Raw genomic sequence first — 57,671 nt, 5'->3', positions numbered from 1 at the left:
TATGGAGCAAGTGTAATACTATAATGGATGAGAATGCTGAAAGAAATAGTGCTAGATTTAGGAGTAACTCCAAAACTCATGTATTTGCTCGGCTCTTAGAGTGTGGAGAATGTAATAGGAATTTATATGCTAAACAGGATAAGCCTAGTTTGGATGGATTTATTCCTTCGCTTTATATATGTTCTGGAAGATATAATGGGTTAGGTTGTTCTCAAAAAACAATAAGTGATAAAATTATTGGAACTTTTATATTGAATTATGTTTCTAATATTATAAGGTTACATAAAACACTTAAATTATCCCAACTTAAAGTAGATGAATTAGAAAAGTTACTGCTTAAAGGAAAGCCATTCGAGAATGTAGTTGGAATTAAAAATAAAAGTTTAAATGAATTATACTTTGCATTAACCCAATATACTAAAGGGGATAAAAGGATTTTTATGCCAAAGGAAAATAAAATATTAGAAATAGAAGATGATTCTAGTGTAGAGAAACTATTAAGAGAAAGAAATAAATTTGAAAGAGCATTAAGTCGATTGGAAGATTTATTTTTATTTGATGAAAATGAAATGTCGGAAAAAGATTATATACTTAAAAAAAATAAGATTAAAGAAAAATTAAATGAAATAAATAAAAAAATGAATGAATTAAATTCAATTAAAAATATTGGCTCTGTTTATGAACTGGATTTCCTTATAAGTTCTTCAAAAAATGCAATATTATTTGAGGAACTAACTCAATCCAAGTCTATAGATTATAATAATTTAATTAAAGAAACAGATAGAAAAGTTATAAAGAGTTTCATAAATGCTATAATAACAAAAATCGTTGTTAAGGATAAGAATATACTAAGTGTTAAGTTTAAAAATGGCTTAGTTACAGAATTTATCTATAACAATTAACCATGTCAAAAATTCTTCTTTACTCATACCATTTGACAACCCCAAGTTTCAATAAAGAATGTACCTTTTTGATTCTTATCTGAATGTATTGTATTTACTATATTGTTCAACATTTATTCCTCCATTTATTTTAAAATATTTTTGTATCTATTAATATAAATACTATACCATAAACTATAGGATAAAAAAATATCCTTATTAATTTAAGGATATTTTTATTATTATAACTTATTTAATTTTAAATTTGCTATTTCAGTTTCATCCATAGTTATAACAACTTTTTCTAAAGTTCCATTAATAGAATTGTCAGAGTCATAAGCAATAAATGGCATATTAATAGTATTGTCTTCAGATACTTTTTGAGCAAGCATTAAGTTTATTGAAAAGTCTTTTCCATTTCTCCTGATAAATGTCAATCTATAATCTCCATCATTTTTATAAAAATCATAATTAATGTCAACTTCACCCACTATAAAAACATCTATATTATCCCTTAATTCATTATGTTCATTATAAATAATTATTGATGAAGACTTAGCCTTTAAAAATTCATCATAGTCAGTAAACATAGAAACCTTAATACTAGCTACCTTATTAGTTCCTGAATAACTTATTTTACTGTTAATCTTTAGAGAACTACAATAAATATAAATTATTCCAACAAGAACAATAATGACTACCAATAAAATTAAATTTTTTTTATTTTTTACATTCTTCATATTAATTTATACTCTTTATATTAACTTAAATCCCAGTTAGAACTAAAAGTATCATTTAATGAAACATACTTTCTAGCATAGTAAGGTCCACCTATTCCACCTGATATGTCAAAACCAGCTCTTTTAGCAGTGCCACTTAAACTTACTGAAATTTCATGAACTACATTGGCTGAAAGCATCATTTTCATCTTATTACCATATCCTGTATCTCCAAATATATCAGCAGATAGTGCTATTGGATCTACATTAGATCTACCACTTCCAAATGACCTTGCACCTTTACTTAAAACTTGTGAAAACTTTTGATAAGTTCCATATGAACTTGAGTTATACCTTTGTAGTTTTACATGAATTGAAACTACAACTCGTGATTCAAAATTACTATTACCTATATCATATGTCTTTGCTACTTCTTTATATACAGTTTGTCTTGGTGAAATAGATTCTCTTAATAAAACAGATTTTCTTGTTAAAATAGTTTCTCCTCCTTTTGCTTTAGTACTAATCTCATCTTTAATACTTTTTTCTGTTTCAAGTCTTTCAAGTCTATCAGCTTCCTCAATTGAAACTCCTCTTTTTTCTGCGTAAGTTTTTAAGTATTCTTCTCTGGTAATTTCTTTAATTTCAACATTTTCATCAAAGTGAGAATTACTCATATCTTTTTCATTAGTAGTTGAAATAGTGGCATTAGATTCATGAATTGCTGCTGCTTGTACATTTGTAAATGCTAAACTAGATGATAACAATACTCCACATAAAATAGGCATAATAAATTTAATCCTTTTGTTCATAATAATTCCATCCTCCTAAATATTTTATTTATAATATTGTATATTATTACTATTCCATAAAAATTGTAATTATCCTTTCATTTTTTCAAAATATATGAAGAAATCAATTGTGCTAGTGTTTGTGTTTTTGTCTCTGAATCATCAATGTTGAAACTTTAACTATCACCTAGTTGAAATTTTTATTTATCTACTAATTTAGAATAATTTTTGACCTCCTTTCTAATAATATTATTGAAATATTATTTAAGAGGTGATTTTATGTCAAATTTAAACTTATTAGAATTACAAAATCTTCGTCATCTTATTGGAGCACATGGGACAATAGCAAATAAATTAGATGACTATGCTAATCAATGTACTGATCAGCAATTAGTTCAAATGCTTAAAAATGATGCTCAAGAAGCAAGAAATAGCAAACAAAAATTAATGTCATTCTTAAAATAGGAGGTTATAAAATGAACGAAAAAGATATAATGAATGATTATCTAACTATGATTAATGGTAGTTTATCAACTTATGCTAATATGATAGCACAAACTGATAACCAAGGTTTACGTCAACAACTTCAACAAATGAGAAATCAAGACGAAACTCGCCAATATAAAATTTATGAGACTGCTAAACAAAAAGGTTATTATAAACCTGCTCAACCAGCAAATCAAACTGAGATAGATACAGTAAAATCAGAATTAACTAATCAATAATAACTCATAAATACAAAAGAGCCCTTCATGGGCTCTTTACTTAATATTCATTTAGCAACCTGTCCAATTGTTGGCTTACTTCTACAATTTCTGGATCAATAAGTTCATCTTTTTCTTCTATAAGTTTATTCATTAGTTCTCTTATTTCTTCTATTTTCTTTAATAATAGTTCTTTATTCGACATAATATCTCTCCTTTCGCATTTAGCTTATACATTTTGAGAAATATTATGTAATGATTTAAAATTTAAAAGATGTAATAGAAAAAGCACCTACATAAGTAAGTGCTTTAATATAATTTTAAATTGTTACCCTAGCAGTTGTTTCTTAATACACGAAGTGCTTCTGCTACTTTTCTTGCAAAATCTAATGGTCTATCTATTGATTCAAAGTGAATATACATAAGTCTTGGATCTTCAAATAGCCAATGATTATGAAGTGCAGTAACTAATATTCCATTTTCCCTTAAAATAGATATAAAATCATTTATTTCATCTTGAAGTATAACTGTCTCACCTAAATTAAGAGTTCTACCTTGATTATCAGGAGATTCAAATGAAAATAGTGCTGCTAATGCCAACGGAGAATTAGTTGATCTTCCCAATATTTCTGCATCAATATCTCTCATAAACGTTACTGTACAAACATTATCAGCTGTACTTAAAATCTCTGCTCCAAGTATTCTAGCAAATTCATTACAAGTTCTACAAAAATCTCTCATATTTATTTCCCCTTTTTTATTTTTTAGGTCAGTTTTTTCAATATTTATCTTAAAAAACTTGACTCTTTATAAACATAATATGAAATTTGTTGATAAATGTGCATAAATGTTGTTTTGTATCTAAATAAAAATGGAGCTAAAAGGCACCTGATTTCCCAAGTGCCTTTATTTTAATTAATTAAGGTTTAGAGCTTAAATCTTTTAACTGAGTCACTTAATTCTTCTACTTTATTATCCAAATAAGATATATCTTCTATCATTTCATCTATAATAATTGTATGACTTTGTATAGATGCGGTTATTTCTTCTGTAGCTGAAGCGGATTGTTGAGAAATTTCATTTACGTTTTCTATGATAGTTTTAATATTTTCTTTGCTTGAGTCTATATCTTTTATTTGAATTAGTAACTCTCCAATTTTGTACATATCGTCCTTTAAGTTTTCTTGAATTAATGAAAATGAATTTAAAACTTCCCCACTAATTTCTTTTCTAAAGCTTTCTATTTGTAAAGATTCCCGTTTTATAGCATCAAATTTAGTGGCTTCTTTTAGCAATTTTTCAATGCTAGAGCTTATCATATCTGCAGTTTTAGCAGATTGAGATGCTAAGTTTTTAACTTCATTAGCAACCACTGCAAATCCCTTGCCATACTCACCAGCCCTGGCTGCTTCAATAGATGCATTTAAAGCTAAAAGATTAGTTTGCTCAGATATTCCAACTATTTCACTAGTCATGCCATTTATAGCAGTAACACTTTCATTAAAACTTTCTATAACATTGTATATAGTTTGAAAATGTAAATCCATTTTTTTATTTACATTCCCTAATTGATTAAGATTTTGTATGTTAGCTTGTATTATAGCCCCTTTATCATTAGAACTTTTCTTTAACATGTCCATTCCTAAACTCATCATATCTATTTTTTCATTAAAGTCTAATACTGATTTGTGTTGCTTTGACATGTTTTCACTTAAACTTACAGCATCAAAAGATATTTGTTCCATAGCCTGGGAAATTTCTTTAGATATATCTCCTAGAGAAGAAGCTTTTGAATTTAAATCATGGGAAGAATTTATAACATCAGAATACACTGTATTTATATTTGATACTATATTTTTTAAACTATTGAGCATATCATTAAATTTACTTCCTAATTCCCCCATTTCATCTTTAGCCTTTATAATTATATTTTTATCTAGGTTTCCTTCAGATACATACTTTGTATAATCTGTCAGTTCTCTTACAGGTTTTAATAATTTACTTACCAAGCAATAAACAGAGGAAATGGATATTACTATTGATATTATTAAAGCTATTAAAAATCCTTTAAGTAAATCCTTTAACTTGTCCTTTAGAACATGAGCAGGCTCCGCAATCGCAAAAGTCCAATCTACAGTACTTAGTTTATTGAAAGTAAAAAATTTACTTTCATCATCATAATCTACATACTTTTCAAAACCCTCACCATTATTTTTTATATTATCACTTAAAGTTTTTAATTTTCCTTCAGCTATTTGAGATAAGTTCTTAGTAGTTTTTCCATCAGGATTATAATCTTTGTTTAAGTGAACTATTATATTGTTCTGACCATCTAATAAAAATCCATAGGATTCCTCTGATACTTTGGCTTTTTGAACTTCATTTGTAATAGAATCAAAATGAATATCTGCGGCTAGTACACATATGAGATTACCATTATCCATAATAGGATATGATATTGTTCCTACTATTTTTTTAAAAGCAGGATCAAAATATGGATTAGAAAAAAATACTTGTTTTGTTTTTATGGCTTCTTTATACCATGGTCTTTCTCTAAAGTTTAAGCTTTTATCTGGTATCCAATCAGCTCCTGACACCATTCTATTGTTAGGAAATAATGCGTATATATCAGAAGAAGTACTCTTTTTTTCTTTTAATTGAAATGCCAGATATTGTTGTAATTTATCGTAATCATATATCTTAAAATGATTGATATTCTTAGATATTTCCATAAGATTAGTACTCTCAATTCCTAACCATTTATCAAATTCTTCTGAATACTTTTTAGTTGTTTCTATACTTTTTCCTTTAAATTCTTCATGTAAAGAAGCATAAGATATTTTATAGCTTATGCTTAGTAGTACAGCCATACATAGTATAGAAATAAAAGTTACAAAGTAAATCATTTTTGCTTTTAAACCCTTCATACTAACCACCCCTGCCCTTAAATTTAGTCAAAATTCAAACTAATATATACATTTAAATAATAAACAAATTTTAACTAAAAAGCAACATTTTTTTAATAAAATTCAACACAATATACATAAATTAAATATAAAATTACAATAAATTTGTAGATAATGAATGATAAGTTATTAAAGACATAAACCACTATATAGGTTATTTTAATATACAATGGTTCTTTAAATTTATATATATTAATAGTAAAATTGAATGAAAGGATGAAAAGTTTGAATCTTTTAAGATTATGAAATATAATATATGAATACAATGGAAAATACGTATATATAGTTATTTAAGTAAAGCTTGAGGGAGGTAATAATATGTTAGGAGTTTCAAAGAGAGTAGAAGAGCTTAGATTTTCAGAAATAAGAAAGTTTATACCATACTCTGATGGAGCAAAAGCTAAGGGAGTTCAGGTTCACCATTTAAATATAGGTCAACCAGATATTAAAACACCAGAGGAATTTATTAGTGCTATAAAAAACTTTGATGAGGAAATTGTAAAATATGAAGATTCTCAAGGTAATAAAGATTTAATAGATGCCTTTGTTAAATATTATGAAAGTATAAATATAGACATAGATAAAGAAGATGTATATATAACAAATGGAGGTAGTGAAGCTATTTTATATGCTCTATTAACCATATGCGACTTAGGGGATAGTGTTATAGTTCCAGAACCCTATTATACAAACTATAATACTATGGCTAAAATGGCAGGAGTAGATATAATCTCTTTCAGAACCTATAGAGAAGATGGCTTTAGAATAAAGAGTAAAGAGGATATAATAAATTCTATAAAAGACAATACAAAAGCTATAATGATTACAAATCCTAGTAACCCAACTGGAGTTGTTTATACTAAAGAGGAAATTAGAATGATTTCTGACATAGCAAAGGAAAAGGATTTGTTCATAATATCTGATGAAGTTTACAGAGAATTTGTATATGATGATCTTAAGTTTACATCTTTTATGGACATGAAGGACATATTGGATAGAGTAATTATAATAGATAGTATATCTAAAAGATATAGTGCCTGTGGAGCAAGAATTGGAGCTTTAATATGTAAAAATAGAAATGTTACAGAAAACTTCATGAAGATGTGCCAAGCTAGACTTAGTGTTTCTTCTCTTGATCAAGTGGGAGCGGCTAATTTAATAAATGTTCCTAAAAGCTATATAGAAGAAGTAAGGATTGAATATGAAAAAAGAAGAAATATATTATATGAAGGGCTTTGTGATATACCCGGTGTTCACTGTGAAAAGCCTTCAGGAGCCTTTTATATTATAGCAAAGCTTCCTATTGACAATTCTGATGATTTTACAAAGTGGATGTTAAAAGACTTTCAATATAATAATAAAACCGTTATGGTTACTCCAGCAGAGGGATTTTATACTACAGAGGGCTTAGGTAAGGATGAAGTTAGATTATCCTACTGTATTAACTCTCAAGATTTAAAAGAATCCATGTTAATATTAAAGAAAGCATTAGAAGAATATAATAAATTAAGAAAATAACCAGGAATATTTTATTCCTGGTTATGTCTTTAATTCCATAGTATAAATCTTTCTATTAAATTTAAATCCACAATCTTTATATAAGTTTAAGGCCACTTTATTTATAGAATCCACTGTTATAAAAGCTTCTTCATAGTTAAGTTCTTTTATTATATCCAATAAGTGGTAGACTAAAGCTCTTCCAATGCCCCTTCCCCTATACTCTTTTAATATACCTACATTTACTATAATAGGTATATCACTAATTAATATTATTTGACCATATCCAATATATTCATTATTTTCCATAACAAATATAGCACCTTCAGGTAAATAATAGCTTTGATTTTCATCTGAAATTATATCATCTACAGTTAAAGGTTCTCTTGTATCAGTTTTAAAAACTTCATTTTGTATATGGCATCTTATAGATTCTTCCTTATTTGGTTTTAGTGTTTTAAAATAAATTCCTTTAGATTTTACTAATTCCTGATTATTTAAAGGAACAACATGCTCTAAATTTAAATCCATTTCTATAGTACATTTACTTACATAGAAACCTGATTCTTTTAGTAGAGAAATGTTAAATCCATTATCTTCACACATATATTTAAAAATTGAATTTTTTCTAAGATAACCTAAAAGAATAGACATATACTTAGGTTTCATGAACTTTCTTTTAAGGTTTAAAGAGTTTATTAGATAATAAGAAGTTTTTTTAGTACACCATAAATATCCGTAATATTCTTTTAAATCCTTTAATAAAAAAACCTCTTTTCTTAGAAGCATTTTATCAAAAAAACCACTATTTTCATATGAAAGTAAAAAGTCCACATTTAAACTATTAAATGACAACCTAGTATTATTTAAAATTTTAAAGTGAAATAAATTATTTTTATTTAAATTAGTTATATTTAACATAGCATTCCTCTTAATAGTAATTAAATCCATTCTTAGTATAAGTCTTTTTATAAAAGCCGTCAACATGTAAAAATTTTGTTAAGCAAAATTTTTATTTATAGTGTTGAACATAAGTTATATAGTCTTTAATAAATTTTTGTTGCAGAACATCAAAATCTATTAATTTATTTAATTTTTTAATATATTTTTCCTCACTCCAATGTTTCTCCTTAACATATCTGTTCTTACCTAATTTCCAAAACTTATGAGGAAATACTATTATAGATAGCATAGCTCCTAAGTCAGCTTTATCTAAAGGATTTGCAGAGCTATAAGCTTCTATTAACTCCTTTGCTTTATTAAAATCCCATTGGTACTCCTTTTTGAACATAAGCCTTCTTATAACTTTACCAAGATCATTTATATGAATATCTATCTTTATACTATCCAAATCAATTAAATAGTAATCATCATCTTTTTTTATTATATTTTGATAATAGATACTATCATGACATATACTTCTTTTGCTATTAGCCTTTCTAGACAATGAATAATAATCAGATGAATTTAGTAAATGTAGGGCAGTAATTCCCATATTATAAAAATCATCAATAACAGAATTATAAAGATTGTCGAATTCCGTAACTACTCTTTTATTTTTTATTATATGCTTAAAATATTGTATATCCTTTAATTTACTAAAAAAAATTTTGGGCCAATTTTTTAAATTATTTCTTAATTTCAATTTTGAACCATCAATTTTGAAAGTAGTTATATGAAAATTAGCCATCAATTTCATACATTTACGAGCTTCATTTATGTCATTTAAATTACACTCATGACCATTTATCCATTCAGTAACATAATAATAGGATTTATTATACTTTACAAATAAGTGGTCATCAGTAGTTTTAAAGTATTTTGCAATATAAGGAAAACCATGTTTATCTAACTCTTCTACTAAAATGCTTCCATTTACAGGTTTTCTTTTGTTTTTAGCAATTTCTTTTAAGCAAATGTTACCACAATTTGTTTCAACTTTATAAACACTTCTAACCCTTTCTATACTTAAAACTTGCAGTTCATAATTTTTTAGTATTTTTTTTATAAATTTTTTTTCTTTTTCTGTAATTTCTCTTTTACAATTCGTCAAATTTCTATCTCTCATAAGTATAACCTCCAATACCATCTAATAGATTATATTAATTATAGGAGAAATTATTACAAAAAAAATAAAAGGTCATCCTTTATCGATGGCCTTTTATCAGCTATTCATTAGAAGCTTTTACTGCGACTGGTTGTTCAAAAATCCCTCTTTTAACTTCTGTAGCGGTTATATTCTTTGCATTTAATTTTTCACCCATATAGTTGCAAGCATCCCAAGGATTCACTCTATCTCCACAGGTAAATACATCTACAGCAGCATATCCAAGCTCTGGCCATGTATGTATAGTTAAATGAGATTCTGAAATAATTACAACTCCACTTACCCCTTGAGGACTAAACTTATGGAAGGCAACTTCTCTTACTTCTGCACCAGATTTTAAAGCAGAGTCCACCATTATTCTTTCAATATATTCTTTATCATTAAGTATAAGTTCATCACAACCATAAATTTCTGCCAAAATATGACGACCTAAATTATTCATTCTATCTTACCTCCCTATAATAATTGTCTACTAAATTTTATCAAATTTATTAAAAAAGTCAATATATTTACTGAAATTTTAAGATAGATTGATAAAAACTGTATATACATAGCTTTTGCTTACAAATTCTTTGTTATACAGTATTAATCTCAATTTAGTATCTATTGTATCCAAAAAAAACGTGTATTATTTTTATAATACACGTTTTTAAAATAATTATACTTTTATTTAAATATCATTTACTTCCTTAATACTTAAACCTATTTTTCTCTTTTCACCATCTACTTCTACTATTTTAGCTTTAACTTGCTCTCCTATAGATAATTCATCTTCAACCCTGTCAACTCTTTTATGACTGATTTGTGAAATATGAATAAGTCCATCTACACCAGGTTCAAGTTCCACAAAAGCACCAAAAGAAGCAAATCTTACTACAGTTCCTAGTACTATATTTCCAACAGGATATTTTACCTCTACATCTTTCCATGGATCTTTAGTTAGATCCTTAATGCTTAGTGCGAGTTTCTTTTTATCTTTATCTATATCCTTTATATAAACCTTGATCTTATCGCCAACTTTTAGCATATCTGAAGGTTTTTCTACTCTTCCCCAAGAGATTTCAGATACATGTAAAAGTCCATCTACTCCGTTTATATTAACAAAGGCACCAAAGTCTGTTAATCTTCTCACTTCACCTTCTTTAATAGTATCCTTTTCTAAAGAGGACCAAGTTTCTTCTTCAACCTTTGATTGTTCTTCTTTTAATAAATCTCTTCTAGAAGCTACTATTCTAGTATTATTTCTACCTTCTTCAAATTCTATTATATTTACAGTTAGTTCGCATCCTTTATATATGCTTAAATCATCTACATGTCTTAGTTCAACATGGGAAGCAGGTATAAATACTCTTACTATATTTTTATATATTGAAATCAAGCCACCATTTACATCTTCTTTTACTTTTACTACAACTTTTTCTTTATTTTCAAAAGCTTCTTTTAACTCAACATAAGCATTTTCTCTATTCAGTTCAATTACAGATATAACTGGAGGTTTATTTTCAGAGCCTAATTTTATAATTTTTCCCTTTATTATGTCTCCTTTTTTTACGAAATTATTTATATCTTCATCATTATCTTTTGTTACTTCAGATAAAAGAAGGATAGCATCTGATTTATATCCTATATTAACATAGGCTTCATTACTACTTACAATAGAAACTATTTCTCCTTCCACTTCTTGACCTATAGATATTTGAATATCATTGTTCTCCATATACTCTAATTGTTCATTTAAATTCTTATTACTCATCTTAAAAATGGCCTCCTTTATAATCCAATCTGGTGTTGAAGCACCTGCAGTAACACCAATTTTAGAATATTTATTTGATATATAATCAGGTAATTCACCTGCATTTTCTATATGGATTGTATTAGAACAGTTGTTTTTACAAATTTCATATAATTTCGTGGTATTAGAACTACTCTTACTTCCTATTACTATCATAAAATCTACTTCTTTAGACAAATCTTCAGCAGAAAGCTGTCTAACCTCTGTTGCATTACAGATGGTGTTAAAAGCAACTACTTCCCTACATTCATTTACTACTTTACTTAAAACACTAATCCAATGTTCTTTTTTTTCAGTAGTTTGTGATACAACACATATTTTTTTAGGAAGATCTTCTATTTCTTCTGCCTTTCTACATATTATAGCAGAATTATTACACCAGCCATTTATACCTATAACCTCAGGATGATTTTTATCTCCCACTATTAATATAGAATAACCTTCTTTATAATATTTTTGTGCTTTCTTTTGAATATTAGAAACATATGGACAAGTAGCATCTATAATATTTAATTTTTTTTCCTTAAGTTTTTGTATAGTTTCTAAAGTTACACCATGAGACCTTAGAATTATTATATCGCCTTCTTTTAGTGTATCTATATTTTCATAGCCTATAGAAAATATATTTTTTGTTTTCAAAAAATCCACTACATCATTATTATGGATTAAGGGTCCTAAAGTATATATTATTTTATCAGGGTAATTTTGCTTTATTTTTAAACAAGTATCCACAGCTCTTTTTACTCCATAACAAAATCCTGATTTTTTCGCAAGAATTATACTCATTTTGTGATTCTTCCTTTTTCTTTTATTATTGTACTTTCTATTAATTTACTTATTTTATCTACTACTTCTTCTATATGGTAATTAGTTGTGTCAATTTCTATTGCATCTTTGGCTTTTTTTAAAGGAGAGACTTTTCTATTAGAGTCAATATAATCTCTTTTTATTATCTCTTCTAAAATATTTTTATATTCTACCTTTTGACTCTTTTCTTTTAGTTCTTTATATCTTCTATCAGCTCTAATTTCTGGAGTGGCTGTTAGGAAAAATTTAAAGGGAGCGTGGGGCATCACAACAGTTCCTATATCCCTACCATCCATTACTACTTCATACTTACAAGCTAAGTCCTTTTGAATATCAACTAAAAGAGTTCTTACCTCTAGCACTGATGCATATAAAGAAACATTAGAACTTACATTAGGCTTTCGTATTTCTTCGCTTAAATCCTCTCCATTTACTATTATTTTATCATCTTTAAAATACATAGAAATAGAGTTTATTAAATTACATAATCCCTCTACATTGGAAGGAGTTATATTTTTATTCTGAGCCAAATAAGTTATGGCTCTATACATAGCACCTGTGTCTATATACATTAAATTAAACTTTTTTGCTACTAATTTTGCAATAGTACTTTTTCCAGCTCCTGCAGGGCCATCAATTGCTACAAGCACTCTCAATATAGATACTCCCTTTCTTTTTAAATTAAATATAGTGTTTATATTCTATATAAACAACAAAAATCCTCTATTTTTCGATTAAGTCATCCCTTAATTTTTTAGCTTTACCTAAATAAACATACTTTATATTAAGGTTATGCCCATTTAATAATATAAGAATTCTTATACATAAATTAAGTGAGTTTTCTACTATCATTTCGTTAAAATGCATTATGCCCACTTTATTTAGATCGTATTTTTCTCTAAGGAATTTTCCAGGATAAGCTTTGTCTATATCCTTGGTACAAGAAAATAGTATAGATACTATATCTTCTTTATTTATCTTATTTTCTTTTAAAATACTTTCAAATAGTTCAAGGGTTTTCCCCCTTATTTCTTCAACTGAATTTTCATCTATAGATATGGCACCTCTTATAGCATACATTATTTATCACCTACCATTGTTCCAGCTAAATATCCTGTAGAAAAAGCTATTTGAATATTAAAACCTCCAGTATATCCATCTACATCTATTACCTCGCCTGCAAAATATAAATTAGGTATAATTTTAGATTGCATATTAGAAGGATTTATTTCATCTATATGCACACCACCAGAAGTTATTATAGCTTCTTTTATAGATCTAAAACCTTTTATCTCCATTTTAAGATTTTGTATTAAATTACAAAGATTCTTTCTTTCTTCTTTAGTTATAGAATTTACTTTTTTATCTTCTGGAATATTAGATAATTCCACTATTATGTCTATTAGCTTTTTAGGTAATAAATCATTTAAAGAATTTCTAAAATCTTTATTTATATATTTACTGAAGTCCTTTTGAATTCTCTTATCTAATTCTTCAGAAGTTAAAGCAGGTTTTAAATTTAAAACTGCATATTGAGGTTCATTTTCTTTTACATATCTACTAGCACTTAATACTATGGGGCCAGAGATTCCAAAGTGAGTAAAGAGCATTTCTCCAAAATCTTTATATAATTCTTTAGATTTATTATTTATTATTTTTAATTCTACATTTTTCAAAGAAAGTCCTTGTAGATTTTTAACCCACTGATTCTTTATTTCTAAAGGAACTAATGCAGGTTTTATAGTTATTATCCTATGACCTGCCTTTGAAGCGAATTTATAGCCATCGCCTGTAGAACCAGTTTGAGGATAAGATGCTCCCCCGGTGGCTATAATAAAATAATCTCCTTGAAGTTCTAATCCATTTTTAAGTATTACAGAATGGACTCCATCATTTTTAATTTTAATATCTTTTACAGAGGTGTTAAGCATTATTTTAACACCTTTATCATTGAGTTCTTTTTCTAAAGTCTTGATTATATCAGAAGACTTATCGGAACTAGGAAAAACCCTATCTCCCCTTTCTATTTTTAAGGGGGTATTTCTACTATTAAAAAACTCTATAGTATTCTCATTAGTAAAAGTATATAAAGAACTATACAAAAACTCTGGATTACCAGGGATATAATCAAAAAAATCGCTTATATCCTTTTTATTGGTAACATTACATCTTCCTTTTCCTGTTATAAAAAGTTTTTTACCTAATTTTTCGTTTTTTTCTATTAATAAGACTTTACATTTATTAGCAGCGGTTATAGCTGCCATCATACCGGCAGGACCTCCACCGATAACTACTACTGTTTTCATATGTTATTACCTCCTAAAATAGAAGAAACGAACCTTAGAGGTTCGTTAAAATCAATCTCTTCTTCTCTCTTTGTAAGAGTATACCTCATATTCTTGCCAAATGTGTTCCAATTTAGAGAAAGTAGAAGAAATTTTATCTTTTTCTCTTAATCCTACTGCAATTATTAATGCATTTACTACACTTAGAGGAGCTACCAATGAATCTACAAATGAAGCCATATTACTTTGGGCTATCAATGTATGATTGGCCCTAGCGGCTAGGGGGGATAAAAGACTATCCGTAATAGCCACAACTGTAGCCTCATTGTTTTGTGCATAATCTAAGGCTTCTATAGTACGAGCAGCATATCTTGGGAATCCTATACCTATTACTAAATCCCCTTTAGCCACGTTCATCATTTGCTCAAAAATATCACTTACACCATAGCTTATAATTTTTGCATTATCCAATATCAAATTAAGATAAAATCCTAAAAATTCTGCTATAGGTGTAGAACTTCTAAGACCTAATATATATATACGTTTTGCACTAAATATACTGTCTACTACATCATCAAAGGTTTTATGATTTATTTTTTCTAGAGTATATCTTATATTTTCCATATCAGATTTTAAAACACTTTTAAGAGTAGACTCTTGATCTATAAAGTCATTTGAAAGTTCAATACGCTGAACAGTTGTTAGCTTATTTTTTATAAGTTCTTGCAAAGCTTTTTGCAATTTAGGATACCCACTAAAACCTAGCTCATTAGCAAATCTTACAACAGTGGATTCACTTACACCTACACTAGAACCTAATTTAGCAGCGGTTAAAAATGCTGCTTTATCGTAATGCTTTAATATGTATTCTGCAATTAACTTTTGTCCTTTACTAAGTCTTGGGAATTTCACTTGAATGGTTTTTATTAAATCTTGATTTTCAACCTCCACTACAATCAATCCTTTCCTATCTTCCCTGAACATTGCAATATTTATTTCATTTTACCATCTATTGCATATATTATCAACACTACATTCATAAAATAAAAAAATGGTACACAGTTTTTTTATTTTATGAATAACTAACAGCGAACAATGAATAATGAATAATTATGGATATTTTTTCTCCACTGTCATTACGAAAAAAATTTTAATATTAATTGCTTATTCTTAAATTAGCAATGTTTAGCTTAGCTAAACGAGCCCTCAAATAAAGGTGAAGAAAAATATCTCTAGTTATTCATTGTTCACTATTAGTTGTTCATTATTCATAAAATAGAAATTTTGCTATTGAAAATTTCTATTTTATGAATCAATCTTCTTTATAAATTGTAATTATGTGATTATTATTTTCCTCACTTAATCCAAATATTAAATCAGTATCTCCTAAATTTTTATTTAAATAATCAACTACTTTATACATATCATCATAATGTTCAAATTCCTTTGAAGCTAATATAGTTAATCCAGTTTTATCACTCATATTAAATTCCTCCTAAACTTACTTATTAAATTTATCTATTTCCTTTTGGGTAAGGTATCTCCAGCTTCCTATAGGCAAATCTCCAAGTCCTACATGACCTACGGAAATTCTTTTTAACTTAATTACTGGATGATTTATTTTTTCACACATTTTTCTTACTTGTCTATTTCGTCCTTCCATTATTGTTATTATAACTTCTGCATTATTATTTTTTACAGAGATAATTTTTATTTTTGATGGAGAAGTTAAGTAATCATCAATTACTAAACCTTTTTTAAAATCCTGTAATTCAGAACTATTTGGAATTCCTTTAATAGTTGCAACATAGACTTTTTCTTTTTCTTCTCTTGGATGTATAACTTTATTATAAAAATCACCATCATTTGTAAGTAATATTAATCCTGAAGTATCATAATCCAATCTACCTATAGGATATATTCTTTCTTTAACGTCTATAAGATCTAATATAGTTTTACGACCTTTATCATCTTTTACTGAAGAAATATAACCTGTAGGTTTATTTAAAGCTATATATTTTTTATTTTCTTCCTTTTTTATTATTCTATTATCAATAGTAACAATGTCTTTTTCAGGATCTACCTTAACACCTAGTTCTTTTATTGATTCTCCATTAACTTTTACTCTTCCATTAAGTATTATATCTTCACACTTTCTTCTAGAATCTACACCACAGCTAGCCATATATTTTTGAAGTCTCTCCACTTTTATAACACTCCTTTGTTAAACTTTAACCTAATGTAACATCCATTATCATCATTATAATGAATCCTGCTATTAATCCATAGGTAGCTATTCGTTCAAAACCATGTCTATGAGTTTCAGGAATAATTTCATCACTAATTACAAATAACATAGCTCCACCTGCAAAAGCTAATATAAATGGAAGTACAGGTTTTGCAATTTGTACCAAAGATATACCTATAATACCACCTATAGGTTCAACTAATCCTGTTAATAAGGATATTAGAAAAGCCCTTTTAGGAGCGTAGTCTTCTCTTACAAGAGCCAAAGCTACAGCTAAGCCTTCAGGCATATTCTGAAGTCCTATACCAATGGCTAGAGATATTCCATCAGCTATACTACCACCACCAAAGCCAACACCTACAGCCAAACCTTCTGGGAAATTGTGAATAGTTATTGCCAATATAAATAACCACACTTTGGAAAGAGACGATGATACACCTTCTTTCCTATTTGTAAATAAAATATGTTCATGAGGAGCATATTTGTCAATTACATCTATGAGTACTGCTCCTAAAAATATTCCTAAAGCAGTAATAAGTACTGCTTTTAATCCTCCACCACCATACTCTATAGAAGGTATTATAAGACTAAAACAAGTAGCTGCTAACATAACACCTGCTGCAAATCCAAGCATTCCATCTAAATATTTATGTGATACTTTTTTAGTAAAAAATACTGGTATTGCACCAAAAGCTGTAGCCATTCCAGCAACTAAACTTCCTAAAAATCCCATGAATATTATATTATCCAACTTATCACTCCTTAAAAACGAAAATAGAGAGGTAGAAATACCTCTCTATTTTAATATTTATAATTTTAAAGTATTTCTTTACTCCACTTCTTGAATAGTAATTTTTCTTGTGTGTTTTGTATGGCTCCATTCTTTATTATCTTTATTTAGTATACCCTGTACAGTAATAGGAATCCATGTCAATGTATAGAATCCATATAATAAATACCATATAAATAAGGTTATGTAGTGTTTCTTATTAAAAATAAATAATATTAATATGAATAAAGAAAAATATAAAACACTTCCTAATACCACTTCAAAGAATTTTGGATTTTTTCCGAATACTATTTCATTAAAGAAAACATTAAATGAATAGATAGAAAACATAAAAAACATTTTTTTATGAAGCTTTTCTTCTAAAAGCAATATAAAAGGAGTAAATAAAAACTGGAATATACTAAAAATTTTCCAGATCCAAGGGGCAAGCAAACTATTCATTACAAAAATATTTAATCCAGATTCAGAACCATTTTGAACCATAGTTAGTATAGCTGATATAGCTAGTAGTAAAGTAAAAAATGGTTGGATAGAATATAGGGCACAGTCAAAAGCCTTAAAGTCTCTGTCTTTTACTGCTTTTTTCATAAGCTTTCCAAAAAATCTAGAGGATACATCTGCAAAACCTTGCATCCATCTTTTTCTCTGAGACCAAGACTGCTTTAAAGTTAAGGGTTTTTCATCATAGACTATAGCATTATGACTCCAACCAACTTTATGACCATTTAAAACCAATTTACAAGTAAACTCTAAATCTTCTGTTAAGCAAGTAGCTCCCCAGCCAAGTTTTTTTAATATATCTGTTTCCATACAAAATCCTGTACCGCCGATTTGGTTAGATAATCCTAAATTCCATCTTGCTAATTGGAAAAGTCTATTTGCTGTCCAAAAGGATATAGAATAAGACTGAGTAATCCATGAGTCTTCAGGATTTTTACTGTCAATATAGCCTTGCACTACTTTATATCCATTTAATAATTTAGCATTCATTTCTTTTAAGAAATTTGCTGAAACTAAATTATCTGCATCAAATACAGCAATAGCATCATATTTTTTCTCCATTTTAAAGATTTTGTCAAACATCCATTCTAAAGCATATCCTTTTCCCCTTTTACTTGGGACATTTCTTTCAAATACATTGACACCTAGTTTTCTTGAAATCTCAGCTGTATCATCAGTACAGTTGTCTGCAATAATGAATATGTCATATAGATTATTAGGGTAGTCCAATTTTTGTAAACTATCTATTATATGATCTATTACCATTTCTTCATTATGTGCTGCTACGATTAGGGCAAAAGTTTTTTCAGGTTCTATTGTATTACCATCTGGTTCATCTTTTTTATGTAGTCCAAAGATAGATAATATAAAGTAATACATAGCCATCAAAAAAACTACTATTTGAAAAACTGATGTAGCTAAAAAAACAAAATTGTTCAAAATATCACTTCCACACTTTATTGTATTTTTGATGCCATATTTTATAATAGCATAATTTTTAATATAGTGCTAATAATTTTTAAGGGTTATACGTTAAATTAAGAATGAATTAAGGATTAATTTATAAATAGTTTATTTTATATAATTTATTTAAATTTACCTTCCATATATATTTCTTCTAAAGCTTTTCTACTTCCAGGTTCTTCTTGTTCTTTTAATGCATCTGTTGCAAGTTCTTCTCTATTACCAAGTTTTCCTATAGCAACTACTGCTATAAGCTCATATTCTTCTGGAATATTTAATCTTTCTTTAGCTAATTCCTTTTTAAATCCTCCCATAGCATGAGTTACTAATCCCCTTTTTTCACCTTCTAAAGATAAATAGCCCCAAGCTGTACCAGCGTCAAATTTAGCCCAAAAATTATCACCATCATCGAAATCAAATCTTTTTTTAGCTAATATGGATATAAAAGCTAGTGCTTTATCTGCCCAAAGCCTGTTACTATCAACTAATACACTTCTTATTAAATTTAAATCATCTAATTCATATGAAAGTATAAACTTCCAAGGTTGTTCATTAAAACAAGAAGGAGCATATCTTGCGGCTTCTAACATTGCTAGAAGGTCTTCTTTTTTGATTTCTTCATTGCTAAAAGCTCTTGGTGACCATCTATTTTTAATTTCATCAATTATATCAAAATTAAATTCTCTTTTCATAAAAATCCCTCTTTCTATAATTTTATTTTAAGAATTCTGTTTTAATGTCCTTAGTTAATATCTTCTTTGCATACTCTATGGCAGAAAATAATGAGTGGTCTTTGTAATTACCACATTGAATTTCATTTGTAGCTGAAATTTTCTTGGTGATTACAATATTAGGTTGTACAATAGATCTCCTTTGTCTATAGCTGCTTTTTTAACATATGGTGCAATGCTTTCTATTTTTTCACTTTGTAAGTCCTCCTTGGTGTTTTTAAAATTAATTGATATATATATTATATATTATTTTAGTATAAATTATAAGTGGGTTTACATTTTTATTTTTAAACATAATTTTTATTATGTAAACAATTTCTTTTTCAAATTAATAAACAACTTTTTGGAATGATTTTATTTAGGAAGTCTCGTTAAGCTCTAGTTTAGTTTTAACTTACCGTAGAAGTTTTATACAATTAAAAATTATCCATAGTTATTGGTTATTAACTAAAATAAAAGAACCTCTACATTACATAGAGATTCTTTTATTTACATATTATATTCTACTATATTATAAATGTATTGGCGCATTTACCCCTATTGGAATCCTAAAAGTATACCAAAATATGAGTAATAATGACCATCCTATTAAGAATAAAATAGCATATGGTAACATTGTAGATATTAATGTTCCTATTCCTGTATCCTCATCATATTGCTCTGCAAATGAAACGATTAATGCAAAGTATGACATAAGAGGTGTAATTATGTTTGTACAGGAGTCACCTATTCTGTATGCAGCTTGAGTAAATTCTGGTGAATATCCTATAGCCATAAACATAGGAACAAATATTGGAGCCATAATAGCCCATTTTGCAGATGCGGAACCCATAAATAAGTTTATAAATGCTGCAACTATAATAAATGATATAAGTAATGGAATTCCTATGAATCCTGTAGCTTTAAGGAACTCAGCTCCCTTAAAAGCGAGGATTGTTCCTAAATTAGTATGTCCAAAATATGCTACAAATTGAGCAGCAAAGAACACTAATACTAAATATCCACCCATGCCTGACATAGCTTTTCCCATGGCATTTGCTACATCTTTAGAGCTTTTAATTTTACCTATTGAAACACCATAGGCAATACCTGGCACAGCAAAGAATATTGCAATTATTGGAACTAATGCATTCATAAATGGAGTTTTACCTAAAATCTTATGAGTTTCAGGATGTCTTAAAATTCCGTTTTGTGGAACTAATAATGCTGCCATAACTAATAAAAATATTAAAAAAGCAATTCTTGAAGCCTTAAGGGCTTTTTTCTCTTCAACACTTAATTTCCCAGTACCAAGATCTACTTGACCACCTTGGTATTTTCCAAGTCTTGGTTCTACTATTCTATCTGTAACAAAGGTACCAATAATAGTTATTAAAAATGTAGATGCAACCATAAACCAATAGTTTGCAGTAGGTTCTACTACATAGCTTGGATCCATTAATTTAGCAGCCTCCGTAGTAATTCCTCCAAGTAATGGATCTGTAGTTCCTATAAGTAGGTTTGCACTAAATCCACCAGATACACCCGCAAAGGCTGCAGCTATACCTGCAAGAGGATGTCTGCCAAAGCTTGCAAATATCATAGCACCCAATGGTATAAGCACTACATATCCTGCGTCAGATGCTATATTTGACATAATACCTGCAAGAACAACGATTACAGTTATAAGTTTTGGTGGTGCACTCATAACAGTTTTTCTTAAAATGGCTTGAATAAGTCCAGTTTCTTCAGCTAGTCCAACTCCTAGCATAGCCACAAGTACTGTTCCAAGTGGTGCAAATCCTGTAAAGTTTTTTTCTGCACTTTCAAACATATATCTTATTCCATCAGCAGTTAACAAACTTACAGCTTTAACATTTGTAACCTTTGTTCCGCCTTTTACTCTGTCTACCATAGTAACATCAACATTAATACCAGATTTGGCACATATGTGTGAAATAATGATAACAGCAATACTTAAAACAATAAATATCATAGCTGGGTGGGGCATTTTATTTCCTACTCTTTCTACCCAGTCTAAGAAAGATTGGAATCCGCCTTTCCTAGTTCTTTTTCTAGGATTTTTTTGTGTTTCCCCCATATTTATTCCTCCTTAAAATAAATTAGACAAAAGCAAACATGAATTATTAATATTTAAAATATTTCATGTTTATATTTTATTAACATTTTAGCATACGAGGGGTTTTTATGCAATAGCTTTATTTTTGCGTAATTTAACGTCATTTTTTGTACTATTTATATTTTTATATGAATATTGATAGTTTTCTAAAAACATTAACAAATAGATTATTTTATTCATTTCTTAGTCAGTTGTTTAACTAAATAGCCTTTCTCTTTATTAATACTTCATATAAAACTAGTGCTAATGCACCACCTATTAGAGCTGTCATAAGTTGAGGGAATCCCATCATAATTACCAACTTTTCTGCAACTTTTTTAGGAATATTTAAACTAAATAAATATATTAATTTGCTAGAGGATAGAAATAAAAAGAAATACTTAAAAATTGATGCCACAACAACACTTAAATATTTCCTAGAACTTTGCTCTCTTTTGTATATTAAGGCAAATAAAATTATATATATTCCGTTTCCTATTGCTATAAAAGGTACAAAAGATGCCATAGGGGCAGGTAATTGACCTATAACCCATGCAAGTATTGGTGTTAATCCTCCTACTAGTATTCCTAAATAAGTACTGCAAGTTAACGCTGATATTATTAAAATACAATTTACAATAGATCCTACAAATAATTGACTAATTTGCGGAAAGCTTCTTCCTAATCCTTGTGCAATTATGGCTAAAGCCAATAATAAAGAAGCTCTAATTAACTTTTTAATGTCTTTCATATAAATCACGCCTTTTTAAAATATTTAAAACATTTCAGATACTCTTTTTAATAGTCCATTTAAATAAGCTAAAGCTACTCCAAAGTTTGTAATAGGAATATTTTTTTCATTAGCTTTATTTAACCTATTTATCATTTGTTTTTGATTCAACATACACCCTCCACAGTGTATTATGAGTTTGTATTTTTCTATATTTTTAGTAAAATCCTCTCCTGAGGAAAAATCTATATTAACTTCTCCTCCTATTTTCTTTTTTAATAGATTTGGTATTTTTTCTTTGGCAATATCTCCTTTAAGGGAATGATGTGTACAGGCTTCGGATATTAATATATTATCTCCTGGCTTTAAATTATTAATACTTTTAGCCCCTTCTATTAATAATCTTATATCACCTTTATATCTAGCCATTAATACAGAAAAAGAAGTTAATTTTATATCTCTTGGTATTATATCTTTTACTTTGTTAAAAATTTGTGAATCTGTAATAACTAAATCTGGCTTTTTATATAAATTTTTAAGACCTTCCTGTAATTCAGTATCTTTTAAAACCATAGCCATAGCACCTTTATCTAAGATATCCCTTAAAACCTGTACTTGTGGCAATATTAATCTGCCTTTAGGTGCTTGGAGATCTTGAGGAGTTATTAAAAGTACTAAATCTTTTTTATTTACTATACCTTCTAATAATGTGGTTTCATTATTAGAAGGCACTTGTTCTATTATTTTCTCTTTTAATTTATCTATATTTTCCCTTCGTAGGGCACTAATTGATACTATATTATCAAATTGTTTTCTAGCCCTTACTATAGCTTCATCTAAATTGGCTACCTTATCTATTTTATTTAAAGCTATAATTGTAGGTATTTTTCTTTTAGATAATTTTTCTTTTAGATACATCTCATATTCAAAGTTTTCATTTTTACAATCTATTGCAATAACAGCTATATCTGTTTTATTCATAATTTCTTTTGTTTTTTCTATTCTTAAATTACCTATATAACCTTCATCGTCTAATCCCGCTGTATCTATTAACATAATAGGACCTATAGGGAATAATTCCATAGCCTTATAAACAGGATCTGTTGTAGTTCCTGCTACATTAGAAACTATGGAAACTTGTTGATTTGAAATAGCATTAATTATACTAGATTTCCCTGCATTTCTTCTTCCCAAAAAAGCTATGTGTATTCTATTTCCCTTAGGAGTATCTTGCATAAAAATTCCTCCTTTAAAATCTTAAATCTCTTTCTCCTGATTCAATTCTTTCCAATTTTTCCTCTGTCATTTTTTTAATTTTTTCATTTGGAATGTCCTCTAAGGACTTTCTTATAAGCTCTTCTCCTAAATCTTTAGCCTCTTTGTCACCATAGTCTAGTAAAAACTCTTTAAATGTTAATATGGCATTAGGATGACATACATTTTGTATCTCCCCAGTTTTAGCAAGACTCATAAATCTTTCTCCTGTTCTACCCTCTCTATAACAAGCAGTGCAATAGCTTGGTATATATCCTGATTTACAAATGCTTTTTATAACTTCTATTGGGGATCTATTATCTCCTAATTCAAATTGAGGTTTTTCATCTTTATGTTTTATATTATTTTCCTTTGAATATCCTCCAACTCCTGTACATGAGCCTGCACTTATTTGAGATACTCCCAAGGCAATAACTTTTTCTCTAAAGTCTGCTTCTTCCCTTGTAGAAAGTATTATTCCAGTATAAGGTACTGATAACCTTAAAATTGCAACTATCTTTTTAAAGTCTTCATCCTTTACTAAATGAGGATATTCTTTTAATGTCATTCCCACGGCTTCCCTTAATCTAGGGACAGATATAGTATGAGGTCCTACTCCGGTAGCCTTTTCTAAATGTTCCCCATGCATAAGCATAGCAACAGTATCATATTTATAATCATACAATCCGTATAATACACCAATTCCAACATCATCAATTCCTGCCATTCTCGCTCTATCCATAGCTGTGGTATGATAATTATAATCACTTTTAGGTCCTGTTGGATGCATTTTTTCATAGGTTTCTTTATGATAGGTTTCTTGGAATAAAATATAGGTTCCTATTTCAGCCTCTTTTAATTTTTTATAATTTTCTATAGTAGTTGCAGCAATATTTACATTTATTCTTCTTATACTTCCATTGTTGAATTTTAAAGAATATATTTTTTTTATACTCTTTAATACATAATCAATAGAACAATTTACATCATCTTCTCCAACTTCAAGGGCTAATCTTTTATGTCCTAAAGATTCTAAAATTTTTACCTCTTCTGCTATTTCATCCATAGTTAATTTATTTCTTTTAAAAGTATTATTACTACATTTGTAACCACAGTACTTACAATTATTTACACAATAACTACTAATATATAATGGTGCAAAAAGTACTATTCTCTTGCCATAAATTTTTTCTTTTATTATTTTAGCTGCTTTATATATATCTTCTAGAATATGTTCATCCTCAACATTTAATAAAACAGCACCTTCTTCATAAGTTAGCCCCTTACACTCTAAAGCTTTATTTAATAATTCTCTTACATAGTCTTTATTCTTAGCTTTTTCTCTTCCCTTATCTAAAGCTTTTTCTATATCTGAGTGTATTATAAATTCCTCTGCTTTCATTTTTTTTATTTCTTTCATTTTACAAATCACTCCTTTTTAAAGTATCTCCTCTATGCTTGGCAATTTCTTTACCTGAGGACAATATAAAGTTTTCTACATCTTTTCTCTCTTCTCTTATACTTTTCTCTTCTCTTAGTTCTATAGGATATATTTCATATAATCTTCTATATTTATATGGCTCTAATTTCTGCATAATAACATTAGCACCACATTTAAATGAAGTAAATTTATGATCCTTATTTAAAACTCCAAGAGAAGTTGTAGCTGGTAGATGAATATTTTTTAATATTATTCTAGAAAGTGCAACTACCTTTAATGTTAAAAGTGTGTCCCCTTTATGTTCACCCTTTAAATCCGTCTCCGGATGAGGTATAAAAGGTCCTATGCCTGCCATGTCCACATCTAATTCCTTTAAGAGTAAAATATCCCTTGCTAAGGTGTTAAAGTCTTGTAATGGAAGCCCTATCATAAAACCACTTCCTGCTTGAAATCCAACCTCTTTTAAATCTTTTAGAGCTTGTATCCTATTTTCTAGTTTATTTCCCTTATGTAGTTTAGAAAATAAATTTTTATCTGCTGTTTCATGTTTTATTAAAAACCTATCTCCTCCTGCTTTTTTAAAAGCTCTATAATCTTCTTTATCCCTTTTCCCTATACTAAGAGTTATTGCAATATCTCCAATTTTCTTTATGGATTTTATAATGTCACATAAAATTTCCCTTGTATAAAATAAATCTTCCCCAGATTGCAAAACTAAAGTTTTATAACCTGCCTCATAGGCTTCTTTGGCTACCAGTACTATTTCTTCTTTACTCATTCTATATCTTTTTATGCCATTATTATTTACATTTAAACCGCAGTAGGAACAGTTACATCTACAATAATTTGAAAACTCAATTATTCCTCTTATATTAACCTCATGTCCACAGTATTTTTCAGTGGTTTCTTCAGCTTTATTAAAAAGGTATTTTATATTATATTCATCCTTATTTTTAAGTATTTCTACTATTTCTTCTTGAGATAAATTACTTTCAACATATGCTTTATCTATAATATCTTTTATTTTCATGTTTATAAATCTCCTGCTACTTTTTTGTAATTGCAGACTTTACTGTAACTCCAGATATCTTCCCAATCTTTCCTGTCATAGCACTTATTTCATCAGAAGTACCATCAACTATTAAAGATATTACGCTTATTTCTCTTTCTTTATAAGGTACTCCCATTCTTCCTATAATAATATGAGAATATCCATGGAGCACTTCATTTACCCTAGTTGAACTCTTTAAATCTTCTACTACAATTCCAACTACGCCAACTCTTTTGTTCATGCAAAAACCTCCTTAAATTAAAAAAACTTCTAGCAAAAACTAGAAGGATATTTTAAAAAACAAATATATGCAGAATCTGTATACTATTCTGTATAAACTTAATTCTCAAATATATAGTCCTTCCCTTTTGTTTAGATATTATCCTTACAATTAGGTTTAACATTTTACCTATCCTAATTACCGGAAATTCCAGTAACTAAGATTTAATTACATTATATTATACCCTATCAATTTGTCAAGCTTTTAACAAAAACTTTTTAATGAACTAAGCGACGTTAAGCACAGCTTAACGAGCCCCTAAAAACAAAAGATTTTCTACCCACCAGGAAGAAAATCCTCCTTAATTGTTCATTATTAATTGTTAATTACTCATTAACTTCTTTAATTTAAGAAGCTGTTTTACCAAATCTAGATATAAAGTGTTTATAACCAAGAAACTTACAATACAAATAAACATAGTTATCCTATAAAACTTTATATATATTTTTTAAGAAACTAATTTTAATTTGTCAAATACTGTTTCTATAGGTATACCATTCTTAGCTTGATCATAAATAAAGTACACAAGTTCCTTAGCCGATAGGCTTCGTATAGATTTAATAGCATCGCCTATGGTGTATATTGGTTGACATTAAGTATACAGGGTCTTTAAAGATTTTGCCATCAACTTCATAGCAGATTAAAACTAGTGCATTTTCAATTTTTAAAACTTTACCTTCGTATTTATATACTCTATACTTTTTACCTTTGACGGTAACTACATCTAAGGTAGAGGGATTAATATATTTTCCAAGTTCTTTAAGCTGCATTGAAATTCCTAATGGAGATACCTTTCTATTTGATTTTAAAGCACCGATTAGGTGAAGGCCTTGCATTAGAGTGCTATCTACGAGCTTTGGGCTAGTATACCAACTATCAACAAGACAATATATTTTATCGCAATTAGCTGGTTTTTCAAAAGAAGTTATAAAATCTACAGCTATATCTGACTTACCCATGAAAGATTTATTATGCTTTATGCAGTTTTCGTTGCTTAAGTAAGTTTTATAGTTTAAAGGTATAGAAATATCCCCTACAACAAAATTAGAAGTAACTATGCAATGAGACCAAAGATTTTTACCTTCTGTATGAGAATGATTATAACTTAACCCTTGCATCTTTTTTGCTTGTATTTTAGGATTTACAGTATCATCTATAACTAAAAATCCTACGGATTTGGGTTTTATAAGCTTACTAAAGTGCAAATTTAAATAGTTAATTCTGTTTCTATTAATGAGACTATCGTGCCATTTAGAATGGCTTAAAAATCTATATATAGAACTGCTACTTTTAGCAGTTAATATATGTTCTGAAATTTTTAATAAAGATTTTGTGCCAGATAAATTTATTAATCCATTAACTATGCTGGTTAAATGCTGAAATTGTGGTTTATTCATTCCATAGTTTACATCATTTAAGTAGTTGTAAATTTCATTATCTATAGATACAATATTATTAGTAATTTTATTTGGCATACTGATAACCTCCCGTGTATTAAATTGTCTGGTAACTTTTTTATATCACGGAAACCATCAGTGTGCCATATTTATTTTTTGGTAGCATTACCAAATCAGCTTTTTATTTTGCAGAAGTTAAGTTACTCATTAATTAAAGATCTGCAATTGTTCTATGTCCTAATCCAATAACCACCTCATTTAAATGAAGTAAACCTATACTCATAAATAAACATACACTTAAATGCTCTTTTGATCTAGCAATGCCTATTTTACCACCAACATTTAATCCATTAGCTTTGGACACAACTTGAATTATTGCTTCTCTTGTAGCACCTGCTACAGCACCATCATGTAGATGACAATCCTGTATAAGTCCACATCTTTTAGATGCAACCAATGCCCTTTCTACTATTTTAGGTATAGAATTATTTAAATTTCCTCCTACATCTACTGCTACCGTTAAAATTTCTTCTTTTTTTAGTTCACTTTCTAATAATTTTTCTTCTTCTCTTGAGGATATAGCCATTCTTACTGAAGCCTTAGCCACATCTATACTATCAATTTTCATTTTATCATCCTTTCACCCATATTATAAATAATATATTTATAATATCACATATTTATTTAATCTTTAAATAAATTTTATTTTATATTTAAATTTTACATAAAAAGTTATTGTTAAAAATCATATATAAGGAAATACTATATTAAAATACTGCATTGCAATTTTGGGAGGATAATTTACAATGAAGAAATTACTTAAATATACTTCGTGCACTTTAGTTATACTATTCTTTACTTCCTTTTTAGTGTCCAAAACTTATAAGGCTAATTTATCCTTTGCAAATTCATTTTTTTCTTCTAATGTTTTAAGTAAGGAAATAGATAAAGAAGAGTTAAAGGAAGTTATAGAAACAATTTATAACGAAAGATGTAAGGTATTTATAAATGGTGATCTGGAAAGTTTAACTAAGTTTTATGACACTTCTAAAAATCATGGAAAATGGTCCTTAGATCAGGAGGTAAGAAGAGTTAAATATTTAAAAACTTGGGCCTGTCAAAGAGATATAGAGTTTACTAATATAAATTCAAAGGTTATTTTAAAAAGAGCTTCTTCTAATAAATCTAATATTAGACTTGGATTAAAAGAAATATATACCTTTGAATATATCTATAAAAATGAAGAAAACCCTACTAAAAATAAATTTGGTATAGGAGTAGATCACACCGTAAGTTTAATTAACCAAAATAATGAGTGGATAATTTCAAATGATTGGTATACAGACTGTTTCCATGATGCCCTTAAAGCTTATTCTGGGGAAATGAGAAAAATCGATTTATCTAAAGTAGAAAAATTAGAAATACCTAAAATAGAAAAGCATATGAATTTTAATTATAATGGAAAATATAATAGAATAAAAGCTATAGAATATGCTAATAAATACTCTGGTGCTTTTATAGATGATGATAACACGGACTATAAATATAATAAAAAATATAAAAATTATGCTGGATTAGGCGGTGACTGTACTAACTATGCATCACAAGTACTAGGCGATAAAGATGCTGGAGGAATACCAGCAGATTACACATGGTTTTCTCATTCTAGCAAAAAAGAAGGAGTCTTTGTAGGAAGTAAAGCTTGGGTAAATGCAGATGCTTTCAAGAATTATATTTTATATAGTGGTAAAGGACAATTAATTAAGAAAGGTACTTTTAAAGAATTATCCTCATCTACAGATAAACATCCAAATGGAGCCTTTGAAAAGTTAGAATTAGGAGATCTTATATGCTATGTTAAGGGTGGAAAAACAGATCACTTTGCTGTAGTTACTGGTTGGGATTCTAGAGGATATCCTCTTATTAATTCCCATACTACTGATAGATACAACGTTCCTTGGGATTTAGGTTGGGGTGATAAGGATATTTCTTTTTATTTCATACACATAAGAAAATAAAAAGAGGCTGTTGCACTAATGCGACAGCCTCTTTTATTACTTTATTATTTATTTAAAACTTCTTCTGCTTTTTTAACTAAATTTTCTATAGTAAATCCAAATTCCTTAAATAATACATCTCCTGGTGCAGATGCTCCAAAATGGTCTATTGATAGGATGTCTCCATCAAAACCTAAGTATTTATGCCATCCGAAAGAGGATGCAGCCTCTACTGCTAATCTCTTCGTAACATTTGATGGTAAAACTTCTTCTTTATATTCCTTACTTTGTTTTTCAAATACTTCTAAAGAAGGCATGCTTACAACTCTTACCTTGATTCCCTTTTCTTCTAGTATTTTAGCTCCTTCGTATATAAGTTCTACTTCAGAACCAGTAGCCATTAGAATAATATCTGGTTTTTTATCTTCTGTATCCTTTAATATATATGCTCCTTTTAGGGCATCTTTACCTGTTTCATTGTATAAAGGCAAGTTTTGTCTTGATAATACTAAAGATACTGGACCATCTTCTTTAGTTATAGCATAATACCACGCTGCTGCTGTTTCCTTTGCATCAGCTGGTCTAAATACTGTCATATTTGGAATACTTCTAAGAGACGCTAATTGCTCAATTGGTTCATGAGTTGGTCCATCTTCTCCAACTCCTATACTATCATGAGTTAATACATAAGTTATTGGTAAATTCATTAATGCTGATAATCTCATAGAAGGTTTCATATAATCTGAGAAAACAAAGAAAGTTGAAACAAATACCTTTAGTCCACCATGTAAATACATACCATTAGCAATAGCTGCCATTGCATGTTCTCTTACTCCAAAGTGTAGATTAGCTCCTTTTCTATCTTCCTTTGAAAAATCTCCCTTATCCTTCATATAAGTCTTATTAGATGGTGCTAAGTCAGCAGATCCTCCTATAAGGTTTGGGACAACCGCTGCCAATCTATTAATAACATCACCTGAGGCTGCTCTTGTTGCTGTTTTCTTTTCAAACTTCCAAAAATCTTCGTCATTTAAAAGATCCTTTTCTATTTTTCCACTAAACCAAAGTTCCCATTCCTTTGCTAACTCTGGATACTTATTATCGTATTCTTCTTTTAATTTGTTCCATTCCTCTTCTTCTTTTGATAGTTCTTCAACTTTTTCCTTCATATATTCTCTAACTTCTTCTGGAACAAAGAATTCTTCCTCATGACCCCATTTTAAGAATTCTCTTGTTATTTTTAAATTCTCTTCTCCTAAAGGTTCTCCATGAGCAGAGGATTTACCTTGTTTTGCAGGACATCCATAGCCTATTTGGGTTTTAATTATTATAATACTTGGTCTTTTCTTATCTGATTTCGCTTCTTTTATAGCTTTATCTATAGCTTCTACATCATTTCCATCTTCTACATTTATAACTTGCCAGTTATATGCCTCAAATCTTCCTTTAACATCTTCTGTAAATGCTATGTCAGTATTTCCTTCTATTGTAATATTATTAGAATCATATAAAACTATTAATTTATCTAATCCTAAAGTTCCTGCAAGGGATGCAGCTTCAGAAGATATTCCTTCCATTAAACATCCATCTCCCACAAGAGAATATGTATAATGATCTATTAATTCGCATCCAGGCTTATTAAATTTTTCTGCAAGATATGCCTCAGCCATAGCCATACCTACAGCATTTGCAATACCTTGACCCAGCGGTCCTGTAGTAGTTTCTACTCCAATAGTATGACCATATTCTGGGTGTCCTGGAGTTTTGCTTCCCCATTGTCTAAAGTCCTTTAAATCTTCCATTGTTAACCCGTAATTAAATAAATGAAGTAGAGAATATATCAACATAGATCCATGTCCTGCGGATAGTACAAATCTATCTCTATTAGTCCAATTAGGATTTTTAGGATTATGTTTCATGTTTTTAGCCCATAGAGTATAAGCCATAGGAGCAGATCCTAAAGGTAAGCCTGGATGTCCTGAGTTAGATTTTTGGATTGCTTCTGCTGATAAAATTCTAATAGTATTAATTGCTGTAGTATCTAATTTGTTCATATTTGTATAACTCCTTTCGTTGTTGAGCTTAAATATATAAAAAAGTGCAAAGCACTTTTTTAATTAATAATTAATAATGAGCAATGAATAATTATGGATATTTTTTCTCCATTAACATTACGAAAAAATTTTAATTGTGTAAAAGCTTTATGCTTAAATAGAGCTAAACTTTTGTAAATAAAACATCTTCGATGTTAAGTACATATTAATGAGTTACTTCATAAAATAACTATCCACCTAAATTGTTTATTATTCATTGTTAGTTGTTCATTAAAAAAATTACGTTGTAATTTTTTTAAAGCCTTTTCCCTGAACTTCTGATACGTCTAGTATAGAAATAAAAGCATGGTTATCTATTTGTTTTACCATCTGTTTTAGTTGTGGTAATTGAGATAAGGATACTACACAGTACAAAACTTTTTTACTTTTAGCAGTGTAGGCACCTTCTCCGTTTAGAAAGGTTACTCCTCTTCCTAAAGCCTCCATTACCCATTGACTTACTTCTTCTTCTTTCTCTGTTATTATGAATATTAATTTTTCTTTCTTATCAAATCCTTTTACTACCTTATCTATCATAGTAGCAGTTAAATACATAGAAACTAAAGTATATAATGCTATTTTAATATCAAATATAAAAGCACCTGCAAGAACAATTAGAAAATTAAATCCAAAGGAAATTTTCCCTATATCAAAATTTTCATGGTTCTTCTTAATTACAGAAGAAATTATATCTAATCCTCCTGTAGATCCTTGATTACTAAAACTTAATCCTACACCTACACCATTTAGTATACCACCATATATACATAATAATAAAATATCATCTAAAACCACTAGTCGTTGAAGCGGTCTTGTAATAATAAGCATAATAGATAAAGACACACTTCCTATTATAGTATTTATGGTGAATCTAGTATCCATTTTTTTATAACTTAAATATAAAAGCGGAAGATTTATTAAAAATACAGAATATCCTGTAGGTATATTCATAGTATATTCCAATATTAGAGCTAACCCCGATACTCCCCCTCCTAATAAACTTGCATTTACTATAAATGTATTAATTCCTATTGCAGATATTAGTGAACCTAAAATTATAAAGATTATGTTTTTTAGGCTCAATTTATTCAAGTACTTACTACTTTTCACTTCTTATCCCCCTTAAAAATTTGGTCTATTTAATAATAGTACATTTTTACAAATAAATAAAGCCCTCTTCTGATAATGAATAATTGTAGTGGAAGAAAATCCACCTAAATTGTTCATTATTCATTGTTACTTGTTCATTAATCAAATGTATTGATTTGCTGCACAGGCCCAGTCTTTTATTATTTCTTTCATATCCTGTAGTGCTAGAGTTACATCATTTTTTTTCACTTTCTTGTAAGAAAGCCTTTTTATTTCTCCAAAAGATTCCTTTAAAGACAAAGTTTCTTCACTTCCTGTTAAAACCCATAGTGTTTTATAATTTATGGGTTTTATTTTTAATTCTTCTTCACCCATGCCATCAGTAAAATATATAAGAATATAATCCCTTAGTTTATTGTCATATATATATCGAAACACTGGTGAGAAAGAAGTTCCTCCTCTAGTGTCTAATTTTTTCTTAATATCCCCTTCTCTTTTTACTTTATAAACTCTTCTTATAGCATTATCAGATTCAATTATTGTTATTTCTGCAGAATGTTTTTTTACAATATCAAATATTTCTACCATAACCTTTTGTATATCTTCATCACTCATACTTCCGCTTATATCTAAAGCTATTAGTAATTTTATTTTATGATCTGGTAGCTTTCCTCTTATATCTAATCTATTTGGCTGTCTTCTATCCTTTCTAGTAATTGTTTTTTTATACCCCATAGGTTGAGTTCCAATAACTTTTCTTAAATATTCATTCCATGGTATTTGTGCTTTTTTATTTAAATCTTTTAAGGCCCTTTGTATAGAACTTGAGATTTTTCCTTTACTTGCATTGTTAGCAGTTTTTTTTGTAAGTTCTTTTAAATGTTCTAAATCAAAATTATCCTTATTTAAATTCCAAACATCATGAGCATTTTCTATTTTACACTCTTCAATCTTTATGTCTTGTGAATTAATCATAAGTTCTTTATTTAAAATCTTTTTCTTACCTTTTTCACTTGTTAATTTATCTATGGCTTCCTTTATCTTTTCTGCATAGTATTCTGCATTTCTTTCATAGGATAAATCCCCATTAAGAGATAAGTTTACTTTTTCTATAGTAGAAGACCAAGAGGGAAGATTTTCAATGTACTGATTTATTGATATATCCAAGGCTGTATTTACTATAAAACTACTATACTTTTTTTTAAGCTGTCTTTCCCTTTTAAAGTGTCCAAACATTATATGATATATTTCGTGTTTTATAAGGGCTTTCATTTCTTCTAAACTACAATTTAAAAATAAAAATGGATTAAAGTGTAGTACAAAATGTGACAAAGACACCGTTGTTCCAAGTGGCCATAATATTTTAGTGTTTATTTCTCTTTTCATTTGCATAGAAAATAATCCGAAAAAATTATCTTCTCCCTTCATTAAGGAAAAAGTGGTAAGCTCTATTAGATAAAAGAATTTTTTTCTAAACTCACTATCCATTATTACTTTATCCTCTAAATTATATACATCTTTTAGTAATTCTCTTTTTAAGCTTTCAAATTTATTATTTACTTTAATCATCTCCTTGTTAGTTTAAATCCTGAAACATTTGAAAAAATCCCTCTATAAAAACTTCATTTTCTAAAAACTTATTATATATATCATTATAATTAAACTTAATTTCCTGCATAATACCCATTTTTAAATCTGATGGAAACAGTTGTATAAACATAGAAAATATATTTATATCTCTAGCTTTATTCCCATGCTTTCTTATATATGACAAAGCATTTTTAGCTTCTAGATAAAGTCTTGAATGACTTTCTTCTCTCACTTTTTTCTCTAATTCTTCATGTATTTTTTCATTTTCAAATATTTCTTCTGGAATTATTAAAGGTTTTTTATTTTCTTCTACAAAATTAATAAAATCTTGAGCTATACTCTCTCCGATATTCCCCTTAACTATATTGTAAAATATTTTAGATGGATAATTTTCTTTTAAATACACATTATACGCTTTAGAAACTCTTTCCCAACTTCTTGGAGTAGCTTTTATACTTTCTTGTGAGCTTGGGGTATGTAAATACTCTGGAAAGGATGCTATAAACTGAAGTATATCTTTATTTATATTAATATCTTCTCTCATACCCCAATTAATCCATGCGTTTACATCTGCATCTAATTCTATCCAAACAAATCTATCTTCCTGGGCTGGATCCATATCTACTACCTGATAATCTGTGTATTGAAAAGAATCGTATTTATTTGATGGATTCATAGCCGCTATTATATCTACTCTTGGAGATAAATTGTATCCATTTATTTCTCTATTTAATATTATATTCATAAGCTCTTGTTGAACACTATGCTCACATCTATTTATCTCATCTATAAATAGTAATACCCTTCTATCATCATTCTCTTCTAATGCCCTATCTATCTCTATAAGTTTTGTATGTACTGCATATACTGTCCTTTTTATTTTTTTACCTGTATCTTTGATTAAATATTCTTCTACTGTAGGTAATCCCCCTATTTCCCCTTCTTTTAAAAGATTACCATCTATATTTATCACATAGTAAGAATTTCTATTACCTAATTCTTTTATAAGTGAAGTTTTACCTATACCACTTTCTCCTATTATTAAAGGAACCTCTCCTGTTTTTATAACCATTTCTACAGCCATTATTACTTCGTTAAAATTCATTTGATACACTCCCTACATCCCTAAATTATAATCTACAAAAATTCCCTTAGCTTTCATGCTTCCAAACTTATGAATAAATTTAAATTTGTTTATGTTTAAAGCTTCAGTTTTTATAAAATCTAAAATAAAATCTTCATCTACATCTTCTTTACTTATCTCTTCTATAACAACCTTCTTTGCTAAATCTTCATAATCTTTATTTAAATACTTTACAACTTTAAAATTTACTTTTAAAAACGATCTTACTTTTTCCTCTGTAAGCTCTTTAATATAAATCATAGCTTGTTCCTGTGCTTTTACAGCTTCTAATTGCACTTCAAAGGATGGATTTTTTATATGTTTTATATAGCTCCAATCCTTTTTTACTGCCAAGACTATTATTTCATCACTTGGATTCTTTATATATTTTATAGCATCTGCATCTTTTTTTACCGCCATCCTTTGAATCTCTAAAGATGGATTCTCTATAAATTGTATTGCCCATCCTTTCATTCCTATAGCAGCTTTAATAGTATTTTCACTGGGATCTTTTATATATTTTAATGTATTCCAAGCATTTTTTACTGCATATATACACATTTCTTCTGTTGGGTTTTCTATATGTTCAATAATCCATGGGCTAGATTTTAAAGCTTGCCATTTTAAAGCCAATTCTGGATTTTTTATAAACCTTATTAAATTTGGATTTTCAGATATTGCAATACTGGCCATTTCCTCTGTTGGATTTTCTACAGATTTTATATAGTAAGGATCTCTTTTAATATATTCTATTATTTTTTCGCTATCTATCATTTTAGTCCACCTCTATTATTTTATGATTACTTTTATTTTACCATATTTTTATTTTTTTGCACTATAAAAGAGAATATATATTTAATAATATACATTCTCTTTTAACTTTTGATTTATGCTCTGTCTATATATCTTAAAATATTAATATCATAAGTAATATTATTAATACCATTGCAAATACATATATTGAATAGGTTATGCTATTCATCATATTTCCAGTTTTTATAAAGCTTTCATTTAAACTTTTTAGACTCTTTTGTGCATTGGCATCCTCTTTGCCTAACTGTCTTTTATAAATAGATATAAAATCTATTGGCTTTTCTCCAAGTTTTCTAAGTAAATGATTAATACCATATATTAAATTTAAAAGGCCCTCATCAAAAACCCTTAATATTAAACTACTATAGTGAAGAAGTGTCTTTAAAAGTGGTACATATATATTTTTTTCTAAGCTAAACCAATTTAAAGCTATATTTTCATACCACCAATTGTTTCCTTCTCCTTTTCTTAAAATTTTTCTTATGAAAAATTTATATATTAAAGTTCCTATTACAACTGATATTATTGAAGATTTTATATTTTCTAGGCTGTAAAAATTTCCAATAGCATGAGCTTGTATATTGAAAACCTCTCCACTTTTATATAGTATTTTCATAACTAAATCTCCTTTAATACCAAGAAATATAGTCATAAATGTAAGTACTATCATTGGGAAAAAGGTTATTTTACTTATTTTAATTTTCCCTTTATACTGGCTACCTGCACCTTCTTCTATAAATAATCCTATAAATATTTTTAATAAATAGGCTACAGTAAATCCGCTACTCAATATAAATATAATATCTCCAAAACTTACCCAGAAATTTTTATATAGTATTTTACTTTCAAGCAGAGCATGATGTAGTATATTTTTACTTATAAATCCATTAAATCCTGGCATAGCTGTAATTCCACAGATTGCTATGAAAAATAGAATTTTAAGTAACTTCTTATTTCTTCCAAATCCACCTATATGATTTATACTAAGTTCATGCAAATACATATATATAACTCCTGCTATCATAAATAAAAGCACTTTAAATATCATATGATTTATAATATGATATGTGGTACCATAAAAAGCCACATATTTATGCTCTTCTAATATTCCCATAAGACCTATGCCTACTAATATATATCCCATTTGGCTCATACTACTATATGCAAGTATTCTTTTTATGTTACGTTGAAACATGGCTAAGAATCCACCTATAAACATAGTCATAAATCCTAATACCAAAATGACCAAGGAAATTTTCTTATCTTCAGGAGTTATTATTTGAGATGTTATCATGATACCAAATATTCCTGTTTTTAAAAGTACACCTGATAAAACTGCACTAGCTGGGGCAGGTGCTGCAGGGTGAGCTTTAGGAAGCCATATATGTAATGGAAACATACCTGCCTTTATACCAAATCCAAATATAATTAAAAAAACTATGGCATATTTAATGTTCCCTAAATTAGCTAAAGAATTTTTTAATAAACTTATTTCTAAGGTTTGAGTATAATCAAACAAAAGAAATAATCCCATTAAAAGTACAAGTCCCCCCGTTACTGCCATTATTATATATGTCTCTCCTGCTTCATGGGAGTATTCATCCTCATCGTGAATTATTAATGGATAGGATGTAAGGGACATAATTTCAAAAAAAGTAAATAGATTTAAGAAATTTTCTGATATAAATATGCCCAAAGTACTCCAATATGTAAGCATAAAAAATAAATAATATCTATTTCTATTTTTATAGCTATTTAAATACTGTACAGAATAGATGGTAACTAAAAACCAAATCAGTGCAGTTAGCCAAATAAAAATATATCTAAACATATCTATTTTTAAAGAAAGTCCCGTTCCCATTATATCCTCTATAAAAAGTTCTATACTTTTATTACTTATATATGGAAATATATAAGTAATAACTAAAAAAACTATAAATGTTACTGCTATATTAAATCTATCTCTAATCTTTTCATTATATTTTCCTATTATAAATCCTACTAAAGATGCAATTAAAGGTACTATAAGTATTATGTAAAATATATAATTTAAATTCAAATAAAATCACCTCCCGCTTTTATATAACCTCTTTAGATATTTCAAGTAAAAAATTTAATACTGGATTAGGATATAGTCCTAATACTATAGTTATACAAGTTATAAGTATTATTGGAACTAGCATATTCTTTGGAGCTTCTTTAATTTCTATTTTTTCTACATTCTTATGTTGCTCATCTTTTTTAAAGAAAGCAACAGTTATAATAGGAAGTAAATACATTGCGGTTAAAAGGGCACTAATTAACAATATAGCTGGAAAAATTACTTTACCTTCTAAAAGTCCACCTTGAGCCAAGTACCACTTACTTACAAAACCATTAGTTGGAGGTATTCCAATTAATGATATAGAAGATATGGTAAAGCACCACATAGTATAGGGCATTTCTTTACCTATACCTTTTATTTCATCTATATCTGTTTTCCCTCTTGTATACATTATTGTACCTACACAGAAAAACAATGTAATCTTTATAACAGCATGGTTTATTAAATGCAAAAGGCCTCCTACAAGGGAATTGCCATTTAAAATTAATATCCCTAAGAGTATGTATCCTAATTGACTTATAGTAGAATATGCTAATCTCTTTTTTAAGTTACTTTGGTGAAGTGCTAAAAAAGAGCCCATGAGTATAGATATGGTTACAAATAATAATAGATATTTTCTACCATATATCAGCTTAACTATTTCCCCACCAAATACATAGTAGGTAATTCTTATAAGAGCAAATACACCAGATTTCACTACCGCTACTGCATGCAATAAGGAACTTACGGGTGTAGGTGCAACCATTGCCTTTGGAAGCCAGGAATGAAAAGGTACTAAGGCAGCCTTTACTCCAAAGCCTAAAAACATTACTATGTAACTTGTAGATATTAAAGTTTTATTTAACTTAAAATCCCTTATGATACCTTTAGGATAAAAATCTAATCCTTTAGTTACGGCAAATAAAAATATCATACCTAAAAGAACGAAGGTAGCTCCTACAAAGGAATATATTAAATATTTTCTACCACTTTTTAAAGCCTCCCTACTTCCTGAGTGTATAACTAGAGGGAAAGTAGCTAATGTTAAAACTTCATAAAATAGATATAGTGTTACTAAATTTCCTGAAAAAGATATACCTAATGTTACCCCTAAAGTTACCAAGAAAAAAGCAAAAAATCTATTTTCCTTTCCTTCATGCTTCATATATTCCATAGAATAAAAACTAGTAAATATCCAAAGTATAGATACTAATAGTGAAAAGAATACTCCTAATTTATCTATCTTTAAATAAATATCTAAAAACTCATTTATTTTTACAACTGTAAAAAAAGCTGTTCCTTTATTTTTGAAAATGTATATTATAAAAAATAGATTTAAAAACACTGTTATAGCTACTATAGAATTTCTAATATTTTCTCTAAATCTTCCAAAGCCTATAAAAATCGCTATGACCATTGGAAAAAGTATAGGTATTAAAACTATTGCTGTATTCAAAATTTAACCTCCTAAACTAAACTTGTTCTTATTAGTTCTATTATGTCACTTGATGCTGTACCTACATATATCATTGCGAAAATTAAAATAATTATAGGCAATAGTTGAACTATAGGTGTATTTTTACTTTTATATACTTTATTTTTTAAATTATCTTCACCAAAAAAACCATTTACTACTATAGGAAAATAATATACTGCATTTAAAAGACTGCTTAATAGTATTATTACTATTAAAATAGGTCTTTGTGATTCAATAGATGCTAATGCCAAATACCATTTACTTATAAACCCTGGAAGAAGTGGAATTCCTATCATAGATAGAGACGCTATAAAAAATAAAGCTAATGTATAAGGCATTTCTGCACCTACACCCTTTAATTTATCTAAATCTTTTTCTCCAGTTCCTTTAATAATATCCCCTGCGCATAGGAATAGAGCAGATTTTGTTATTGCATGGCCAACTATATGAAATATAGATATTATAAAACCCATTTCTGTACCAAGACCCAATGCAAAAAATATATATCCCATTTGTGCTACTGTTGAATAGGCTATGACTCTTTTAAAATTCTTTTGTACTATAGCAAGTAAAGAGCCAAATATCATACCTGCACATCCTAAGATAAGTATTACTTTAAGTATGGAAAATTCTCTTAATAAATCTATACCAAAAACTCTAAATAACATTTTTATTAAAAATATTACATATCCCTTTAAAACCAATGAAGATAATAAAGCACTAGATGATGTTGGTGCGCTAGAGTGAGCATCTGGAAGCCATGTATGTAGTGGAAACATTGCACTTTTAACTCCAAGTCCCACAGTGAACAGCCCCATACTTATAAGTAATAAGTTTTTATGATTCATATAATTTTTTACAAGCTCATTATGCATATATGTCATATTTAAATGACCTGTAATTGAATAAAGAAATGCTATACCCATTAATACAAGACCTGATCCTAAACAACTCATTATAAGATATTTCATACCTGCTTTTATATTTTCTTTTTTATCTTTTATTACAACTATTCCACAAGAAGCTAAGTTCCCTATTTCAATGAAAACAAATACATTAAATATATCATTTGAGAAAACCATGCCTAGTAGAGAACCTACCAAAACACTAACTAAGAAGTAATAAAATGGTATTCTACTTTTTTTTATGTCATGTTCTATACTGTATATTGAATACCATACTATCATTGTTGCTACAAAGGAAAATAACAGCCCGATTATTATCTCTACCGTTCCAATATGAAATTCTACTCCAAAGGGAGCATTATAGTATCCTATTTTATAAAAGTAATCACCATTTATTTGTACATATTTAAAAGTAGTTGCATATAATAAAAAGCAAATTGTAAAAGATGCAATACTTATTCCTTTTATTATGGGAATCCTTTTTACTAAAATCATAACTGGAGCCAATAAAAAAAGTAATAAAATGCATATTAGTGGAAAACTATCTATTGGTATCATTGTGTTCCCTCCCCTTTTAATATTTCATCTAATTCTATGGTTCCGTATTTTTCATATATTTTAATTGTTAAGGCTAATGCAAAGGCTGTGGTACTTACAGCTACAACTATTCCTGTAAGCATAAGAGATGTTGGAATTGGATTTATATATCCTTCCACTCCTTTAAATTCACCTACTATAATAGGTGCTTCTTTTCCTTTTATGTACCCCTTTGCAATAAAAAATAAAAAAACCGCAGTATCCATTATGTTTAATCCTATAATTTTTTTTATTAAATTATTATGTAAAAGCAAAGTTACAAATCCTATACCAAATAGAATAATAGATGCTGATTCGTAATAATTTGCAAATAGTTTTTCCATTCTATATTTCTCCTTCTTTAAATAGACTGAATAAAAAATACATAGTTATACTTACTAAAGCTCCAACTATAATATTAAGAGGAAGAATAAACCCTGCACTTATAATATTACCTTCTTTACCTAAGGGAGGTGATGGCCAATGCATAGAGCTTCCACCACTTATGAAACTATATCCTTTCATACCTCCATATAAAATCAAACCAAAAGAAGATATTTTTATAAGGGATGAATAGTTTATTTTTTTATCTGTTTCTTTTTTACCGTAAACTATTCTATATAGTATAAAACTTACTCCTATAATAGCTCCTCCTGCAAATCCTCCACCTGGACTTAAATGCCCATGAAATATAATATATACGCCAAATATTTGTATAAAAGGTATTACAAATTTACATACTTCTTTTAAAATAATCTCTTTATTTTCCACTTAGTGCTCCACATCCTTTTTTAAAACTACCATAACTGCTATAGCTGATGTAAACAAAACGCTGGCTTCTACAAAGGTATCAAAAGCCCTATAATCTAAAATTACTCCTGTAACTATATTAGTAGCTCCTGTTTCTTTTGCACTATTTTCTATGTAATACTTTGAAACTTCTCCATGAACAGGAGGTTGTCCTTTGCCAAACTCAGGTAAATCCTTTACACCTAATAACAAAATATAAATTAGTGATATGGAAATGATACCTGCTAATATTTTTTTCACTTTTTTGCCCCCCTAACTCTACTTAAAGTTATAACAAAAAGTATTGTTGTTATACCTGCACCTACTGCTGCTTCAGTGATAGCCAAATCTGGGGCATTAAGCTGTTGCCAAAGTATTGCCATAATTAAGCTATATACTGTAAATATTATAACGGCACCTAATAAATCCTTTATATATGAAACTGCAACAGAAGATGCTATTAAAAATAAAAGCATTATTATACTAAATATTTTCATTGTTTTTCACCCCGTCTTCTGTGACCTTTGGCTTATTTATACCATATTGAGCTTTCCCTATTAAATGGGTGGCTGTAGGATTAGTTATCCATATAAATATAAGTATTAAAAATAACTTTAAGGAGGTTACTTTGAAACCATTAAATATAATAAGAGCAGTTATAGTTAGAAGTACACCTAAGGTATCGCATTTCGCTGCGCTATGTATTCTTGTAAAAACGTCTGGTAATCTTAATATGCCTATAGTTCCAACTAGAAAAAAGAAAAGGCCTCCTAATATAAAAATTCCACCTATTATGGTTATTATCATTTACAATTTCCTCCTAATTTATGTATAAAGTTTGCAATAACTAATGTAGCAACAAAACTTATCATGGCATAAACTAAGGCTACATCTATAAAATAAGATTCATTTAGTATAAAGGATACCAATAAAATAAGTATTATAGTTTTAGTACTTATTACATTTACAGCTATTAATCTATCTGCTGAGGTAGGTCCTTTCATGGCTCTATACATACAGCCTATAATGGTGAAAGATAGAAAGAGTATAGCAAAAACTAATATATTATGAATCATTTTTATCCTCCCTACTATCTTCAAATTTCAAAAGAATTTTTTCAAAATCAGAGTCTTTTAACTCATGTATATTGCTTTCTTCTAAACAATGAACAGTGAAGCTATTATCCTGTAATTCTACAGTTAGAGTTCCTGGTGTTAATGTTATAGAGTTAGCTAATATAGTTCTTAAAAAATTTGATCTAATTTTTGTTTCAAAAGTTACAATTTTTGGTGATATGTTCATTTTAGGACTTAATATTATTTTAGCTACGTGGAAATTTGATTTAAAAACTTCCTTAACAAGACAAAAACAGTATGTCAATATATATTTACCCTTTTTAAGTTTAATATTTCTATTATTTATACATAGAGTTTTTTTATTAAACTTAAAAATGGAATAAGATATAACATATCCTAAGATAACTGTTTCTAATGTAAATCTTTGTGCTAATATAAGCCAAAATATTAAATATAGATGAATTATTAAAATTTTCACTTTCTCCTCTCTCTCCTCCTTTTTTTATTTTAATAATATCTTAACAAATTATACATATATTCGTCTATATATTTTATATCTTTCTAATAAAATATATAAAAAAACCCTAATATAATTTAAAATTTAATAAATTATATTAGGGCTTTTACAATTAACAACTAATAACTTGATAAATATCTCATACCTGTGTCTGGTAATAACACCACTATATTTTTACCTTTATTCTCTTCTCTTTTACCTATTTCTTTTGCCGCATATAATGCAGCTCCTGAAGATATTCCTACAAACAATCCTTCTAATTTAACTATTTTCTTCATAATTTCTATGGATTCTTCATTAGGAGCTTTAAATATCTCATCTATTATATTCATATCTAATATTTCTGGAATAAAGCCTGCTCCTATACCCTGTATTTTGTGTGGCCCCGGTTTCCCACCAGACAAAATAGGTGAATTTTCAGGCTCCACTGCTACAATTTTTATATTTTTATTATATTCTTTTAATCCTTCTCCAACACCTGTTACTGTACCACCAGTTCCAACTCCCGCAATAAATATATCTACCTTTCCATCCAAATCATTTATTATTTCTTTTGCTGTTGTTATTTTATGAATAGCTGAGTTGGAAGGGTTATTAAATTGTTGTGGAATAAAAACATTTCCCATTTCCTTTGCTAATTCTTCTGCTTTTTGTATAGAACCATTCATTCCCTTGTTTCCAGGAGTTAAAACTACTTCTGCCCCATAAGCCTTTAGTATATTTCTTCTTTCTATACTCATAGTCTCTGGCATAGTCAAAATCAATCTATATCCTTTAATTGCACAAATTAAAGCTAAGCCTATACCTGTATTTCCACTAGTTGGCTCAATTATTACAGTATCTTTATTTATTAGATTAGTCCTCTCAGCTTCTTCTATCATAGATAATGCTGCTCTATCCTTTACACTACCTGATGGATTAAAATATTCCACCTTTGCAATTATATTTGAATCTAATCCATTTTTCTTTTCAAATTTATTTAGGTTTACAAGTGGTGTCTTTCCTATAAGCTCTATTAGATTATTGTATATTTTCATATAATCCTCTCCTTTTATTTATATATTTAGATGATGTTTTTCAACTATTCCATTAAGCATTAATGCAATAGCTCAGTCTCCTGTTATATTGCAAACTGTATCATTACTTTACCTATAGCTTAAGTAGGTATTTAGTGAAAAAATATTATATATAATACATATATCCTGGATTTTTATATCCTTTATATTCCTGTACTAACTCTTCTAATGTTATGGAATCTACTAAAGTATTAATTTCTTTATTTAGTTTATTCCAAACATTTCTTTTTAAGCATAGTTCCATAATATTACTATCATTATATTCTTCTAAATTTACTACCTCTAACTCCCCTTCTAAAGTTCTTAATATATCTCCTACTGTTATTTCATTATCATTTCTTGCTAAAGTATACCCTCCTTGAGGACCTTTTTTACTATTTATTAAACCATTCTTTTTTAAAACTGATAGGATTTGTTCTAAATATTTTTCTGATATATCTTCCATTTCTGAAATACTTTTTTTAGTAACACTTTCTAAAGAAGAATACACCCCTATATTTACCATAGCTTTTAATCCGTATCTGCCTTTAGTTGAAATTTGCATTAATGTCACCTCTTATTCACTACTATTCCTATATGTTTAGTATGATTATATTCTATTTGAGTTTTTTTGTCAATAATTTATATCAAAATTCTATATACATACATACCATGAAATTATGACTATATTATATGTTAAGGGAGATTTTAATATGAGTATTTTATCTATATTAATATTTGCAATATCATCTACTTGTGATAGTTTCATAATCGGTATAAGTTATGGAATAAATAAAATAAGAATAAATTTTTTAAGCAACTTATTAGTTGCACTAATAAGTGGACTCGGTACTTTTCTATCCATGTTACCAGGAGCTAAATTAATTAATTATATATCTCCTAAGCAAGCTAATAAATTCGGAAGCTTGCTTCTTATTATGGTAGGTATATGTTTAATAATAAATAGTTTACGTAAAAAAAATAAATTTAATGATGAAAGCTCTTATTCGGACCTTTTAAAAAATCCTGAAAAAATGGACTTTGATTCTTCGAAAAACATAGAGCTTAAAGAGGCTATATATCTTGGTATATTCCTTTGTTTAAATAATATAGGCCTTGGTATAATGGCAAGTATCATAGGATTAAATATTTACGTCACCTCATTTTTATCTTTTTTATTTAGTTTAATTTTTTTAAAGTTAGGATGTTTTATAGGAAAAAAAGCTTCTGCTCATAGTTTTAATGATAAATTTGCAGAAATTTCCTCTTATATATTAATAATTTTACTTGGGATATGGGAACTTTTTAGTTAATGAAGAATGAACAATGAATAATTGTGGATAGCTTTTCTCCACTTCGTTACGAAAAACTTTTAATTTTATAAATATAGTAATGTTCAGCTTGCTGAACGAGCCTACAAAATAAAACTAAAGATTTTCTGTAGCAAAGCGGAAGAAAATCATCCTTAATTGTTCATTATATAAAAAAGCTTGCAAACTAAATTGCAAGCTTTTTTATATTAACTATTCTCTTATAAATATATTGGAGTTCTCGTATTCTTGCCATCTTTCTGCTTCTCTTAAAGCTTCTTCAGGTTTTTTACCTTCTCCTACTAATGCACCAGATAAAATAAATTTAGAAAATAAATAATCTAAGTTTATTCCCATATCTTTTTCTTGTAAAGCCCTATCTACTAAAGGGGAAATATTTTCAAAGAGTTCTTTAGAATCAAAGCTTTCATTGCTAATATCCTCTGTGTCATCCATATCTTCCGCATTGTCTATATTATCTATAACATCTATATATTCCATATCATCTATATTATCTATAACAGGAATATCATCTACTTCTTCGCCTCTCATTCTTTTAGATTTTCTACAACAATTCATTAAAAGAATGTAATTAAGATATATAGCATGTTTTATTTTATCTGTTATCATCTGGAATAAGATATCCCTATCACATCTCCTTGGAAGTCCTGATCTAATTAAGCTGTATTTTTCCATAGCTTTGATTGCTCCAAATAAAGCCTTTTTAATACCTTCAAAGTAATGTTTAGGTTTTTTAGATTCTCCGCATTTTTTAGGACAAATAACTTTTCCGGTATAATCCATGTATATTTCTCTAAGCCATCTTACATGATTTTTTTCATCTTCTTTTATAGATTTTAATATTTCCTTTTGCTCTTTATTACATGCCATAGATATTAAGTGATCATATTCTCTTTGATTCTTTTCAGCCTCTTCTATAGCCTCTTTTATCATACAAAGAGATCGTTTTAAACCTTCCTTTGAAAAATCCTTTCCATAGTCTGCACAATAGTCTATACAGTTATTGCTCCAATTACCCCAATTTCCCCACATAGGATTACAACAATGCATATTATAGTCTTTCATATATTCCTCCACAAATGAATTTTTACACACTTTTATTATATGATTAAAGACTCTGTTTCGTACCTATTTTATTATTTTAACTTATATTTCCACCTATAATTTCCCAGGAAATGTATTATAATGAATAATGAGGATCCCATGTATCGTAGTGGAAAAAGCTTCATATAAGTTGTTCATTAAACAAAGCTTTATGCTATAATAATATATATCCATTCCATTTATTATTTAAATATACTAAATAATTGTTTTATAAACAAAATCATATAAAACTTAGGAGGGATTATGTGAAACTTTCTTATATCTTAAAGGGACTTTTAGATACTTTCAAAAATATATTGCCTATAACTTTATTTTTAATACTTATACAAGTAGTACTATTAAAAAAACCTATAAAAAATATCAAAAGCCTTACTTTTGGAATAATATTAACAACTTTAGGACTTTTTTTATTTTTAGAAGGGACAAGTCTTTTTCTTTTACCTCTGGGAGAATCCGTTGGTGAAAATTTAGTATCTCTTGATAATAAATGGTTGATTCTTTTACTTATTTTCATAATAGGATTTTCAACTACCTTAGTTGAACCTGCTTTAGCTACTTTAGCGGCTGAAGTTGAGGAAATATCCATTGGTACTATTTCTAAAAAAGTCTTAATTTATACTGTAGCTATTGGCTTTGGAGCTGGTTTATCTGCTGGAGTATATAAAATACTATATAGTATTCAAACTTCAAAAATTGTAATACCTCTTTTGGTTCTTTCTATAATATTATGTATTTTTGCTCCTGAAGAAATAATAGGTATAGCTTTTGATTGTGCAAGTTCTACTACAGGACCTGTGAATATACCTTTAAATTTAACTATAGCCCTAGGTCTATCTAGAACTTTACAAAATTCTGACCCATTATTAAATGCTTTTGGTATAATAGGATTAACTTCTATGGGACCTGTTATATCTGTGCTTATATTAGGGATTTTATCAAAGTAAAGGAGGGATCAGTTTGATTTGTATTATTACAATTGTAGAAAGAGGAAAAGCTAATTCTTTAGTTGATCATGCAAAAAAAGTTGGAGCAAAAGGTGCAACTATATTTTATGGAAGAGGCACTGGAGATGAAGAAATAAAAAAATATTTTAATTTTCATATAGAATCCTCTAAAGAGATAATTATAATCTTAGCTGATGATAGCCGTTCCCAAGAAATAATTGACACCTTAGTAGAAAAAGGTGGACTTAATAACCCTGGCAGAGGAATTTTATTTACTTTCCCTATTTCAAAAGTAATAGGAATAGGTTGAATAAATTCGACCTATTCCTATTACTTTTACTCTGTAAAATCTAAATTCCCATTAAAAGTTTTGCAATTGAAAAGTACACTATAAGTGAAGTTGCATCTACTATAGTTGTTATAAGTGGGCTAGCCATTATAGCTGGATCCACCTTGAATTTCTTAGCTATTAAGGGTAATATAGCACCTACTATTTTAGATAATACAACTGTAAAGAATAAAGTTATACATACTGTTAAAGTTACTGCAAAAGGTGTTTTTTCTATATAGTATATTCTAGCAAAATTAATTACCGCTAAACTAATACCTACTATTATGCTTACTCTTAATTCTTTCCATATTATTTTAAGGGTATCTTTACCCTCAACTTCTCCCAATGCTATACTTCTTATTATTAAGGTAGCAGACTGTGATCCTGCATTACCACCAGTATCCATAAGCATTGGTATAAAAGCCGTTAATATTACTACGGATTGTAAAACATCTTCAAAACTTTTTATTATATTACCTGTAAAGGTTGCAGATATCATAAGTATTACTAACCACATAAGTCTATTCTTTGCAAGTGTCCATACACTAGTGTCTAAATACTTTTCCTCTGATGGAGCCATAGCAGCCATCTTTTGAAAATCCTCTGTAGTTTCCTTATCTATAACATCCATAATATCATCTATGGTAATTATTCCTGTTAATCTATTCTCATTATCAACCACAGGCATTACTAATAAATCATATTTTTTAAATACATTAGCTACATACTCTTGGTCATAATTAGTATTTACAAATACTATATCTGTTTTCATTATGTCTTCAACTAATAAATCATAATCACTTAATATTAATTTTCTTAAAGATATAATTCCTTCTAATTTTCTTTGTTTATCTATTACATAGCATGTGTAAATAGTTTCTTTATTAACTCCCGTTTCCTTTATATGAGCTATAGCTTCTTTTACTGTCATATCCTTTTTTAAATCTACATATTCTATAGTCATAAGACTTCCTGCAGAATCCTCTGGATAATTTAGAAATTCATTTATAAGTTTTCTCTCTTCTACATTTGAATACTTTAAGATTTTTTTTACTACATTTGCTGGCATTTCTTCCAAAAGGTCGATCATATCGTCAAAATAAATTTCTTCTATAATGTGTTTTATTTCTTTATCAGTAATACCAGTTATAATATTTGTTTGAAAATCCTTTTCTAAGTAATTAAATACATCTACTGCCATATCCTTTGGAAGCATTCTAAAAACCAAAATTGCTTCTGATATATCAAGACATTCAATAATATCTGATATATGCACAGGATTTAGTTCTAAAATCTTCTCTCTTGCATTATGAAACTTTTTTTCATGAATAAGAGATATGATTTCTTCAAATTCTTTTTTCATTTTTATCAACTCCTAAGCATCACCAAACCTTTATAGTTATGGTCAATATATTTATATCTAATAGGCTCTGGCTCATCTTCCATAACTACCACCTTCTTTCTTCCTATTAGGTTAAATTCTTAATAAAAAATAAAACTTAGTTTTCCCTTATATTATGGAATCTAAGTTTTACTGTAACTTCAAAAAAATTTTATCACATTATGCCATATATATCAACTTATTATAAAGGTTTACATATTATTTCTTTAATCTTTGTATCAAAAATATTGCTTCCGTGGGCAGGTTTTATTATAACAGCAGTATCTGCTCCCTCTTTACTTCCTGCTATTGCTATTACATCTTCTCCATAAGGAATTAAACCAGCATCTAGAGCCATAGTAGATATTTCTACTCCTACTTTAACACCTTGCCCTAGCATTCTAAGAGAGTAGGCTATTATCTCTATTGGACTTATTCCACCAAATTTATTGGATATAGCTCTTTCCGCCCCAGACAATACATGAGTTCCAGCATAAATCTTAAAACCATAACCTTCTAGTTCTTCTCTTGTTTTTTCTGACATTTCTTGTTTTCCCGCTTCTTTAAAACCATATACATGAGTAATAACAGTTACATCTAGTTTGGAATCTTTTAATAATCTTGCAGTGCTTCCTTTAGTTGATGCTACTACTATATGTTTTATACCCCTTTCTTTTGCAATTTTAATTGCTAATTCTATAGTTTTTTCTGTATGTTCCTTACCTGGATTGTTAAAATACATAAAACTCTTCCTCCTATATATTATACTCATTTATACTACTATGATACAATAAAAAACAACTCCTGTAAAAAGAGTTGTTTTTTATATACTTAAAATACTGGTATAATATTACCATCATATTTTTCTTCTATGAACTTTTTAACTTTTTCTGAGGTTAAAGCTTTTGATAGTGCTTTTATATAATCTTTTTCCTTATCTTCTTCTCTAATAGCTAATATATTTACATAAGGAGAATCCTTTGATTCGATTACTATAGCATCCTTTAAAGGATTTAATGAGGCTTCAATTGCATAGTTGGTATTTATAACCGCTGCATCTACGTCATCTAAAATTCTAGGAAGCTGTGCTGCATCAACCTCTGTTACTTTTATATTCTTCTTATTTTCAGTAATATCTAATTTTGTTACAAGTTCACCATTTTTAAGTTTTATTATACCAGCACTTTCTAAAACTCTTAATGCTCTGCCTCCATTTGCTGGATCATTGGGTATAGCTATTTCTGCTCCACTCTTTACTTCTTCAACTTTTTTAATTTTCTTTGAATACAATCCCATTGGTTCTATGTGAACTTTTTCAGTATAAGTTAATTTATAACCTTTTTGCTTAATTGCTTCTTCTAAGAATGGAATGTGTTGAAAATAGTTTGCATCTAATTGTTTTTCTTCTAAAGCTCTATTTGGAATTTGATAATCTGTGAAAGGTTGTATTTCTAATTCATATCCTTCCTTTTTTAATTCTTCTTTTGCTACTTTTAAAATTTCTGCATGAGGAGTTGGTGATGCTCCTACTACTATTTTTTTCTTATTATCTTTATTTTGTGTATCTCCCGCCTCATTTTTGTCTCCTCCACAACCTAAAAGTCCTAGAGATAGTATAATTGTTGATAATAAAACTGCTACTTTTTTCATTTTTATAGCCCCCTTATTTAATTAATTTATTGTATAAAATATTCCCTAAGCCTTGTACTATTTGAACAATTATTATAAGAATTATAACGGTATATACCATTATGTCTATCTTAAACATATTGTAACCATACTGTATAGCAACAGCTCCTAATCCTCCACCTCCTACAGCACCTGCCATAGCAGTATATCCAATTAAATTTATAATAGTTAATATGATTCCTCTAACTATAGATGGAAATGCTTCCTTTATCATAACTTTAAATAATATTTGTAATGTTGTAGCACCAAAGGATTTAGCGGCTTCAATAAGACCTGTATCTACTTCTTTTAAAGAAGTCTCAATAATTCTTGCAACAAATGGTGCTGCTGCAATAGTTAATGGAACAATGGTGGCTTCCCTACCAATACTTTTACCTACTATAATTTTTGTAATAGGTATAATTGCAACCATAAGTATTATAAATGGAAAGGATCTTAATATATTAATTATAAAATCTAGCATGTTATAAATAATTTTATTAGGTTTTAATCCCTTTTCATTTGTGACTATGAGGATTATGGCTAAAATAAAACCTAATATTACTGCAAATAAGGTTGAAAAAGAAACCATGTATAAGGTATCCTTTAAAGCTTTGAATAATATCCCATTTATCACTTATATCACCTCCCATAGAATAGATTTTTTATTTAAATATTCACAAATAGCCACTTTTTTATCTTCTTCTATATTTATAATTAAACTTCCTAAAACCTCTTTTCTAAAACTTTCTAGTTTACCCCAAACTATAGAAAAATCCACATTTAACTCTCTTGCCATAGATGTTATAACAGATTGTTGGCTTGCATTGGATGGGAAAAATAATTTTATATTTACCCCTTCGTTTGGCAATAGTTCTTCTTGCTCTATTATCTTTTTAAGTTCTCCTTCTGGCCTTAAAAATAGATCCTTTACTTCTCCATAGGCACTTACTTTTCTGCCATCTATTAATGCAATCCTATTACAAATCTCTTTTATAACTTCCATTTGATGTGTTACCACTACTACAGTTATTTTTAATTCTTTATTTATTTTCTGTATAAGTTTTAATATGGATTTTGTAGTTTCTGGATCTAGGGCTGAAGTTGCTTCATCACAAAGTAGTACCTTAGGTTCCATAGTTAAAGCTCTGGCTATAGCAACCCTTTGCTTTTGACCTCCACTTAATTCTCTTGGATAACTTTTGGCTTTATTTTCTAATCCAACTAATTTTAATAATTCTCTTACCTTTTCATCTATGTATTTTTTATCCTTTTTCCATACTTGTAGAGGTAAAGCTACATTATCATAAATATTTTTGGAGTTCATTATATTAAAACCTTGAAAAATCATTCCCATATCTTTTCTCAGTTTTCTAAGTTCTATATTATTAAGATCTTTAACCTCCTTGTCCATTACTTTTATGCTTCCTTCATCATAATTCTCAAGTCCATTTAAGCATCTTAACAAAGTAGATTTACCTGCTCCACTTCTTCCTATTATTCCAAAGACTTCTCCTTCTTTTATATCTAGGCTTATATTTTCTAATACTTTGGTATCTCCAAATATTTTGCCTACATCTTTTATTTCTATCATTTGTCATTCCCCCTAGTTAAATAAAAAAATAAAACCTGAGGTCATCCTCAGGTTTTTTACCTTCAAATCCTCATCTCTCGGTTTACACCGCAGGATTTAGCACCTTATAATATGCAAACACATATACAGGTTGCCGGGCTTCATAGGGCCAGTCCCTCCACCGCTCTTAATAAGCTTTTTTTATTCACTTTTTATATTGTATTTGATTATATATCTTATTTTAAATCTTGTCAATAAAAATTTTATACTTTTTTAAATTCTACCTTACTTACCATTAAATAAGATAACAATATTATTACTAAATAAGTCATTATTTGATTGTAAATTATAAAAGGTGAGCCTAAGGAGTAAAGTACTAAAAGTATTCCCGCTATAGTTATTGGTATTCCAGAAAAAACACCATCAAAGCTTGCCACATTATATCTTGCTAATCTGTAAGCTCCTGCCACTGGGAAAACTAAAAGTAAGAAATATCCCAAAATACCCTTATCCGAAAAATTATACATATTATATATTAACATGGAAGGGGCAACTCCAAAGGAAATCAAATCTGCCAAAGAGTCTAATTCTTTTCCAAGTTCACTGGATACATTTAAAATTCTTGCTATTCTACCATCATATCTATCCAGTAATGCTGCTATTATAATAAATACTCCTGCTGTAAAATATTTTTCATCAAAAGTCATAATTAAGGACATAGTACCAAATATAAGATTGCCAAAGGTAAATAAATTAGGTATGATATTTTTTATTTTTTTCATATCTTTCTCTCCTTTAGATTTTTAATTATTATAAATTCTATTTTATTATCTCAATGATTATATCATATCAGTTTATTAGTTAGTTTTTCTTACAATAATCTTAAATTTACTTTAATTCTTTTGTATTATATAATAAATTTTCCTCTTTAAGCTAAAATTAAGAAATTATTATGATATTTGTCTATATTTATATGCTAGAATCTTAGTAAAATAAGACTTAAGTATTTAATGAACAGCTAATAATGAATAGTAAATAACTTATGTAGATTTTCTTCCATAGTTGTTCATTACTTACTATTAGTTATTAGTTGCTATAGGAGGTATTACATTGAATGTATTAGAAGTTGATAATATATCTAAACATATAGGAGGTAGACCTATAATAAGAAGTATTTCTTTTAATATAAAAGAAGGAGAAATCTTTGGATTTTTAGGTCCTAATGGTGCTGGTAAAACTACTACTATAAGAATGTTAACAGGACTTATTCATCCAAATGAAGGTAAAATTAAAATAATGGGATACGACTTAAAAAAAGAAAGAGAAAAAGCACTGTCCTATGTTGGAGCTGTTATAGAAAATCCAGAATTATATAATTATCTTTCTGGTAGAGAAAATCTTATGCAAATATGTAGAATACGAAAAATTCCCAAAAATAAATTAGAAGAAGTCATTCATTTAGTTAAATTAGAAAATAGAATTAATCAAAAAGTAAAAAAATATTCTTTAGGTATGAAGCAAAGGCTTGGTCTTGCTGCAGCACTTCTTTCAAATCCTAAACTCCTTATTTTAGATGAACCTACCAACGGGTTAGATCCAAATGGAATGCTAGAATTTAGGGATATAATTAGAAGTGTTACAAAGGAATATAAAACCTCTGTTTTTGTATCCTCTCATATATTAAGTGAAATAGAACAAATTTGTTCAAAAGTTGCTTTTATAAATAAAGGTATCTTACAATCTATTGAAAGCATTGATACTATGGAAGATGTAGTAGAAAAAGAAAACTTCATAATTATTCCTAAAGATATAAATTTCGCTAAGGCTTTATTGGCAAACATAGATCCTATTCATCATTACAAAATAATTGATAATAAAATACATGTGGAAATAGATAAAAATTCTTCCCATAGAGTTATTAAAGAATTAGTTCAACTTAATGTGGATATCAAAGAAGTTTATAGAGAACATAAAATATTAGAAGAAAGATATATGGAGCTTATGGAAGGAGGACAATTGTAATGCTTTCGTTAATGAAAAATGAATTTATAAAGGTAACATGGAAAAAAAAGAGTATTTTTTTTATGATAGCTTTTATACTTCTATTATCTCTTCTTACTGTGTCTGGTTATAAGTCCAATGAAGAGTTTAAAAGACAAAATACACCTGAAGCTAAATTAGAGTATTTAAAAAGTCATAAGGAAAATTTAATTAAAGAAAAAAACTTAACCAAAGAGAAGGAATACATTAAAGACTTCCAAAAGGATTTAGAAAATATAAATAAAGATATTTTGAAATTAGAAGCAATAATTAAATCCAATGTGAAAGAAGATTATTGGAAAATAACCACAAAGGAATCTATTGAAAGAAAAGAGCAAATGCTTAAAGAAGATAATATTAGTAATACGGAAAAACTTAGAGAAAAAAGAGAAATAGAAAGGTTAAATATTCTTCTAGAGAAGGATATACCTCCTATGGAAGGAGAATTTAACGCCTTTAACTTTATAGAAATAGTTGTTAATGAAGTTTTAGGATATTTTTTATTAGCTGTAGCTATAGTATTATTTTTCTCTGATATTGTATCAGGTGAATGTACTCCTCCAACTTTAAAGCTTTTACTAGTCCAACCTGTATCCAGGGGTAAAATATTACTATCGAAATTTTTAACCTCCACTATATATTCGTTGGTTTTTATATACTTGATAGAATTCATATTCTTTATAATAGTTGGATCTATCTCTAGCTTTGGTAATGCTGATTATCCTGTATTTATGGGAACTATTTATAAATTAAATCCTTTAGTTAGTGATAAATCTAAGCTTTTAATAGAAGTTATAAACTCCACTAAAATGATCCCTATATGGAAAAACACTTTATATCTTTTATTACATCAAGGTCTTTTTATAGTAGCTTGTTCTGCTTTTTCTTTACTTATGTCTGTAATAACTAAAAGTAATATAGGTTCTTTAATTTTTGGAGTTTTATCTATAATTATTACATCTATTTTAACTGCATTATTTAAACCCTTAGCTAAATTATCTCATTTATTCTTTTTCACTTATGGTCCAAGTGGTGATCTATTTAGTGGACGACTTGCTACTATAGCTACTAATCCTAATATTACAATAGGAAACTCCATTATTTGTTTAGTAATCTGGACAATAGCTTGCTATTTAATAGCTTATATTATTTTTACAAAGGAAGACATACTAATATAATGAACAATGAATAATTTAGGAAGCTCTTCTTCCCTTTAGGTAGAAGAGCTTTAATTTTATTATATTTTAAAATATATTCATTCTATTGAAAGCTCGTTTAGCAAAACTAAACATCAGGATTTTATATTACTCGTATTTTTTTATAAATTTTTCTTTATTACTTAAAATTTCCTCTATAGCCTGTACAAAATAATCTATCTCTTTAAAAGTATTATATATTCCAAAACTTAACCTAACAAATCCTGGTCTTCTATTGGTTTTTTCCATAAGCTTAAAACTTTCTTCTGAAGATATATTTAATAAACTCTGTATATAGGGTTGGGCACAAAAACACCCACTCCTTACACCAATACCATATTCATAAGAAAGTATTTTAGCAATGGTTTCATGATATATTCCTTTTACATGAATAGGAATTATAGATACATTGTAATCACAATTATCAATGTATATTTCTATTCCTTTAACCTTTGCAAGTTTATTATAGGCATATTTTAATAAGCTACTCTCATATTTCTCCACATTTTTCATATCAATAGTGTTTAATACATTTATAGAGGAACTTAATGCTACACTCCCTATAATATTTGGTGTTCCTGCCTCATCTTTTAATGGAGTTTCATGCCATTTCACAAAATCTTTGACTACTATATCCACAGTGCCTCCTCCAGAATAATCTGGTGGTATATTTTTAAAACTTAATTTATCTCCAATAAGTGCCCCTCCACCGAAAGGAGCATACATTTTATGAGCAGAAAAAACTAAATAATCTATATGGTATTCACTATCTATTGGCTTTATATCTATATCTCCATGAGGAACTAACTGAGCTCCATCAACCAGAATTTTACACCCATATTTATGACATAAAAAAGCAATTTCATAAATAGGATTTTTATATCCTG

62 protein-coding genes and 1 riboswitch (2 of these 63 cut by a window edge) are annotated in these 57,671 nt (G+C 28.2%); of the genes, 10 read left to right on the top strand and 52 right to left on the bottom strand.

Annotation, left to right across the window (positions count from 1 at the left end):
- Positions 1-902 carry the 3' portion of a recombinase family protein gene (locus B5D21_RS09075; protein ID WP_052056105.1) on the top strand. The gene continues 790 nt to the left of window position 1, outside the view, so only the last 902 of its 1,692 coding nucleotides appear in the window; its start codon lies off the left edge, out of view; it ends in the stop codon at positions 900-902.
- Positions 903-1,123: 221 nt separating this feature from the next.
- Here B5D21_RS09075 and B5D21_RS09070 read toward each other — a convergent pair whose 3' ends face one another.
- Positions 1,124-1,621: a hypothetical protein gene (locus tag B5D21_RS09070; protein WP_011099532.1), complete on the bottom strand. Its 498-nt coding sequence runs from the start codon at positions 1,619-1,621 to the stop codon at positions 1,124-1,126.
- Between the two features lie 20 nt (positions 1,622-1,641).
- A complete protein-coding gene (locus B5D21_RS09065; RefSeq protein ID WP_011099533.1) occupies positions 1,642-2,412 on the bottom strand; it encodes a hypothetical protein in 771 nt (256 codons plus the stop codon).
- Between the two features lie 258 nt (positions 2,413-2,670).
- Here B5D21_RS09065 and B5D21_RS09060 point away from each other — a divergent pair, with 258 nt between their 5' ends.
- Both B5D21_RS09060 and B5D21_RS09055 read left to right on the top strand, forming a co-directional pair.
- Positions 2,671-2,856, top strand: a complete 186-nt coding sequence (locus tag B5D21_RS09060) for a hypothetical protein (protein WP_023438201.1) — start codon at positions 2,671-2,673, stop codon at positions 2,854-2,856.
- An 11-nt stretch (positions 2,857-2,867) separates the two neighbouring features.
- Entirely contained in the window at positions 2,868-3,116 is a 249-nt protein-coding gene (locus tag B5D21_RS09055; protein ID WP_023438202.1) for a spore coat protein, read from the top strand.
- A gap of 40 nt (positions 3,117-3,156) precedes the next feature.
- On the opposite strand, the gene B5D21_RS09050 is transcribed toward B5D21_RS09055, so the two are convergent.
- The 3 genes from B5D21_RS09050 to B5D21_RS09040 form a co-directional block, all read right to left on the bottom strand.
- Positions 3,157-3,300, bottom strand: coding sequence for an aspartyl-phosphate phosphatase Spo0E family protein (locus tag B5D21_RS09050; protein ID WP_035127707.1), 144 nt, complete (start codon positions 3,298-3,300; stop codon positions 3,157-3,159).
- Between the two features lie 128 nt (positions 3,301-3,428).
- Complete coding sequence (locus tag B5D21_RS09045) at positions 3,429-3,836, bottom strand: DUF1259 domain-containing protein (protein WP_011099534.1); 408 nt, start codon at positions 3,834-3,836, stop codon at positions 3,429-3,431.
- 185 nt (positions 3,837-4,021) lie between these two features.
- Positions 4,022-6,022, bottom strand: coding sequence for a methyl-accepting chemotaxis protein (locus B5D21_RS09040; RefSeq protein WP_035124868.1), 2,001 nt, complete (start codon positions 6,020-6,022; stop codon positions 4,022-4,024).
- Between the two features lie 357 nt (positions 6,023-6,379).
- Between B5D21_RS09040 and B5D21_RS09035 the strand changes: the two genes are divergently transcribed.
- Complete coding sequence (locus B5D21_RS09035; protein ID WP_011099536.1) at positions 6,380-7,579, top strand: pyridoxal phosphate-dependent aminotransferase; 1,200 nt, start codon at positions 6,380-6,382, stop codon at positions 7,577-7,579.
- A gap of 21 nt (positions 7,580-7,600) precedes the next feature.
- Here B5D21_RS09035 and B5D21_RS09030 read toward each other — a convergent pair whose 3' ends face one another.
- The 22 genes from B5D21_RS09030 to B5D21_RS08925 form a co-directional block, all read right to left on the bottom strand.
- Positions 7,601-8,479 carry a GNAT family N-acetyltransferase gene (locus B5D21_RS09030; protein WP_035109853.1) on the bottom strand — a complete coding sequence of 293 codons (879 nt, stop codon included), beginning with the start codon at positions 8,477-8,479 and terminating at the stop codon, positions 7,601-7,603.
- A gap of 91 nt (positions 8,480-8,570) precedes the next feature.
- Positions 8,571-9,626: a CotS family spore coat protein gene (locus tag B5D21_RS09025; protein WP_035124866.1), complete on the bottom strand. Its 1,056-nt coding sequence runs from the start codon at positions 9,624-9,626 to the stop codon at positions 8,571-8,573.
- A 100-nt stretch (positions 9,627-9,726) separates the two neighbouring features.
- Complete coding sequence (gene speD / locus B5D21_RS09020) at positions 9,727-10,107, bottom strand: adenosylmethionine decarboxylase (protein WP_011099539.1); 381 nt, start codon at positions 10,105-10,107, stop codon at positions 9,727-9,729.
- A 228-nt stretch (positions 10,108-10,335) separates the two neighbouring features.
- The gene (locus B5D21_RS09015) at positions 10,336-12,243 is read right to left on the bottom strand and encodes a bifunctional 4-hydroxy-3-methylbut-2-enyl diphosphate reductase/30S ribosomal protein S1 (protein ID WP_011099540.1); all 1,908 of its coding nucleotides are present in this window, start codon (positions 12,241-12,243) and stop codon (positions 10,336-10,338) included.
- Positions 12,240-12,920 (bottom strand): (d)CMP kinase, encoded by a 681-nt coding sequence (cmk, locus tag B5D21_RS09010; RefSeq protein ID WP_011099541.1) that lies wholly within the window; start codon positions 12,918-12,920, stop codon positions 12,240-12,242. Before cmk ends, B5D21_RS09015 begins: the two co-directional genes overlap by 4 nt.
- 67 nt (positions 12,921-12,987) lie before the next feature.
- Positions 12,988-13,344 carry a chorismate mutase gene (gene aroH / locus B5D21_RS09005; protein WP_011099542.1) on the bottom strand — a complete coding sequence of 119 codons (357 nt, stop codon included), beginning with the start codon at positions 13,342-13,344 and terminating at the stop codon, positions 12,988-12,990.
- Positions 13,344-14,570: a BaiN/RdsA family NAD(P)/FAD-dependent oxidoreductase gene (locus tag B5D21_RS09000; RefSeq protein WP_011099543.1), complete on the bottom strand. Its 1,227-nt coding sequence runs from the start codon at positions 14,568-14,570 to the stop codon at positions 13,344-13,346. The genes aroH and B5D21_RS09000 overlap by 1 nt, the downstream gene beginning before the upstream one ends.
- Before the next feature lie 51 nt (positions 14,571-14,621).
- Positions 14,622-15,533 (bottom strand): MurR/RpiR family transcriptional regulator, encoded by a 912-nt coding sequence (locus B5D21_RS08995; RefSeq protein ID WP_011099544.1) that lies wholly within the window; start codon positions 15,531-15,533, stop codon positions 14,622-14,624.
- Positions 15,534-15,861: 328 nt separating this feature from the next.
- Positions 15,862-16,032, bottom strand: a complete 171-nt coding sequence (locus B5D21_RS08990; RefSeq protein ID WP_078688096.1) for a YpmA family protein — start codon at positions 16,030-16,032, stop codon at positions 15,862-15,864.
- An 18-nt stretch (positions 16,033-16,050) separates the two neighbouring features.
- Complete coding sequence (locus B5D21_RS08985) at positions 16,051-16,755, bottom strand: pseudouridine synthase (protein ID WP_011099545.1); 705 nt, start codon at positions 16,753-16,755, stop codon at positions 16,051-16,053.
- A 25-nt stretch (positions 16,756-16,780) separates the two neighbouring features.
- Positions 16,781-17,548 carry a ZIP family metal transporter gene (locus tag B5D21_RS08980; RefSeq protein WP_011099546.1) on the bottom strand — a complete coding sequence of 256 codons (768 nt, stop codon included), beginning with the start codon at positions 17,546-17,548 and terminating at the stop codon, positions 16,781-16,783.
- A gap of 78 nt (positions 17,549-17,626) precedes the next feature.
- Positions 17,627-19,027, bottom strand: coding sequence for a glycosyltransferase family 2 protein (locus B5D21_RS08975; RefSeq protein WP_011099547.1), 1,401 nt, complete (start codon positions 19,025-19,027; stop codon positions 17,627-17,629).
- A gap of 146 nt (positions 19,028-19,173) precedes the next feature.
- Positions 19,174-19,743: a nitroreductase family protein gene (locus tag B5D21_RS08970; protein ID WP_011099548.1), complete on the bottom strand. Its 570-nt coding sequence runs from the start codon at positions 19,741-19,743 to the stop codon at positions 19,174-19,176.
- Positions 19,744-19,765: 22 nt separating this feature from the next.
- Complete coding sequence (locus B5D21_RS08965; RefSeq protein WP_274542142.1) at positions 19,766-19,882, bottom strand: S-ribosylhomocysteine lyase; 117 nt, start codon at positions 19,880-19,882, stop codon at positions 19,766-19,768.
- Positions 19,883-20,293: 411 nt separating this feature from the next.
- The gene (locus B5D21_RS08960; RefSeq protein ID WP_035109846.1) at positions 20,294-21,862 is read right to left on the bottom strand and encodes an AbgT family transporter; all 1,569 of its coding nucleotides are present in this window, start codon (positions 21,860-21,862) and stop codon (positions 20,294-20,296) included.
- A 238-nt stretch (positions 21,863-22,100) separates the two neighbouring features.
- On the bottom strand, positions 22,101-22,631 hold the full coding sequence (locus tag B5D21_RS08955; RefSeq protein WP_035124863.1) for an ECF transporter S component: 531 nt from the start codon (positions 22,629-22,631) through the stop codon (positions 22,101-22,103).
- Positions 22,632-22,655: 24 nt separating this feature from the next.
- Complete coding sequence (gene hydF, locus B5D21_RS08950; RefSeq protein ID WP_011099551.1) at positions 22,656-23,846, bottom strand: [FeFe] hydrogenase H-cluster maturation GTPase HydF; 1,191 nt, start codon at positions 23,844-23,846, stop codon at positions 22,656-22,658.
- Between the two features lie 13 nt (positions 23,847-23,859).
- The gene (gene hydG / locus B5D21_RS08945; protein ID WP_035124860.1) at positions 23,860-25,284 is read right to left on the bottom strand and encodes a [FeFe] hydrogenase H-cluster radical SAM maturase HydG; all 1,425 of its coding nucleotides are present in this window, start codon (positions 25,282-25,284) and stop codon (positions 23,860-23,862) included.
- Between the two features lies 1 nt (position 25,285).
- Positions 25,286-26,335, bottom strand: coding sequence for a [FeFe] hydrogenase H-cluster radical SAM maturase HydE (gene hydE, locus B5D21_RS08940; protein ID WP_011099553.1), 1,050 nt, complete (start codon positions 26,333-26,335; stop codon positions 25,286-25,288).
- A 16-nt stretch (positions 26,336-26,351) separates the two neighbouring features.
- Complete coding sequence (locus tag B5D21_RS08935; protein WP_035109841.1) at positions 26,352-26,597, bottom strand: TM1266 family iron-only hydrogenase system putative regulator; 246 nt, start codon at positions 26,595-26,597, stop codon at positions 26,352-26,354.
- A 596-nt stretch (positions 26,598-27,193) separates the two neighbouring features.
- The gene (locus B5D21_RS08930; RefSeq protein ID WP_011099554.1) at positions 27,194-28,111 is read right to left on the bottom strand and encodes a transposase; all 918 of its coding nucleotides are present in this window, start codon (positions 28,109-28,111) and stop codon (positions 27,194-27,196) included.
- 133 nt (positions 28,112-28,244) lie between these two features.
- Positions 28,245-28,661, bottom strand: a complete 417-nt coding sequence (locus tag B5D21_RS08925; RefSeq protein WP_011099555.1) for a HutP family protein — start codon at positions 28,659-28,661, stop codon at positions 28,245-28,247.
- 178 nt (positions 28,662-28,839) lie between these two features.
- Between B5D21_RS08925 and B5D21_RS08920 the strand changes: the two genes are divergently transcribed.
- Entirely contained in the window at positions 28,840-30,051 is a 1,212-nt protein-coding gene (locus B5D21_RS08920; RefSeq protein WP_011099556.1) for an amidase domain-containing protein, read from the top strand.
- A 44-nt stretch (positions 30,052-30,095) separates the two neighbouring features.
- Here B5D21_RS08920 and tkt read toward each other — a convergent pair whose 3' ends face one another.
- The 17 genes from tkt to B5D21_RS08835 form a co-directional block, all read right to left on the bottom strand.
- On the bottom strand, positions 30,096-32,084 hold the full coding sequence (tkt, locus tag B5D21_RS08915; RefSeq protein ID WP_011099558.1) for a transketolase: 1,989 nt from the start codon (positions 32,082-32,084) through the stop codon (positions 30,096-30,098).
- Positions 32,085-32,363: 279 nt separating this feature from the next.
- A complete protein-coding gene (locus B5D21_RS08910; protein ID WP_011099559.1) occupies positions 32,364-33,233 on the bottom strand; it encodes a YitT family protein in 870 nt (289 codons plus the stop codon).
- Positions 33,234-33,374: 141 nt separating this feature from the next.
- Positions 33,375-34,781: a vWA domain-containing protein gene (locus tag B5D21_RS08905; protein ID WP_011099560.1), complete on the bottom strand. Its 1,407-nt coding sequence runs from the start codon at positions 34,779-34,781 to the stop codon at positions 33,375-33,377.
- 7 nt (positions 34,782-34,788) lie between these two features.
- Complete coding sequence (locus B5D21_RS08900) at positions 34,789-35,907, bottom strand: ATP-binding protein (protein ID WP_035124858.1); 1,119 nt, start codon at positions 35,905-35,907, stop codon at positions 34,789-34,791.
- A 12-nt stretch (positions 35,908-35,919) separates the two neighbouring features.
- On the bottom strand, positions 35,920-36,699 hold the full coding sequence (locus B5D21_RS08895; RefSeq protein WP_011099562.1) for a hypothetical protein: 780 nt from the start codon (positions 36,697-36,699) through the stop codon (positions 35,920-35,922).
- A 133-nt stretch (positions 36,700-36,832) separates the two neighbouring features.
- Complete coding sequence (locus B5D21_RS08890) at positions 36,833-38,797, bottom strand: complex I subunit 5 family protein (protein WP_011099563.1); 1,965 nt, start codon at positions 38,795-38,797, stop codon at positions 36,833-36,835.
- A gap of 19 nt (positions 38,798-38,816) precedes the next feature.
- Positions 38,817-40,277, bottom strand: coding sequence for a complex I subunit 5 family protein (locus B5D21_RS08885; RefSeq protein ID WP_011099564.1), 1,461 nt, complete (start codon positions 40,275-40,277; stop codon positions 38,817-38,819).
- Between the two features lie 11 nt (positions 40,278-40,288).
- Entirely contained in the window at positions 40,289-41,761 is a 1,473-nt protein-coding gene (locus tag B5D21_RS08880; protein WP_011099565.1) for a complex I subunit 5 family protein, read from the bottom strand.
- Positions 41,758-42,123 (bottom strand): sodium:proton antiporter, encoded by a 366-nt coding sequence (locus B5D21_RS08875; protein ID WP_011099566.1) that lies wholly within the window; start codon positions 42,121-42,123, stop codon positions 41,758-41,760. The genes B5D21_RS08880 and B5D21_RS08875 overlap by 4 nt, the downstream gene beginning before the upstream one ends.
- 1 nt (position 42,124) lies before the next feature.
- Positions 42,125-42,550 carry an MnhB domain-containing protein gene (locus B5D21_RS08870; RefSeq protein WP_011099567.1) on the bottom strand — a complete coding sequence of 142 codons (426 nt, stop codon included), beginning with the start codon at positions 42,548-42,550 and terminating at the stop codon, positions 42,125-42,127.
- Entirely contained in the window at positions 42,551-42,829 is a 279-nt protein-coding gene (gene mbhE, locus B5D21_RS08865; RefSeq protein ID WP_052040354.1) for a hydrogen gas-evolving membrane-bound hydrogenase subunit E, read from the bottom strand. It lies immediately after the preceding gene.
- The gene (locus B5D21_RS08860) at positions 42,826-43,065 is read right to left on the bottom strand and encodes a hydrogenase subunit MbhD domain-containing protein (RefSeq protein ID WP_035124856.1); all 240 of its coding nucleotides are present in this window, start codon (positions 43,063-43,065) and stop codon (positions 42,826-42,828) included. The genes mbhE and B5D21_RS08860 overlap by 4 nt, the downstream gene beginning before the upstream one ends.
- Positions 43,052-43,375: a monovalent cation/H(+) antiporter subunit G gene (mnhG, locus tag B5D21_RS08855; protein ID WP_035124854.1), complete on the bottom strand. Its 324-nt coding sequence runs from the start codon at positions 43,373-43,375 to the stop codon at positions 43,052-43,054. Before mnhG ends, B5D21_RS08860 begins: the two co-directional genes overlap by 14 nt.
- Positions 43,372-43,644, bottom strand: coding sequence for an MrpF/PhaF family protein (locus tag B5D21_RS08850; RefSeq protein WP_035109836.1), 273 nt, complete (start codon positions 43,642-43,644; stop codon positions 43,372-43,374). The genes mnhG and B5D21_RS08850 overlap by 4 nt, the downstream gene beginning before the upstream one ends.
- Positions 43,634-44,122 carry a Na+/H+ antiporter subunit E gene (locus B5D21_RS08845; protein WP_011099568.1) on the bottom strand — a complete coding sequence of 163 codons (489 nt, stop codon included), beginning with the start codon at positions 44,120-44,122 and terminating at the stop codon, positions 43,634-43,636. The genes B5D21_RS08850 and B5D21_RS08845 overlap by 11 nt, the downstream gene beginning before the upstream one ends.
- A gap of 158 nt (positions 44,123-44,280) precedes the next feature.
- On the bottom strand, positions 44,281-45,198 hold the full coding sequence (gene cysK, locus B5D21_RS08840) for a cysteine synthase A (RefSeq protein ID WP_011099569.1): 918 nt from the start codon (positions 45,196-45,198) through the stop codon (positions 44,281-44,283).
- Between the two features lie 145 nt (positions 45,199-45,343).
- Positions 45,344-45,781, bottom strand: a complete 438-nt coding sequence (locus B5D21_RS08835; RefSeq protein WP_035109835.1) for an Rrf2 family transcriptional regulator — start codon at positions 45,779-45,781, stop codon at positions 45,344-45,346.
- A 148-nt stretch (positions 45,782-45,929) separates the two neighbouring features.
- On the opposite strand from B5D21_RS08835, the gene ytaF reads away from it, so the two are divergent.
- Entirely contained in the window at positions 45,930-46,529 is a 600-nt protein-coding gene (gene ytaF / locus B5D21_RS08830) for a sporulation membrane protein YtaF (RefSeq protein WP_035109834.1), read from the top strand.
- A gap of 210 nt (positions 46,530-46,739) precedes the next feature.
- On the opposite strand, the gene B5D21_RS08825 is transcribed toward ytaF, so the two are convergent.
- Positions 46,740-47,612, bottom strand: a complete 873-nt coding sequence (locus B5D21_RS08825) for a hypothetical protein (RefSeq protein WP_052042371.1) — start codon at positions 47,610-47,612, stop codon at positions 46,740-46,742.
- Between the two features lie 284 nt (positions 47,613-47,896).
- Here B5D21_RS08825 and B5D21_RS08820 point away from each other — a divergent pair, with 284 nt between their 5' ends.
- Together B5D21_RS08820 and B5D21_RS08815 are read left to right on the top strand one after the other, a co-directional pair.
- Positions 47,897-48,595 carry a DUF1538 domain-containing protein gene (locus B5D21_RS08820; protein WP_035109833.1) on the top strand — a complete coding sequence of 233 codons (699 nt, stop codon included), beginning with the start codon at positions 47,897-47,899 and terminating at the stop codon, positions 48,593-48,595.
- A 13-nt stretch (positions 48,596-48,608) separates the two neighbouring features.
- Positions 48,609-48,905: a P-II family nitrogen regulator gene (locus tag B5D21_RS08815; protein WP_035109832.1), complete on the top strand. Its 297-nt coding sequence runs from the start codon at positions 48,609-48,611 to the stop codon at positions 48,903-48,905.
- Positions 48,906-48,945: 40 nt separating this feature from the next.
- On the opposite strand, the gene mgtE is transcribed toward B5D21_RS08815, so the two are convergent.
- The 6 genes from mgtE to pssA all read right to left on the bottom strand — a co-directional run bounded on the left by mgtE (position 48,946) and on the right by pssA (position 54,330).
- The gene (mgtE, locus tag B5D21_RS08810; RefSeq protein ID WP_035109831.1) at positions 48,946-50,289 is read right to left on the bottom strand and encodes a magnesium transporter; all 1,344 of its coding nucleotides are present in this window, start codon (positions 50,287-50,289) and stop codon (positions 48,946-48,948) included.
- Between the two features lie 220 nt (positions 50,290-50,509).
- Positions 50,510-51,049, bottom strand: a complete 540-nt coding sequence (locus B5D21_RS08805; RefSeq protein WP_035109830.1) for a pyruvate kinase alpha/beta domain-containing protein — start codon at positions 51,047-51,049, stop codon at positions 50,510-50,512.
- An 89-nt stretch (positions 51,050-51,138) separates the two neighbouring features.
- A complete protein-coding gene (locus tag B5D21_RS08800; protein ID WP_011099576.1) occupies positions 51,139-51,957 on the bottom strand; it encodes a MetQ/NlpA family ABC transporter substrate-binding protein in 819 nt (272 codons plus the stop codon).
- Between the two features lie 13 nt (positions 51,958-51,970).
- Entirely contained in the window at positions 51,971-52,567 is a 597-nt protein-coding gene (locus tag B5D21_RS08795) for a methionine ABC transporter permease (RefSeq protein ID WP_052040407.1), read from the bottom strand.
- A gap of 45 nt (positions 52,568-52,612) precedes the next feature.
- Positions 52,613-53,569: a methionine ABC transporter ATP-binding protein gene (locus B5D21_RS08790; protein ID WP_011099578.1), complete on the bottom strand. Its 957-nt coding sequence runs from the start codon at positions 53,567-53,569 to the stop codon at positions 52,613-52,615.
- A gap of 67 nt (positions 53,570-53,636) precedes the next feature.
- Positions 53,637-53,745: riboswitch (SAM riboswitch) on the bottom strand.
- Between the two features lie 66 nt (positions 53,746-53,811).
- Positions 53,812-54,330 (bottom strand): CDP-diacylglycerol--serine O-phosphatidyltransferase, encoded by a 519-nt coding sequence (gene pssA, locus B5D21_RS08785; RefSeq protein WP_011099579.1) that lies wholly within the window; start codon positions 54,328-54,330, stop codon positions 53,812-53,814.
- A 328-nt stretch (positions 54,331-54,658) separates the two neighbouring features.
- Between pssA and B5D21_RS08780 the strand changes: the two genes are divergently transcribed.
- Positions 54,659-55,570 carry an ABC transporter ATP-binding protein gene (locus B5D21_RS08780; protein ID WP_011099580.1) on the top strand — a complete coding sequence of 304 codons (912 nt, stop codon included), beginning with the start codon at positions 54,659-54,661 and terminating at the stop codon, positions 55,568-55,570.
- A complete protein-coding gene (locus B5D21_RS08775) occupies positions 55,570-56,766 on the top strand; it encodes an ABC transporter permease subunit (protein ID WP_011099581.1) in 1,197 nt (398 codons plus the stop codon). Before B5D21_RS08780 ends, B5D21_RS08775 begins: the two co-directional genes overlap by 1 nt.
- Positions 56,767-56,892: 126 nt before the next feature.
- Here B5D21_RS08775 and B5D21_RS08770 read toward each other — a convergent pair whose 3' ends face one another.
- Positions 56,893-57,671 carry the 3' portion of an aminotransferase class V-fold PLP-dependent enzyme gene (locus B5D21_RS08770; protein ID WP_011099582.1) on the bottom strand. The gene runs 544 nt beyond the window's last position, so the window shows 779 of its 1,323 coding nt (coding positions 545-1,323); the start codon falls outside the window, past its right edge — the gene reads right to left on this strand; it ends in the stop codon at positions 56,893-56,895.

This window comes from Clostridium tetani (genome assembly GCF_900167265.1).
In the GTDB taxonomy this organism is placed as follows: Bacteria; Bacillota; Clostridia; order Clostridiales; family Clostridiaceae; genus Clostridium_G; species Clostridium_G tetani.
Note: the sequence above shows the minus strand (reverse complement) of the source record. Positions and strands in the feature narration are given on the sequence as shown.

What these genes read in the sequence shown, in the direction of transcription:
- B5D21_RS08960 (WP_035109846.1), bottom strand. Translation starts at nt 21,862, where the DNA reads ATGGGGGAAACACAAAAAAATCCTAGAAAAAGAACTAGGAAAGGCGGA.
- mnhG (WP_035124854.1), bottom strand. Translation starts at nt 43,375, where the DNA reads ATGATAATAACCATAATAGGTGGAATTTTTATATTAGGAGGCCTTTTC.
- hydG (WP_035124860.1), bottom strand. Translation starts at nt 25,284, where the DNA reads ATGAAAGAAATAAAAAAAATGAAAGCAGAGGAATTTATAATACACTCA.
- pssA (WP_011099579.1), bottom strand. Translation starts at nt 54,330, where the DNA reads ATGAAAAAAATAAAAAATATCATACCTAATTTATTTACCTTTGGCAAT.
- B5D21_RS08875 (WP_011099566.1), bottom strand. Translation starts at nt 42,123, where the DNA reads ATGGAAAAACTATTTGCAAATTATTACGAATCAGCATCTATTATTCTA.
- B5D21_RS09045 (WP_011099534.1), bottom strand. Translation starts at nt 3,836, where the DNA reads ATGAGAGATTTTTGTAGAACTTGTAATGAATTTGCTAGAATACTTGGA.
- B5D21_RS08925 (WP_011099555.1), bottom strand. Translation starts at nt 28,661, where the DNA reads ATGAAAATTGATAGTATAGATGTGGCTAAGGCTTCAGTAAGAATGGCT.
- aroH (WP_011099542.1), bottom strand. Translation starts at nt 13,344, where the DNA reads ATGTATGCTATAAGAGGTGCCATATCTATAGATGAAAATTCAGTTGAA.
- B5D21_RS09050 (WP_035127707.1), bottom strand. Translation starts at nt 3,300, where the DNA reads ATGTCGAATAAAGAACTATTATTAAAGAAAATAGAAGAAATAAGAGAA.
- B5D21_RS08970 (WP_011099548.1), bottom strand. Translation starts at nt 19,743, where the DNA reads ATGAAAAGAGAATTTAATTTTGATATAATTGATGAAATTAAAAATAGA.
- B5D21_RS09065 (WP_011099533.1), bottom strand. Translation starts at nt 2,412, where the DNA reads ATGAACAAAAGGATTAAATTTATTATGCCTATTTTATGTGGAGTATTG.
- B5D21_RS08895 (WP_011099562.1), bottom strand. Translation starts at nt 36,699, where the DNA reads ATGATAGATAGCGAAAAAATAATAGAATATATTAAAAGAGATCCTTAC.
- B5D21_RS08775 (WP_011099581.1), top strand. Translation starts at nt 55,570, where the DNA reads ATGCTTTCGTTAATGAAAAATGAATTTATAAAGGTAACATGGAAAAAA.
- B5D21_RS08790 (WP_011099578.1), bottom strand. Translation starts at nt 53,569, where the DNA reads ATGATAGAAATAAAAGATGTAGGCAAAATATTTGGAGATACCAAAGTA.
- B5D21_RS08935 (WP_035109841.1), bottom strand. Translation starts at nt 26,597, where the DNA reads ATGAACAAAAGAGTTGGCGTAGTTGGAATTGTAGTAGAAGATTTAAAG.
- B5D21_RS09055 (WP_023438202.1), top strand. Translation starts at nt 2,868, where the DNA reads ATGAACGAAAAAGATATAATGAATGATTATCTAACTATGATTAATGGT.
- ytaF (WP_035109834.1), top strand. Translation starts at nt 45,930, where the DNA reads ATGAGTATTTTATCTATATTAATATTTGCAATATCATCTACTTGTGAT.
- hydF (WP_011099551.1), bottom strand. Translation starts at nt 23,846, where the DNA reads ATGCAAGATACTCCTAAGGGAAATAGAATACACATAGCTTTTTTGGGA.
- B5D21_RS08905 (WP_011099560.1), bottom strand. Translation starts at nt 34,781, where the DNA reads ATGATTAAAGTAAATAATAAATTTGAAAGCTTAAAAAGAGAATTACTA.
- B5D21_RS08955 (WP_035124863.1), bottom strand. Translation starts at nt 22,631, where the DNA reads ATGAAAGACATTAAAAAGTTAATTAGAGCTTCTTTATTATTGGCTTTA.
- mgtE (WP_035109831.1), bottom strand. Translation starts at nt 50,289, where the DNA reads ATGAAAAAAGAATTTGAAGAAATCATATCTCTTATTCATGAAAAAAAG.
- B5D21_RS09040 (WP_035124868.1), bottom strand. Translation starts at nt 6,022, where the DNA reads ATGAAGGGTTTAAAAGCAAAAATGATTTACTTTGTAACTTTTATTTCT.
- B5D21_RS08850 (WP_035109836.1), bottom strand. Translation starts at nt 43,644, where the DNA reads ATGATTCATAATATATTAGTTTTTGCTATACTCTTTCTATCTTTCACC.
- B5D21_RS09060 (WP_023438201.1), top strand. Translation starts at nt 2,671, where the DNA reads ATGTCAAATTTAAACTTATTAGAATTACAAAATCTTCGTCATCTTATT.
- B5D21_RS08800 (WP_011099576.1), bottom strand. Translation starts at nt 51,957, where the DNA reads ATGAAAAAAGTAGCAGTTTTATTATCAACAATTATACTATCTCTAGGA.
- B5D21_RS08995 (WP_011099544.1), bottom strand. Translation starts at nt 15,533, where the DNA reads ATGTTCAGGGAAGATAGGAAAGGATTGATTGTAGTGGAGGTTGAAAAT.
- B5D21_RS08825 (WP_052042371.1), bottom strand. Translation starts at nt 47,612, where the DNA reads ATGAAAGACTATAATATGCATTGTTGTAATCCTATGTGGGGAAATTGG.
- B5D21_RS08860 (WP_035124856.1), bottom strand. Translation starts at nt 43,065, where the DNA reads ATGAAAATATTTAGTATAATAATGCTTTTATTTTTAATAGCATCTTCT.
- B5D21_RS09035 (WP_011099536.1), top strand. Translation starts at nt 6,380, where the DNA reads ATGTTAGGAGTTTCAAAGAGAGTAGAAGAGCTTAGATTTTCAGAAATA.
- B5D21_RS09015 (WP_011099540.1), bottom strand. Translation starts at nt 12,243, where the DNA reads ATGAGTATAATTCTTGCGAAAAAATCAGGATTTTGTTATGGAGTAAAA.
- B5D21_RS08990 (WP_078688096.1), bottom strand. Translation starts at nt 16,032, where the DNA reads ATGAGTGATAAAACTGGATTAACTATATTAGCTTCAAAGGAATTTGAA.
- B5D21_RS09025 (WP_035124866.1), bottom strand. Translation starts at nt 9,626, where the DNA reads ATGAGAGATAGAAATTTGACGAATTGTAAAAGAGAAATTACAGAAAAA.
- B5D21_RS08835 (WP_035109835.1), bottom strand. Translation starts at nt 45,781, where the DNA reads ATGCAAATTTCAACTAAAGGCAGATACGGATTAAAAGCTATGGTAAAT.
- B5D21_RS08795 (WP_052040407.1), bottom strand. Translation starts at nt 52,567, where the DNA reads ATGGTTTCTTTTTCAACCTTATTTGCAGTAATATTAGGTTTTATTTTA.
- B5D21_RS08805 (WP_035109830.1), bottom strand. Translation starts at nt 51,049, where the DNA reads ATGTATTTTAACAATCCAGGTAAGGAACATACAGAAAAAACTATAGAA.
- B5D21_RS09030 (WP_035109853.1), bottom strand. Translation starts at nt 8,479, where the DNA reads ATGTTAAATATAACTAATTTAAATAAAAATAATTTATTTCACTTTAAA.
- cysK (WP_011099569.1), bottom strand. Translation starts at nt 45,198, where the DNA reads ATGAAAATATACAATAATCTAATAGAGCTTATAGGAAAGACACCACTT.
- B5D21_RS08930 (WP_011099554.1), bottom strand. Translation starts at nt 28,111, where the DNA reads ATGCCAAATAAAATTACTAATAATATTGTATCTATAGATAATGAAATT.
- tkt (WP_011099558.1), bottom strand. Translation starts at nt 32,084, where the DNA reads ATGAACAAATTAGATACTACAGCAATTAATACTATTAGAATTTTATCA.
- B5D21_RS09070 (WP_011099532.1), bottom strand. Translation starts at nt 1,621, where the DNA reads ATGAAGAATGTAAAAAATAAAAAAAATTTAATTTTATTGGTAGTCATT.
- B5D21_RS09000 (WP_011099543.1), bottom strand. Translation starts at nt 14,570, where the DNA reads ATGAAAACAGTAGTAGTTATCGGTGGAGGTCCTGCCGGTATGATGGCA.
- hydE (WP_011099553.1), bottom strand. Translation starts at nt 26,335, where the DNA reads ATGAAAATAAAAGATATTATAGATAAAGCATATGTTGAAAGTAATTTA.
- B5D21_RS08900 (WP_035124858.1), bottom strand. Translation starts at nt 35,907, where the DNA reads ATGAATTTTAACGAAGTAATAATGGCTGTAGAAATGGTTATAAAAACA.
- B5D21_RS08880 (WP_011099565.1), bottom strand. Translation starts at nt 41,761, where the DNA reads ATGATACCAATAGATAGTTTTCCACTAATATGCATTTTATTACTTTTT.
- speD (WP_011099539.1), bottom strand. Translation starts at nt 10,107, where the DNA reads ATGAATAATTTAGGTCGTCATATTTTGGCAGAAATTTATGGTTGTGAT.
- B5D21_RS08920 (WP_011099556.1), top strand. Translation starts at nt 28,840, where the DNA reads ATGAAGAAATTACTTAAATATACTTCGTGCACTTTAGTTATACTATTC.